Annotated in this window: 51 protein-coding genes, 4 tRNA genes, 1 other RNA gene, 1 pseudogene and 1 riboswitch (1 of these 58 only partly in view); of the genes and pseudogenes, 16 read left to right on the top strand and 41 right to left on the bottom strand. The window is 51.6% G+C overall.

Annotated elements, in window-relative coordinates:
* Positions 1 to 575, top strand: partial view of a bifunctional phosphoribosylaminoimidazolecarboxamide formyltransferase/IMP cyclohydrolase gene (purH, locus tag EB241_RS07485; protein ID WP_124232563.1) — the end only. The gene continues 1015 nt to the left of window position 1, outside the view; 575 of the gene's 1590 nt are visible here — the last part of the coding sequence; its start codon lies off the left edge, out of view; its stop codon occupies positions 573 to 575.
* A gap of 14 nt (positions 576 to 589) precedes the next feature.
* On the top strand, positions 590 to 1870 hold the full coding sequence (gene purD / locus EB241_RS07480; protein ID WP_124232579.1) for a phosphoribosylamine--glycine ligase: 1281 nt from the start codon (positions 590 to 592) through the stop codon (positions 1868 to 1870).
* 117 nt (positions 1871 to 1987) lie between these two features.
* Here the strand turns inward: purD and tnpA are convergent.
* A pseudogene (gene tnpA, locus EB241_RS07475) lies at positions 1988 to 2424 on the bottom strand (IS200/IS605 family transposase).
* A 640-nt stretch (positions 2425 to 3064) separates the two neighbouring features.
* Here tnpA and EB241_RS07470 point away from each other — a divergent pair.
* Entirely contained in the window at positions 3065 to 5752 is a 2688-nt protein-coding gene (locus EB241_RS07470) for a sigma 54-interacting transcriptional regulator (RefSeq protein WP_158612397.1), read from the top strand.
* A 204-nt stretch (positions 5753 to 5956) separates the two neighbouring features.
* Here EB241_RS07470 and EB241_RS07465 read toward each other — a convergent pair whose 3' ends face one another.
* The 10 genes from EB241_RS07465 to nudC form a co-directional block, all read right to left on the bottom strand.
* A complete protein-coding gene (locus EB241_RS07465) occupies positions 5957 to 7018 on the bottom strand; it encodes a tyrosine-protein phosphatase (protein WP_124232561.1) in 1062 nt (353 codons plus the stop codon).
* Positions 7019 to 7042: 24 nt separating this feature from the next.
* Positions 7043 to 8302: a PTS sugar transporter subunit IIC gene (locus EB241_RS07460; protein WP_124232560.1), complete on the bottom strand. Its 1260-nt coding sequence runs from the start codon at positions 8300 to 8302 to the stop codon at positions 7043 to 7045.
* Between the two features lie 58 nt (positions 8303 to 8360).
* The gene (locus EB241_RS07455) at positions 8361 to 8678 is read right to left on the bottom strand and encodes a PTS sugar transporter subunit IIB (RefSeq protein WP_124232559.1); all 318 of its coding nucleotides are present in this window, start codon (positions 8676 to 8678) and stop codon (positions 8361 to 8363) included.
* Positions 8679 to 8682: 4 nt separating this feature from the next.
* Complete coding sequence (locus EB241_RS07450; RefSeq protein ID WP_199737325.1) at positions 8683 to 8997, bottom strand: PTS lactose/cellobiose transporter subunit IIA; 315 nt, start codon at positions 8995 to 8997, stop codon at positions 8683 to 8685.
* A gap of 394 nt (positions 8998 to 9391) precedes the next feature.
* Positions 9392 to 10051 (bottom strand): DUF1481 domain-containing protein, encoded by a 660-nt coding sequence (locus tag EB241_RS07445; RefSeq protein WP_124232558.1) that lies wholly within the window; start codon positions 10049 to 10051, stop codon positions 9392 to 9394.
* Between the two features lie 131 nt (positions 10052 to 10182).
* Positions 10183 to 10455 (bottom strand): nucleoid-associated protein HU-alpha, encoded by a 273-nt coding sequence (hupA, locus tag EB241_RS07440; protein WP_002438605.1) that lies wholly within the window; start codon positions 10453 to 10455, stop codon positions 10183 to 10185.
* 188 nt (positions 10456 to 10643) lie between these two features.
* Positions 10644 to 11234 (bottom strand): YjaG family protein, encoded by a 591-nt coding sequence (locus EB241_RS07435; RefSeq protein WP_124232557.1) that lies wholly within the window; start codon positions 11232 to 11234, stop codon positions 10644 to 10646.
* 67 nt (positions 11235 to 11301) lie between these two features.
* On the bottom strand, positions 11302 to 11970 hold the full coding sequence (nfi, locus tag EB241_RS07430; RefSeq protein ID WP_124232556.1) for a deoxyribonuclease V: 669 nt from the start codon (positions 11968 to 11970) through the stop codon (positions 11302 to 11304).
* 2 nt (positions 11971 to 11972) lie between these two features.
* The gene (gene hemE / locus EB241_RS07425) at positions 11973 to 13040 is read right to left on the bottom strand and encodes a uroporphyrinogen decarboxylase (RefSeq protein ID WP_124232555.1); all 1068 of its coding nucleotides are present in this window, start codon (positions 13038 to 13040) and stop codon (positions 11973 to 11975) included.
* A 38-nt stretch (positions 13041 to 13078) separates the two neighbouring features.
* Positions 13079 to 13852, bottom strand: coding sequence for an NAD(+) diphosphatase (nudC, locus tag EB241_RS07420; RefSeq protein ID WP_124232554.1), 774 nt, complete (start codon positions 13850 to 13852; stop codon positions 13079 to 13081).
* 85 nt (positions 13853 to 13937) lie between these two features.
* On the opposite strand from nudC, the gene rsd reads away from it, so the two are divergent.
* The 8 genes from rsd to EB241_RS21075 all read left to right on the top strand — a co-directional run bounded on the left by rsd (position 13938) and on the right by EB241_RS21075 (position 22010).
* Positions 13938 to 14444 carry a sigma D regulator gene (gene rsd, locus EB241_RS07415; RefSeq protein ID WP_124232553.1) on the top strand — a complete coding sequence of 169 codons (507 nt, stop codon included), beginning with the start codon at positions 13938 to 13940 and terminating at the stop codon, positions 14442 to 14444.
* Positions 14445 to 14567: 123 nt separating this feature from the next.
* Positions 14568 to 14668, top strand: a riboswitch (TPP riboswitch).
* A gap of 90 nt (positions 14669 to 14758) precedes the next feature.
* On the top strand, positions 14759 to 16693 hold the full coding sequence (gene thiC, locus EB241_RS07410; protein WP_124232552.1) for a phosphomethylpyrimidine synthase ThiC: 1935 nt from the start codon (positions 14759 to 14761) through the stop codon (positions 16691 to 16693).
* Positions 16690 to 17337 carry a thiamine phosphate synthase gene (thiE, locus tag EB241_RS07405; protein WP_124232551.1) on the top strand — a complete coding sequence of 216 codons (648 nt, stop codon included), beginning with the start codon at positions 16690 to 16692 and terminating at the stop codon, positions 17335 to 17337. Before thiC ends, thiE begins: the two co-directional genes overlap by 4 nt.
* The gene (locus tag EB241_RS07400; RefSeq protein WP_124232550.1) at positions 17327 to 18088 is read left to right on the top strand and encodes a HesA/MoeB/ThiF family protein; all 762 of its coding nucleotides are present in this window, start codon (positions 17327 to 17329) and stop codon (positions 18086 to 18088) included. Before thiE ends, EB241_RS07400 begins: the two co-directional genes overlap by 11 nt.
* The gene (gene thiS, locus EB241_RS07395; RefSeq protein WP_124232549.1) at positions 18072 to 18272 is read left to right on the top strand and encodes a sulfur carrier protein ThiS; all 201 of its coding nucleotides are present in this window, start codon (positions 18072 to 18074) and stop codon (positions 18270 to 18272) included. Before EB241_RS07400 ends, thiS begins: the two co-directional genes overlap by 17 nt.
* 2 nt (positions 18273 to 18274) lie before the next feature.
* The gene (locus EB241_RS07390; RefSeq protein ID WP_124232548.1) at positions 18275 to 19051 is read left to right on the top strand and encodes a thiazole synthase; all 777 of its coding nucleotides are present in this window, start codon (positions 18275 to 18277) and stop codon (positions 19049 to 19051) included.
* Positions 19048 to 20196 (top strand): 2-iminoacetate synthase ThiH, encoded by a 1149-nt coding sequence (thiH, locus tag EB241_RS07385; RefSeq protein WP_124232547.1) that lies wholly within the window; start codon positions 19048 to 19050, stop codon positions 20194 to 20196. Before EB241_RS07390 ends, thiH begins: the two co-directional genes overlap by 4 nt.
* Positions 20197 to 21728: 1532 nt before the next feature.
* Positions 21729 to 22010 (top strand): hypothetical protein, encoded by a 282-nt coding sequence (locus tag EB241_RS21075; RefSeq protein ID WP_199737323.1) that lies wholly within the window; start codon positions 21729 to 21731, stop codon positions 22008 to 22010.
* Between the two features lie 675 nt (positions 22011 to 22685).
* Here the strand turns inward: EB241_RS21075 and rpoC are convergent.
* The 14 genes from rpoC to EB241_RS07305 all read right to left on the bottom strand — a co-directional run bounded on the left by rpoC (position 22686) and on the right by EB241_RS07305 (position 37556).
* On the bottom strand, positions 22686 to 26906 hold the full coding sequence (rpoC, locus tag EB241_RS07375) for a DNA-directed RNA polymerase subunit beta' (RefSeq protein ID WP_124232546.1): 4221 nt from the start codon (positions 26904 to 26906) through the stop codon (positions 22686 to 22688).
* Between the two features lie 75 nt (positions 26907 to 26981).
* Entirely contained in the window at positions 26982 to 31010 is a 4029-nt protein-coding gene (gene rpoB, locus EB241_RS07370; RefSeq protein ID WP_124232545.1) for a DNA-directed RNA polymerase subunit beta, read from the bottom strand.
* A 344-nt stretch (positions 31011 to 31354) separates the two neighbouring features.
* Positions 31355 to 31720 carry a 50S ribosomal protein L7/L12 gene (gene rplL / locus EB241_RS07365; RefSeq protein ID WP_016191418.1) on the bottom strand — a complete coding sequence of 122 codons (366 nt, stop codon included), beginning with the start codon at positions 31718 to 31720 and terminating at the stop codon, positions 31355 to 31357.
* A gap of 64 nt (positions 31721 to 31784) precedes the next feature.
* A complete protein-coding gene (gene rplJ / locus EB241_RS07360; protein WP_124232544.1) occupies positions 31785 to 32282 on the bottom strand; it encodes a 50S ribosomal protein L10 in 498 nt (165 codons plus the stop codon).
* 703 nt (positions 32283 to 32985) lie between these two features.
* Positions 32986 to 33690, bottom strand: a complete 705-nt coding sequence (gene rplA / locus EB241_RS07350) for a 50S ribosomal protein L1 (protein WP_124232543.1) — start codon at positions 33688 to 33690, stop codon at positions 32986 to 32988.
* A 3-nt stretch (positions 33691 to 33693) separates the two neighbouring features.
* The gene (rplK, locus tag EB241_RS07345; RefSeq protein ID WP_034828899.1) at positions 33694 to 34122 is read right to left on the bottom strand and encodes a 50S ribosomal protein L11; all 429 of its coding nucleotides are present in this window, start codon (positions 34120 to 34122) and stop codon (positions 33694 to 33696) included.
* 186 nt (positions 34123 to 34308) lie between these two features.
* A complete protein-coding gene (gene nusG, locus EB241_RS07340; RefSeq protein ID WP_124232542.1) occupies positions 34309 to 34854 on the bottom strand; it encodes a transcription termination/antitermination protein NusG in 546 nt (181 codons plus the stop codon).
* Between the two features lies 1 nt (position 34855).
* Complete coding sequence (secE, locus tag EB241_RS07335) at positions 34856 to 35239, bottom strand: preprotein translocase subunit SecE (RefSeq protein WP_124232541.1); 384 nt, start codon at positions 35237 to 35239, stop codon at positions 34856 to 34858.
* A gap of 343 nt (positions 35240 to 35582) precedes the next feature.
* Entirely contained in the window at positions 35583 to 36767 is a 1185-nt protein-coding gene (gene tuf, locus EB241_RS07330) for an elongation factor Tu (protein ID WP_124232540.1), read from the bottom strand.
* 113 nt (positions 36768 to 36880) lie between these two features.
* Positions 36881 to 36956: transfer RNA gene (locus tag EB241_RS07325), tRNA-Thr, on the bottom strand.
* A 6-nt stretch (positions 36957 to 36962) separates the two neighbouring features.
* A tRNA-Gly gene (locus tag EB241_RS07320) sits at positions 36963 to 37037 on the bottom strand.
* 190 nt (positions 37038 to 37227) lie between these two features.
* Positions 37228 to 37343, bottom strand: a non-coding RNA gene (locus tag EB241_RS07315) — RtT sRNA.
* Between the two features lie 40 nt (positions 37344 to 37383).
* A tRNA-Tyr gene (locus tag EB241_RS07310) sits at positions 37384 to 37468 on the bottom strand.
* Between the two features lie 12 nt (positions 37469 to 37480).
* Positions 37481 to 37556, bottom strand: a tRNA-Thr gene (locus EB241_RS07305).
* 368 nt (positions 37557 to 37924) lie between these two features.
* Between EB241_RS07305 and EB241_RS20895 the strand changes: the two genes are divergently transcribed.
* Positions 37925 to 38077, top strand: coding sequence for a hypothetical protein (locus tag EB241_RS20895; RefSeq protein ID WP_158612396.1), 153 nt, complete (start codon positions 37925 to 37927; stop codon positions 38075 to 38077).
* A 754-nt stretch (positions 38078 to 38831) separates the two neighbouring features.
* Entirely contained in the window at positions 38832 to 39779 is a 948-nt protein-coding gene (coaA, locus tag EB241_RS07300; protein WP_124232539.1) for a type I pantothenate kinase, read from the top strand.
* A 15-nt stretch (positions 39780 to 39794) separates the two neighbouring features.
* Here the strand turns inward: coaA and EB241_RS07295 are convergent, their stop codons facing one another.
* The 3 genes from EB241_RS07295 to EB241_RS07285 all read right to left on the bottom strand — a co-directional run bounded on the left by EB241_RS07295 (position 39795) and on the right by EB241_RS07285 (position 41966).
* Positions 39795 to 40712: an alpha/beta hydrolase gene (locus EB241_RS07295; protein ID WP_124232538.1), complete on the bottom strand. Its 918-nt coding sequence runs from the start codon at positions 40710 to 40712 to the stop codon at positions 39795 to 39797.
* Positions 40713 to 40985: 273 nt separating this feature from the next.
* Positions 40986 to 41492 carry a TIGR00645 family protein gene (locus EB241_RS07290; protein ID WP_124232537.1) on the bottom strand — a complete coding sequence of 169 codons (507 nt, stop codon included), beginning with the start codon at positions 41490 to 41492 and terminating at the stop codon, positions 40986 to 40988.
* A gap of 126 nt (positions 41493 to 41618) precedes the next feature.
* Complete coding sequence (locus EB241_RS07285) at positions 41619 to 41966, bottom strand: helix-turn-helix domain-containing protein (RefSeq protein ID WP_124232536.1); 348 nt, start codon at positions 41964 to 41966, stop codon at positions 41619 to 41621.
* 350 nt (positions 41967 to 42316) lie between these two features.
* On the opposite strand from EB241_RS07285, the gene EB241_RS07280 reads away from it, so the two are divergent.
* Positions 42317 to 43441 carry a GNAT family N-acetyltransferase gene (locus tag EB241_RS07280; protein ID WP_124232535.1) on the top strand — a complete coding sequence of 375 codons (1125 nt, stop codon included), beginning with the start codon at positions 42317 to 42319 and terminating at the stop codon, positions 43439 to 43441.
* Here the strand turns inward: EB241_RS07280 and EB241_RS07275 are convergent.
* Positions 43438 to 45270, bottom strand: a complete 1833-nt coding sequence (locus EB241_RS07275; protein ID WP_124232534.1) for an ABC transporter ATP-binding protein — start codon at positions 45268 to 45270, stop codon at positions 43438 to 43440. The two genes, EB241_RS07280 and EB241_RS07275, sit on opposite strands and share 4 nt — an antisense overlap.
* A gap of 159 nt (positions 45271 to 45429) precedes the next feature.
* Between EB241_RS07275 and zinT the strand changes: the two genes are divergently transcribed.
* Entirely contained in the window at positions 45430 to 46077 is a 648-nt protein-coding gene (zinT, locus tag EB241_RS07270; RefSeq protein ID WP_124232533.1) for a metal-binding protein ZinT, read from the top strand.
* A 12-nt stretch (positions 46078 to 46089) separates the two neighbouring features.
* Here zinT and EB241_RS21375 read toward each other — a convergent pair whose 3' ends face one another.
* A complete protein-coding gene (locus EB241_RS21375) occupies positions 46090 to 46389 on the bottom strand; it encodes a hypothetical protein (protein ID WP_233592554.1) in 300 nt (99 codons plus the stop codon).
* On the opposite strand from EB241_RS21375, the gene EB241_RS07260 reads away from it, so the two are divergent.
* Positions 46370 to 46975, top strand: a complete 606-nt coding sequence (locus EB241_RS07260) for an alpha/beta hydrolase (RefSeq protein WP_124232532.1) — start codon at positions 46370 to 46372, stop codon at positions 46973 to 46975. The genes EB241_RS21375 and EB241_RS07260 overlap by 20 nt on opposite strands.
* Before the next feature lie 15 nt (positions 46976 to 46990).
* Here EB241_RS07260 and kdpD read toward each other — a convergent pair whose 3' ends face one another.
* The 11 genes from kdpD to EB241_RS20890 all read right to left on the bottom strand — a co-directional run.
* Positions 46991 to 49663: a two-component system sensor histidine kinase KdpD gene (gene kdpD / locus EB241_RS07255; protein ID WP_124232531.1), complete on the bottom strand. Its 2673-nt coding sequence runs from the start codon at positions 49661 to 49663 to the stop codon at positions 46991 to 46993.
* A 158-nt stretch (positions 49664 to 49821) separates the two neighbouring features.
* A complete protein-coding gene (gene kdpC / locus EB241_RS07250; protein ID WP_124232530.1) occupies positions 49822 to 50391 on the bottom strand; it encodes a potassium-transporting ATPase subunit KdpC in 570 nt (189 codons plus the stop codon).
* 10 nt (positions 50392 to 50401) lie between these two features.
* Entirely contained in the window at positions 50402 to 52450 is a 2049-nt protein-coding gene (gene kdpB / locus EB241_RS07245; protein ID WP_124232529.1) for a potassium-transporting ATPase subunit KdpB, read from the bottom strand.
* An 18-nt stretch (positions 52451 to 52468) separates the two neighbouring features.
* The gene (gene kdpA / locus EB241_RS07240) at positions 52469 to 54154 is read right to left on the bottom strand and encodes a potassium-transporting ATPase subunit KdpA (RefSeq protein ID WP_124232528.1); all 1686 of its coding nucleotides are present in this window, start codon (positions 54152 to 54154) and stop codon (positions 52469 to 52471) included.
* Positions 54154 to 54237, bottom strand: coding sequence for a K(+)-transporting ATPase subunit F (kdpF, locus tag EB241_RS07235; RefSeq protein ID WP_071994970.1), 84 nt, complete (start codon positions 54235 to 54237; stop codon positions 54154 to 54156). The genes kdpA and kdpF overlap by 1 nt, the downstream gene beginning before the upstream one ends.
* Positions 54238 to 54411: 174 nt before the next feature.
* Positions 54412 to 54807 (bottom strand): polyketide cyclase, encoded by a 396-nt coding sequence (locus EB241_RS07230; protein ID WP_124232526.1) that lies wholly within the window; start codon positions 54805 to 54807, stop codon positions 54412 to 54414.
* A gap of 78 nt (positions 54808 to 54885) precedes the next feature.
* Positions 54886 to 55377, bottom strand: a complete 492-nt coding sequence (locus EB241_RS07225) for a type VI secretion system baseplate subunit TssE (protein ID WP_124232525.1) — start codon at positions 55375 to 55377, stop codon at positions 54886 to 54888.
* Between the two features lie 11 nt (positions 55378 to 55388).
* Positions 55389 to 56186 carry a type VI secretion system accessory protein TagJ gene (locus tag EB241_RS07220; RefSeq protein WP_124232524.1) on the bottom strand — a complete coding sequence of 266 codons (798 nt, stop codon included), beginning with the start codon at positions 56184 to 56186 and terminating at the stop codon, positions 55389 to 55391.
* 22 nt (positions 56187 to 56208) lie between these two features.
* Positions 56209 to 57042: a TagK domain-containing protein gene (locus EB241_RS07215; RefSeq protein ID WP_158612395.1), complete on the bottom strand. Its 834-nt coding sequence runs from the start codon at positions 57040 to 57042 to the stop codon at positions 56209 to 56211.
* Between the two features lie 15 nt (positions 57043 to 57057).
* Positions 57058 to 57327 carry a PAAR domain-containing protein gene (locus EB241_RS07210; RefSeq protein WP_124232522.1) on the bottom strand — a complete coding sequence of 90 codons (270 nt, stop codon included), beginning with the start codon at positions 57325 to 57327 and terminating at the stop codon, positions 57058 to 57060.
* A gap of 109 nt (positions 57328 to 57436) precedes the next feature.
* Positions 57437 to 57671: hypothetical protein (locus EB241_RS20890; RefSeq protein ID WP_199737322.1), on the bottom strand; the 235-nt coding region annotated here is incomplete at its 5' end.

The following is a 57671-nucleotide window of genomic DNA, read 5'->3' as shown; positions in this document are numbered from 1 at the left end:
TCGTGGAAGTGATCATTGCCCCTTCCGCAAGTGAAGCAGCACTGAAAGTGACCGCAGCCAAACAGAATGTCCGCGTGCTGACCTGTGGCCAGTGGCAGCAACGCCAGGCAGGTCTGGACTTTAAACGTGTCAACGGTGGCCTGCTGGTGCAGGACCGCGATCTGGGGATGGTGACCGAAAGCCAGCTACGTGTGGTCAGCAAACGTCAGCCCACTGAGCAGGAGTTGCGCGATGCGCTGTTCTGTTGGAAAGTGGCCAAGTTCGTGAAATCCAACGCTATCGTCTATGCACGTGACAACATGACCATTGGCATAGGTGCAGGCCAGATGAGCCGCGTTTATTCTGCGAAAATTGCCGGGATCAAAGCGGGCGACGAAGGGCTGGAAGTGAAAGGCTCGGCCATGGCTTCTGATGCCTTCTTCCCATTCCGCGACGGTATTGATGCTGCCGCCGCCGTCGGCGTGAGCTGTGTTATCCAGCCGGGCGGTTCAATTCGTGATGAAGAGGTAATTGCTGCCGCTGACGAGCATGGCATTGCAATGATCTTCACCGACATGCGTCACTTCCGCCATTAATAAGGGGTTAAATGATGAAAATTTTAGTCATTGGCAATGGTGGACGTGAACATGCACTGGCATGGAAGGCCGCTCAGTCACCGCTGGCAGAAACCGTTTTTGTCGCACCTGGCAATGCCGGCACCGCGCTGGAACCTGCATTGCAAAATGTGGCCATCGGCGCCACCGACGTTGCTGCTCTGCTGAGCTTTGCCCAGCGCGAGCAAATTGATCTGACCATCGTTGGCCCGGAAGCACCGCTGGTAATTGGCGTGGTAGATGCGTTTCGCGCCGCGGGGCTAAAGATTTTTGGCCCAACGCAGGCGGCGGCGCAACTGGAAGGCTCCAAAGCCTTTACCAAGGATTTTCTGGCCCGTCATCAGATCCCAACGGCGGAATACCAGAACTTTACCGAAGTGGAGCCGGCGCTGGCTTATGTACGACGTAAAGGCGCACCCATCGTCATCAAAGCTGACGGTCTGGCTGCCGGTAAAGGTGTGATTGTGGCAATGACCTTGCAGGAGGCAGAAGACGCCATTCAGGACATGCTGGCCGGTAATGCCTTTGGTGACGCGGGTCATCGTATTGTGGTGGAAGAGTTTCTGGACGGCGAAGAAGCCAGCTTCATCGTAATGGTTGATGGTGAAAACGTGCTACCAATGGCCACCAGTCAGGATCATAAACGCGTGGGGGATGGCGATACCGGCCCTAACACCGGTGGCATGGGTGCATACTCTCCTGCACCGGTTGTCACCGACTTCATCCACCAGCGGGTGATGGATGAAGTGATCTGGCCAACCGTGCGAGGTATGGCAGCGGAAGGTAACGTTTATACCGGTTTCCTCTATGCCGGTCTGATGATCGACAAAAACGGTCAGCCGAAAGTGATCGAATTTAACTGCCGCTTTGGCGATCCTGAAACCCAGCCCATTATGCTTCGCCTGCAGTCGGATCTGGTGGATCTTTGCCTGGCCGCCGTTGACGGCAAGCTGAACACCAAAGACTCCGTCTGGGATCCCCGCCCTTCACTGGGCGTGGTGCTGGCGGCGGGCGGTTACCCCGGCGACTACAACACCGGCGACCCGATCCACGGCCTGCCGCTGGAGGCGTTACAGGAAGGCAAAGTGTTTCATGCTGGCACCACAATACAGGATGACCTGGTGGTAACCAACGGCGGACGGGTGCTGTGCGTCACGGCTCTGGGCAATGATATTGCGGCAGCGCAAAAACATGCCTACGAACTGGCGAAACATATTTCATGGGATGGCAGCTTCTGCCGTAGCGATATTGGTTACCGGGCAATTGGTCGTCAATAAGCTCACCATCTGGGACAGTTACCGGGATAATTCGTATCACAGAGTAAAGGACCACCTTCCTGGAAGGTGGCTTTTGACAATGCCCCCTGAAAGGGGGGCGCTATTGTCAAATTTCGATTACCACGCTAACCATTCCATCTGCTGCTCCTCTGTTTGTTTCGTTTTCTCCTGATGCCTCACATACCGTCTGATAATTTCCCCGTTCACCCCGACAGTATCTGCAAACCAGCCTCGTGACCAAAAGTGGTTGCCCCATAACGTCTTTCGTTTGTGTGGGAAACGATTGTAGCGCCTGATTGTGCTGCGGCCTTTCAGATGCGCCATCAGAGTTGATATCGGAATTTTCGGTGGAACTGTTACAACAGGATGTACATGATCTGCTGAACATTTAGCTCCAGAATCTCACCATCTTTTATTCCACAGAGAATCCAGATTGTCCTGTAACGTCACTTGCCCAACTTATCTTTCAGGATCCTGAAGCGGTACTTTGCCGTCCGGGCTATGTGGTATTTACAACGCCGATATGCATGTGATGAACGCCTGTAAAGCCCCATGTTGGTGATTCCCTCTTACTTGTGGTGAGTAGGTGAAATATTCCGACATGGGCTTCCTCCAGGCTGGAGCCTCACAGGGACAATCACCACCTCCCACGGAGGTGGTTTAAAGCTGACAGTAAAAACGCAAAAGCGCTTTGAACAGCGCGTGTCCCGCAGGGGTGAAACCGGATATCCAGATCACGCGATAATCGAAGGCATCCAAATGAGCGCAGAGCCTGTCCCACCGGGCATCATTGCCGCCAGCCAGTTAGGACACGGCAAGTGCACAGGCACCGGAGCGTACAGTACGTAGGGATGGAGAGAACTGCCTGCGGCCAAAAGTGCGCCGGGAGGGGCTCTCACTCAAACATGTGATTGGGATGACTGAGCACGGCCACTTTACAATTTTGAGTTGTGTGAAGGGTATACCCAAACCAGCTCATGCAATAGATTATAACCATCAGGGTGTGAGCATTTTCCCTGGCTGAGGCTGAATCTCTGTTTCCACTCTTCTTTGTTTCTGTTTATCTGCATAACCAGCTGGCATTGCTGGCGAATTGAGCACTTGATGACCAGCCTGTCACAATATAATCTGAATGTGGAGATATATTTACTTCTCCTCTGACAATATAAGGGAATGTCAAGAGGTAATATAAAAATGAGAATTGATACTGTCTATAACTGTTTAAAAACGCATAGTAACGGAAAGGGACTCACGGCTTCAGAGTTGGCTGAAAGTATCGGTTTATCGCGGGCAAATGTAAGCAGTGAATTAAATAAACTGGTCAGTCAGGGAAAAGCCGTTAAGACAAAAGGTAAGCCGGTCTATTACTCTTACCTCACCCCTGAAATAACATCGCAACACGTTGACGATCATTTATTAGATAGTTTTGTTGCAGAAAATCCCAGCCTCAGTTCTGCGGTGGCTCAGGCCAAAGCGGCTATTTTGTACCCGCCACGGGGCATGAATTTACTGTTACTGGGTGAAACGGGTGTCGGCAAATCTATGTTTGCTGAAATGCTCCATGCCTATGCTATTTCAACCCAGAAGATCGATAAAAATGCTCCCTTTGTTATCTTTAACTGCGCTGATTACAGCAATAATCCACAACTGTTAATTGCCCAGCTCTTTGGCTCCAGGCGCGGAGCTTATACAGGTGCAGACGAGGAGCATATTGGTCTGTTAGAAAAAGCCCGCCAGGGAATTTTATTTCTGGATGAAGTGCATCGTTTACCCCCTGAGGGTCAGGAGATGTTTTTCACTTTTATTGACAAGGGAATATATCGTCGCCTGGGCGAAACCTCGTCAGAACGTACCGCATCCGTACGCATTTTCGCCGCCACGACCGAATCACCACGTTCAGCACTATTAAACACCTTTACACGCCGCTTTCCGGTATCCATAACCTTGCCTGCATTGCGTGACAGACCCCTTAAAGAACGTTTCAGTTTGATTAAACGTTTTTTCAGCCAGGAGGCCAGGCAATTACGCAATCAGATTAAAGTTTCAGCTAATACACTGCGAGCTTTACTGAGTTACGATTGCACCAACAATATTGGACAACTAAAATCAGATATTCGTTTTTCCTGTGCCAATGCATGGATGCAGTACTGCTCAGGAAAAACACCTCAGATTGAAGTGTACAGCCGCATGTTGCCTGCAAACATCAGTGAGGCATTATATGCTCATCCCGAACATCGTAAAGTCTGGGGGGATGTTATTGGAATCAGTAAAAAAAGTATTACCTTCTCCGCGGAAAACCTACTGGAACTTAAAGAAGATAATTATACTAAAAATATTTACGACATGCTTAATCTACGGATGGCCGTATTAAAAAGTCTTGATCTGGATGAGAATGAACTGAGGAAAGAAATAGAGAATGATATTACTGAATATATTCACATGCAGGTCAATGATGGCTATACCAATTACAACAGCCGAAAACTGTTCTGTGTGGTACCAAAAAAAATATTACATCTCACAGAAGAACTCATTCGATATGCTGAAATAAACCTTCAGCGCCCACTGAGTTCTCGCCTGTATTATGGACTGGCAAAACATATCGAAAATGCTATTGAGCGAGTTAATTCGAATAAATGTATCATACACCCACAACTTAATCACATCCGAAAATCAAGAAGTGATATATTTAATTTAGCGTTAAACTGGCTACATATTATAGAACGGGTCATGGAGATAACATTTCCTGTAGATGAAGCAGGTTTTCTTGCAATGTTCCTGGTCTTCTCTGAACAGGAAATGGATGCTCAAAATAATAATGTTCAGGTCCTTGTAGTGGCTCATGGGGAAAATACCGCCAGCGCACTTGTGGATACCGCAAATGAACTTTTAGGAGTAAACTACGCAGTCGCATTTAATGCGCCGCTGGAGCAAAAGCCACAACAGATTCTGGAAAGAATAATTAATTACATCCGGGAAGAAAATAAAAACTGCGATATCATGATGTTAGTTGATATGGGTTCTCTGACGACCTTTGCTGCTAATATTGAACAGCAGTGCAGTATTAAAGTCGCCTCACTACAACTTATCAGCACCCTACACATTATTGAAGCCATCCAAAGTGCCATGAACGGTAACCCGCTTCAGATCGTTTATCAGGATGTGCAAAAGGTCAATCAGTTAATGACGTTAGCTGTTAATAACAAAAATCCTTCTCCGTTCACCTTCAGGCAAAATATGGTTAGTCATAAGTTGGCAATTATTACCCTGTGTACCACTGGCGAAGGTTCTGCCCGATTAACTCAAAATCTGCTTACCCGATCCCTCTCTTATCGTAAAAATCTGATTGAGATTATCACATTAAATATCGATGACGAATCCGATATTACACGGGATATCGCGCATATTGCAACCGACTATATGATTATTGCTATTGTCAGCCCTTTTGAGTTTGACAGTCATATCCCGGTTTTCGGGTTGGCTGATATTCTGCACCATAATGGTATATCCACCATGCAGGAACTCATTGATACAGAGGTAACCTATTCACTGGTTACAGGGACGCTGGAACAATTGCTAACCAACCTTCCTGTGGAAAATCTTGTGAGCGAAATTAAAAAATTTAACAAGAATATCATCGCATCACTGGGAGTTTCTCAGTCAACTAATTTATTGATTGGTTTAATAATGCATATAGCCTGTATGGTCGAACGGCATAAAAATGGTGAGTCCGCACATTATTTCGAACACAAGGAAAAACATCTTTCCCAATATCATCAGGATATGCAAGTTATCAGAAAAGAAATAGTTTTAATTGAACAGGCTTTTGACGTCAAACTGGATGAAAACGAACTGTGCACTATACATCGATATTATCGCCAGTAGTAAAACCATAAAGCACTGCTTAGCGCATTTGCATATGGGTTAAATAGCTGCGCGGAATAGTGCTCCACCTTTTATCAGCTCTTACAGCGCAAGGGATTTTCCTTTAGTGGTGCAGGATCCAGTCATCACGCGAGATCATCGACCTTAGTTTCTGACTGGACCGATATTATCCAAAATGATCTACTGTAGCGGTATCAGTCACCGCTATTTAAATGGACTCACTTTTTTATTGGAAAGAAAGCGAGCTTTGAGTTTTTCAATTGTTGGTGGCATAATTTTCAGACCATCGTAAATATATCTTTCTACACCGCCATATTGTTTCTCTATTTCATCCAATGAGGCATCCAGATATGAATGACGTGTTTCCATCATTGATGACAAAAAACCAAGCACATCTTCATTTTTTGTCTGTTCACGATATTGTAACATTCGCCGCCTGTTTCTCTCAGCCCTCAGCTGATTGGTTAGCATATAATCCTGATATATAAATTCCTTCTTCACACCCAGTGCTAAATGGACCAACGCAATACCAAATCCGGTACGGTCTTTCCCCCCCCGGCAATGTTGATTTACTGCCCATTCACCTGTTTGTGCCAGTAGTAGTAGCATATTTCGAAAAGCCTTAACAGAATCAGGGTGATGAATAAATTCACGATATTGATCTTCCATAATTTTGCCAGCGCTATTAATAATCACCCCGCTCTCAGCCCTTGTTGCTAACCGCAGCAGTAAATCAACCTTCTCTGCATCACCGGATGTTGTCGCTGCCAGTTCCGCAGAGGAGGCATTTGGCGTCAAGCAAACACACTTAACATCCTCCGTCCATAAATGATTTGGCTGCCTGGCTATCTCTTCTGCTGTGCGGTAATCGATTATCGTTCGAATTCCTAACGGGGCCAGATAAAGAAAATCATTATTCGTCAAACGATGGAGATGATCGGAGCGGTAGAGTTTTCCCCAGCGAACCATCATGCCATTTTCAGTTTCATATCCTCCGGCATCACGGAAATTGTTGGCACCTTCCAACGGTAATACTCGCTCAGAAACGATGCTGGTTTGGTGACCACAGGTCAGCCGATAGGTTGGCTTTGAAAACGTGTCATGTCGGATAATATAACGATCCCGTGTTGTTTCTGCTATTCTGTTGTCCAATATGGCACCGCTGACGGCCACTGACAGAATATCTATAATTGTTATTTTTTTATCAGGATTATCCCACTTAAGTAATATTTCATAATTATTCAGTCTTTCAAAAATAATATTCATTGATCCCTCATGATATTATGAGCTTTACTGTGCAACTGCTGATTCTGCAATCAGTTTTTGACGGTCCATGTAGCGTATAAATGGATAGTAAACCAGCATGGCAACTATCAGCAGCACGATATGCCATAATGCCATTTGCCAGCCGCCAATCATGAAACCCTTGATGATTTCCGGCGTTCCCGCAGAGGGTAAGGGCATTCCATTAACTCTGGGAATAACGTCCATTTTTGTCGCAAAGTAAGACAGCATGACATTCAGTGTTCCGGCAGTCATTAAGGGTAAAAACAACACCGGATTTAGCACCATTGGCAGACCAAATTTGTAAGGCTCGCTGATGCCAAAACAGCCGGGAAGCACACCAATTTTCCCTATACTTTTCATCTGGACGCTTTTACAGCACAGCAACAGAATCGACATCGCCAGATAGCGAGGGCCTTTTTGCGCATTAATAAACGTCATGGTGACGATAAAGGGTAGCGCTTCGCCCACCTGGAAAGCATTGAGGTTCTCAACATCCAAGGGGTAAAACAGAGTAAACAGGATTGCAGACGTCGCCATGGTGCCATGAATGCCAAAGAACCACAGGAATTCGGCCAGAAACACAATGAATAATGCGGCAGTCAGGCTCGTCCCCAGTCCCTGTAACGGCCCCTGCACCAGGGAATAGATAAAATCATGAATATTTCTGAATGGCGTCAGCTCAAAAAGAACGTTAATTATGGCAAAGATCAGGCCAATGATAAAAGCCGGAATCAAACTGGAAAATGATTTGGAGACAAAATCCGGCACTGAATCAGGCAGTTTAATTGTCACTTTACTATCGATCAGAAAAATATACAGCCGGGCTGTCACCAGTCCGGTGACCATGGCAACAATCATTCCCCGTGCACCAAGATAGGTTAGCTCAATGGCTTTTATTTTTTCAAAGCTCGTGACGGGTGTTAGCAAAAAAAACGCCATTACGGCCAGTGTCGCTGACATAATACCATCCTTCTTATGCAGCTCAGCCAGTTTATAAGCCAAAGTGCTTGCTACATAGATGGAGATAATATTCATCGTCGCTACGGTACAGTACGTAAAGGCACTCTTAAGCCCTGTACTGATAATCAACGCCTGCCATGAATCAATATTAATGCTTGCTGACACGCTGGCAAATGAACCTACCATCAACACTGGCAGCAGCAGCATCATACCACCGGAAATAGCCTGAACGTACTTGCTCTTTTGTATTACGCCCATGCCTTTTTGTAGTAAATTTCTCATTCCATTGAACAGACCATCCATGCAGTTCACCTTGTTTTTTAATACAGCGCTGTAATATTTTATTTCCCAGGTTTGAATATTATCTTTTCCCTAATTCATTTTCCTTCAACTGTTGCAATGCATCCTTCAGTACCTTTTCACCATTCATTAACCCATAGTCCAGGGAATCAATGATGCTGACAGGTACGTTAGATTTTGAGCGTATTTCATCCAGTAAATGCCCAACCTGCGGCCCCAGCATAATAATATTAAGGTCCTGATACTTATCCAGCTCGGTTTCCGCTACCGCATCGATTTCTGCATCAATACCTAACTTTTCAGCAGATTCCCGCATTTTTTTTACCAACATACTGGTTGAAAATCCTCCCATGCAGGCAAGCATAATTTTGTATTTCATCTCTTTATTCCCTGTAATCCCGATCTTTGATTATATCAATGATCTCCGTGGCCAAATCACGCACGGTCAATGCATTCATTAGATGATCCTGTGCATGTACCATAATCATTGAAACCCGTTGCTCATTACCTCTAATCTCTTCCTGTATCATCTCTGTCTGAATTTGATGAGCGCGAGACAGAGCTTCTTTCGCCGTTTTCATTAGCTCGTCTGCCTTAAGATAGTTTTTCTGACGAGCCTCATTAATCGCATTAAGACTCTGACTTCTGGCCTCACCGCTGTTAACGATGATTTGCATAACAATTTCTTCAAGATCCAAACCGACCTCCCAGTGCCATTCTGTTTAACTGCAGTAGCCATTGCATAAAGAATGCCAAAACATTAAATATAATTATTTATCAGTTAGTTAGATAAATCTGTTTCAATGTGTTTCGCGAACGTTGTCATTATTTGACATCAAGACGAAAGACAGGCGGCGGCGGCCAGAGGGATGGCAACGGGTGCTGGATAATAGCGAGGTAATGGGAAGACCGGGACGGAGTTTGTGCATCCTCATGACAGGATGACTATTTTCCCATCAATATAGCAGGAGACCGTTATGCCTCTTTTTTCAGGAAAAAATCTCATGGTGTAAAGAAGTTAACCGGACTTATCCCTTGAAACAAGACACCTTCCGGTGATTAAGCGTCCGCTCAATTACACCGCTTAAGCGTCTAAAAATCAGCCGACTGCGGCTCACTGGCACAGAGATCCTCTGCGGATACCAGTAACAGCTGCGTGCCTCTCGGTGCTTCCAGCCAGGAAAGGCTAACCGGTTTACCCGATACCTGCTGATGTTGGGTGATGTAGCGCATGGAGAAGCGATCAAAATCAGGTCGCGTTTTTCCCCCCTGGCAGAGCTGAACCGTACCATCAGATGACCAGTAGCCCTGTTTCAGCAGTACATGACCGGCCAGCAGGTCATCACTGATTCTGAGCATTCGCCCGGCATCAAACTGATATAACGCCACCGCATCTGACGAGAGCGCTTCACGGTGTCCATCGAGCTGGCGCTGCATAAAGCTCAGTTTATCGTCCTGAAAACGCATCATTACACTTTCGGGATGCTCACCGATAATATGACGCTCAACAGAAACAAGCTTATCGTTCTGCCATTGATAATCGGTTTTTTCAAAAGATGTTCCGCTAAAAGGCGTGTAGACCGTCATCAGATGGCTGGCATGTGGTGGACTCTCTTTGCGCCATATCCGCAAGGCACCGCGATCGGCAAGATAACCACTGGCAGTAAAGTCGGGCAGTTTGGGACGCGTACTACAGCCTGCCAGTAGCAGCATAACCAACAGCACAGGAAGTGAGAATGAGCATCGTGTCATGGCGTGGGTGTCACACAAGAGAGACAGGGATGTTGCCCGGAAGGGAGATGGAATACAGCGAGGGCGGTGACATCCGGTTTGAACAAAAGGGGCTTACGCCCCCCTGTTTAAAACTTTTCACTGTCACACGATCACTTAACAGCGTCTTTCAGTGCCTTACCAGAAACAAATGCCGGTACATTAGCAGCAGCAATTTTTATCTCTTTACCAGTCTGCGGGTTGCGGCCAGTACGCTCAGCACGGTGATTAACTTTAAAAGTACCAAAACCAACCAGTTGTACAGCATCACCTTCTTTCAGAGACTCAGTAATCGCAGCCAGGGTGGATTCCAGAGCAGCTTTAGCCTGGGTCTTAGACAGGTCCGCTTTGTCCGCAATTACATCAATCAGTTGAGTCTTGTTCATAAGTTATCCTTACAGTGTATTTATCGCTTGCTAAGCATCGAGTGCGAGGGAAAAACCAGATTCTGGCACTCTCCTGCATACACGCACCGATAGCCACTTTTTTCAGCCCCACAAATGTAGACCAGACTGGGGGCGAATGTGAAGCCTTAAGGCGCTACAAATCAGGCCTGAAATCACGTTTTCTCGCCTTATTGCTGAAATTTTATACCGATATTACTAATCCCTGATTCCCGCAGGTCAGAACGCAGGCCTTTTATCAGTTCCTGGTCTCTTTCCTCGCAGGCGCTAAGCAGGCGAAAAATTTCCCACTGAATATCCCACTCTTCTTCAACGGCAGGGTTTTCTTTCAGTTCTTCATCGGTCATTTCGCGCCCCGCCTGGGTCATTTCCAGCATCGCCACGCCGGTGATTGATGCTTCACTGACGGCAATAGTATGTGCCAGAGTATCGCCACTCAAACGGGAATGCAGTAGCTCACTCAATGCTACACAGGCATCAATAGCGGGATAAACACCGTACAGATCGTAATCCTCTGTCGCCGGGATCGCCTCTTCCAGTTTTTCCAGCTGCGCGTCAAAATTTACTTTGGCATCTTTGACCAGCAATGTTTCCCAGATCAAATCAAGAATACGACGATAAAGCAGAGCTTCACCAAATCCGGTCTGCTGGCAAAACGCCCAGTAATTAGGGTACAGGCGCTCGCACAGGCAGGCCATAAAAGTAATGTGCTGCCAGCTTTCCAGCTTTTCCAGCCGCAGGTGGATTGGATTACGTAACATGATGGGATCTCTTTAACAAAATAGTGCGCGGCTGGCAGTGTAACCCAAAAGCCAGCGCCTCACACCGTTAACCCTTTGCCAACAGCCGCATAAAAGCGGGACGCTGTGAAGCAACGGCATCCGCCCAGCGGGTTGGTTCAGGTAGACGGTACCCTTGCAGACAGATTTCCACCCAGTACAAAGCCGTGTCCGGGCTGACACGATGTCCGGGGGAGATAAATAGTGGATTACAGCACCGCTTGCTACGTAGCACCCAGCCAATCTGTTCATCCTTGTCGACCAGCGGCTGACGGGAGCCGGGTTGCTCTGACAGTGGTCCAAACTTGCCACACAGGCGGCGCTTGGCGACACCGATAGTTGGCACATCGACCAGCAAACCAAAATGGCTGGCAACGCCCAGACGACGGGGATGCGCAATTCCCTGCCCGTCAACAAACAGCAAATCAGGCTGATGTTGCAGCTGCTGCCAGGCCGCCAGCAAAGCGGGGTATTCGCGAAAAGAGAGAAAGCCGGGAATATAGGGCATGGTGGTGGCAATCCGCGCCACGCGGTGCTCAACCATTTTCAGCGAAGGATATTCCAGAATAACCAGAGCGGCACGTGTCACCTCACCGCCCTGTTCAAAACCGACGTCCGCGCCGGCGATATAGCACGGCGGCATTACCTCAAAATCATCTTCACGCACCACCTCAGCGGCACGTTTCAGCTGCTCCTGCTTTAATGCCTGAATATCCATACTCAGCTCTGATGATACTGGCGTGAAAGGGTATGAACCGCCTCGACAAATGCGCCAGCGTGTTCTGGCGGCACATCCTGATGGATCCCGTGTCCCAGATTGAACACGTGCCCATCGCCATGACCAAAACGCTGCAAAATATCCGCGACTTCCTGCTCAATACGCGCCGGTTGTGCATACAGCATCGACGGGTCCATATTCCCCTGCAACGCCACTTTATGGCCGACACGACGACGCGCATCGGCGATATCAGTGGTCCAGTCCAGACCCAGTGCATCACAGCCGGTTTCAGCCATCGCTTCCAGCCACTGTCCGCCGCCTTTGGTAAACAGGGTGACTGGCACCCGACGCCCTTCATTCTCATGCAGCAGGCCATCAACAATTTTGTGCATGTAGTGCAGGGAGAACTGAAGATAGTCACGACCTGACAGCACGCCGCCCCAGGTGTCAAAAATCATCACCGATTGTGCCCCTGCACGGATTTGCGCATTCAGGTAGAGGATTACGCTGTCAGCCAGCTTGTCGAGCATAAGATGCAGGGTTTCCGGCTCGGCATACATCATCTTTTTCAGTTTGGTAAAGGCTTTGCTGCTACCACCTTCAACCATGTATGTCGCCAGTGTCCACGGACTGCCGGAGAAGCCGATAAGCGGTACCTGCCCCTGCAAATTTTTGCGGATAGTGCGCACGGCATTCATCACATAGCCCAGTTCCTGCTCCGGGTCTGGAATCGGCAGTTTTTCAACATCCGCCCGACAGGTGACCGGAGATGAAAAACGGGGACCTTCACCGGCTTCAAACCAAAGTCCCAGCCCCATTGCATCAGGGATGGTCAAAATATCGGAGAACAGTATTGCTGCATCAAGCGGGTATCGACGCAGCGGTTGCAGCGTGACTTCACATGCCAGCTCAGCGTTCTTACACAGCGACATAAAATCCCCGGCCTGGGCGCGGGTGGCTTTATACTCTGGCAAATAGCGCCCGGCCTGCCTCATCATCCACACGGGCGTCACATCTACCGGCTGGCGCAGCAGTGCGCGCAGATAACGATCGTTTTTCAGCTCACTCATTTTTATGACTCTCCGTTTGCAGGCACGCAGTATAACATTCATTGCGCTTCGGCGCGGCACAGCGCAACGGTATCCTCAATCAGTCGGCGTGCAATGGTTCCCACCGGGGGCAGTGGCGGCAGCGCATCAAAGCGGTACCAGTCGGCGTCAAGCAGCTCTTTCGGATCGAGGGTAATCTCACCGCTCTGGTAGTCAGCCATAAATGCCATCATCAGCGATTGTGGGAACGGCCAGGGCTGTGAGGAGACATAACGTAGATTCTTCACCGTAATCCCGCTCTCTTCCATTACCTCACGCGCCACGGTCTGTTCCAGCGTTTCTCCCACTTCGACAAACCCCGCCAGCACGGTGTAAACGCCGTTGCGGTGTCGGGTATGCTGAGCCAGCAGGATCCTGTCATTCCGGCGAATAGCGACAATGATACAGGGAGCAATCTGTGGGTAGTAACGCTGACGGCAGTGACTGCACAGGCAGGCCCACTCGGTTTTGCTGTGGTGCATCTTATGGCCGCAATAGCCGCACCACTGATGAGAACGATAAAACTCTGCCAGCTGGATCCCCCGCCCGGCAAGCTGGAACAGGCCAGGGTCCTGATCGAGGATCTGTCGTAGCGATCCCATGTCTTCCTGGCGGCTGTCGCAGATCAACCGCACCGGTTCGCCCTGCCATTCGCCGATTAACGATCCTTTCGATCCACTCAGGCTTAATTCTTGTGCGCTGCCGTACGGTAATTGGCCTTTTGGCAGCCAAAGTTTCTGTTCGTGGCTGACAATCCACCAGCCAGCATCTACGCTTAAGATCTCACATTGCATAAATTTGTTCATCCTCCGCTTCACAGACACACTGTATAACGGGATTGCTATCAGACATCAGAAAACAACACTTACGGAGTCACTCATGCTTGACCAGTTAGACGTTCTGACCGCCCGTGTGGGCGGATGCAGTGACCTGGTGGACTTTTGTTTGCGATCGCGTAAGCAGCTGTTGGTTGCTTATTATCAGATGGTTGGCATAAAGCCTAACAAGGATTCGCTGACTACGCTTGATGAAAACGCGCTGGATACGTTCTGCCAGACGCTGGTGGATTATCTGTCCACAGGCCACTTCACCGTCTATCAACGCTTCATCAAAGAGATGGAAGGCAGCGAGCAGCTGGCGAAAGCCGCACTCATTTACCCCTCACTGCAGACCAATACTGAGCAAATTATGCAGGTATATGACTCTCATCTTGAAAACGCTATTGATGATGACAACTACCTGGCGTTCCAGACAGCACTCTCGGCAGTCGGCGAGGCGTTGGAGGCGCGTTTCACGCTGGAAGATCGATTTATTAAGCTGGCGCTGGAGAGAAACGCAGAACAACCGGACGCGGCCAACGATTCCCAGCTCGCCCGCCCGGCCTGAAAGGTTATCAGTTTGTAAAAACCTTGTAGTTTCCAGAAAGACCCTTTATGCTGAGTGGGTAATTCAGTGACCGGCCACCAGGCGGTCACTATCGTTCTGCCTTCCCCGCTGTGGGAAGCAGAATTCTTCTTGTCGGAGTGCCCCAAGGGGCTGAGACCGTTAATTCGGGATCCGCGGAACCTGATCAGGTTAGTACCTGCGAAGGGAACAAGAGTAAAATTCAGTGACGGTGTGAACCCGTATCTCATCACACTTTGCGCTTACTCCTCCGAGCTCCAGGCAAGCAACTTTCCCTATTTATTCAGGAACGTGCTATGTCTACCGTTGATAAAAAATCCACCCGTCGTGAGCAACGTGCTGAGGCACAAGAGTTTATCGATTCCCTACAGGGCACCGCTTTTCCCAATTCTGAACGTATCTGGCTGACCGGCTCCCGTGCCGATATTCGTGTGCCGATGCGCGAAATCCAGCTCAGTCCGACGATGGTTGGCGGCAGCAAAGATAACCCGCAGTTTGAGGATAACGAACCGGTGCCGGTCTACGACACGGCCGGGCCTTACGGCGATCCTGAAGCAAAAATCGATGTGCACGCCGGGCTGGCACGGCTGCGAAATGAGTGGATTATCGAGCGTGGCGATACGCAGCCGATTGGGCAGCTCAGCTCGGTATATACCCAGCAGCGGCTGGCCGATGAAGGGCTTGATCACCTGCGATTCGATAATCTTCCGCACCCACGCCGCGCGCTGGCTGGTCGCTGTGTGACCCAGATGCATTATGCGCGACTGGGTGTGATCACGCCTGAGATGGAATTTATCGCACTGCGTGAAAATATGGGTCGCGCGCGCATCCGTGGCGAAGTCCTGCAACAGCAGCATCCAGGCAACAGCTTTGGCGCGCATCTGCCGGAAAACATTACGGCAGAATTTGTCCGTCAGGAAGTCGCCGCCGGTCGTGCCATTATTCCCGCGAATATCAATCACCCGGAATCGGAGCCGATGATTATCGGGCGTAACTTTCTGGTGAAAATCAACGCCAATATAGGCAACTCTGCGGTCAGCTCCTCCATCGAAGAAGAAGTTGAGAAACTGGTCTGGGCAGCCCGCTGGGGGGCTGACACGGTGATGGACCTCTCCACCGGACGCAACATCCACGAAACCCGCGAGTGGATCCTGCGTAACAGCCCGGTTCCAATCGGCACCGTGCCAATTTATCAGGCGCTGGAGAAAGTGAACGGCATTGCCGAAAATCTGAACTGGGAAATCTTCCGCGACACGCTGCTGGAACAGGCCGAACAGGGCGTGGACTACTTCACCATCCATGCAGGCGTGCTACTGCGCTATGTGCCAATGACCGCGAAGCGCCTGACCGGCATCGTATCCCGCGGCGGCTCGATCATGGCCAAGTGGTGCCTGTCGCACCACAAAGAGAGTTTCCTCTGGCAGCACTTCCGCGAAATTTGTGAAATCTGCGCGGCTTATGATGTTTCCCTGTCGCTGGGCGATGGTTTGCGTCCGGGCTCCATCCAGGATGCCAATGACGAGGCCCAGTTCGCCGAACTGCACACCTTAGGTGAACTGACCAAAATCGCCTGGGAGTATGACGTACAGGTGATGATTGAAGGTCCGGGGCACGTACCGATGCAGATGATCCGTCGCAATATGACCGAACAGCTGGAGCATTGCCATGAAGCGCCATTTTATACTCTTGGCCCACTGACCACCGATATCGCACCGGGTTATGATCACTTCACTTCCGGTATTGGCGCGGCCATGATTGGCTGGTTTGGCTGCGCTATGCTGTGTTACGTCACGCCAAAAGAGCACCTTGGCCTGCCGAACAAAGAGGATGTGAAGCAGGGACTGATCGCTTACAAGATCGCGGCCCATGCCGCAGATCTGGCAAAAGGGCATCCGGGTGCACAGATCCGCGATAACGCGATGTCCAAAGCGCGTTTCGAATTCCGCTGGGAAGACCAGTTTAACCTGGCGCTGGACCCTGATACCGCAAGGGCTTATCACGATGAAACCCTGCCGCAGGAATCCGGTAAGGTTGCGCACTTCTGCTCAATGTGTGGACCAAAATTCTGTTCCATGAAGATAACTCAGGAAGTGCGTGAGTACGCGGCGAAGCAGGAAGCGGAAGCCAGACCGATTGAAATCGGCATGGCCGAAATGTCGGAATCCTTCCGGCAGCGCGGTGGCGAACTGTATCACCCTGCCGATGCGATCTCGTCGGAGGAAAAGGTATGAGCCGCCCTCCCTTTCCTGCCACGGCAAAGCGGCTTGGCCTTTATCCGGTGGTGGATTCCGTCGTGTGGATTTCTCGCCTGCTGGACGCGGGTGTTCGGACCCTTCAGCTGCGCATTAAAGACCAGACGGATGAAGCGGTCGAACAGGATATGGCTGCCGCAATCGCGCTGGGCCGACGCTACCGGGCGCGGCTGTTTATCAATGATTACTGGCGACTGGCGATTAAACATCGGGCTTATGGCGTCCATCTGGGTCAGCAAGACCTTGAAACCGCCGATCTGGATGCGATCCACCGTGCCGATCTTCGTCTGGGCCTCTCCACCCATGACGATGCGGAACTGGATCGGGCGCTGGCCGTGCAACCATCCTATATCGCGTTGGGGCATATTTTCCCGACCCAGACCAAACAGATGCCCTCTGCACCGCAGGGGCTGGAGGAATTGCAACGCCATCTTTCCCGGCTGACGGGTATTTCCACCGTCGCCATTGGCGGTATCAGCCTCGAACGCGCCCCGTCGGTACTGGCAACCGGCGTTGGTAGCATCGCGGTAGTTAGCGCCATTACGCAGGCGACAAACTGGCAAACTGCCACCCAGCAGCTACTGGCGCTGGCAGGCCAGGGAGGAGCAACCAATGCTCAGTGACAGCGATTTTATGCGCTACAGCCGCCAGCTACTGCTGGAGGAATTTGGCCCAGGGGTGCAGGAAAAGTTGCATAACAGTAGCGTGCTGATTGTCGGGCTGGGTGGACTGGGTTCTCCTGCGGCGCTCTATCTCGCGGCGGCGGGCGTGGGAAAACTGCTGCTGGCTGACGACGATACGGTGCATATCAGCAACCTCCAGCGACAGATCCTGTTTCGCAGTGATGAAACCGGGAAGCGTAAAACTGACGTTGCCAGACAGCGTTTGCTGTCACTAAATCCGCAACGGGAGGTTATCGCCCTGGATCAGCGCATGAAGGCCGATACGTTGCAAGAGGCGGTGAAGTCGGTGGATATGGTGCTGGATTGCAGCGATAACATGCCAACCCGCCATGCGGTTAACGCCGCCTGTCTGCAACATGCCATTCCGCTGATCAGCGCCAGCGCGGTGGGTTTCAGCGGTCAGCTACTGGTGCTGACACCGCCTTTTAAATATGGCTGTTACCGTTGTCTTTGGCCGGATGACGTTGAGCCACAGCGCAACTGTCGGACGGCGGGTGTGCTGGGACCGGTGGTGGGCGTAATGGGGACAATGCAGGCGCTGGAAGCCCTGAAGATGCTGGCAGGTCTGCCCTCTCCGCTTGATGGCAAATTGCGACTGTTTGATGGTCGCCAGCAAACCTGGCGAACACTTCACCTTGAACGCAGCGCCCGCTGTCCACTATGCGGAGAACACCGTGCACATCATCATTAACGATGAGGCATTCACCCTGCCCACCACGCTGACGCTGACCGCATTGTTACAGCAGCTTTCTTATTCCCCATCAGGGATCGCGCTGGCAGTCAATCAGCACATTGTGCCCCGCGACCGCTGGGCGGAGCGCTACTTACAGGAAGGGGATGAGCTGGTGATTTTCCAGGCCATCGCCGGAGGTTGAACATGTTACAAATAGCCGACAGAACGTTTTCTTCCCGCCTTTTTAGCGGCACGGGTAAATTTTCCAGCCCGGCAATGATGCTGGATGCATTGAAGGCATCCGGCACCGAGCTGGTGACTCTGGCAATGAAAAGGATAGATTTACGCGGCGGAGATGACGGCATCCTGCGTCCTCTGCAACAGCTGGGTGTACAACTGTTACCCAACACATCAGGCGCGAAAACCGCCGAAGAAGCGATCTTTGCCGCCCGACTGGCCCGCGAAGCGCTGGGCACCCACTGGCTGAAGCTGGAGATTCATCCTGACGTTCGCTACCTGTTGCCCGACGGCATTGAAACGCTGAAAGCCGCGCAAACCCTGGTTAAGGAAGGTTTTACCGTATTGCCTTACTGTCACGCCGACCCGGTGCTGTGCAAAAGGCTGGAAGAAGCAGGCTGCGCCGCCGTGATGCCGCTGGGTGCGCCAATTGGCAGCAATCAGGGGCTTAAAACCCGTGATTTTCTGGCAATTATCATTGAACAGGCCACTGTTCCGGTCATCGTTGATGCCGGTCTGGGTGCGCCCAGTCACGCCTGCGAGGCGATGGAAATGGGTGCCGACGCGGTGCTGGTTAACACCGCGATAGCCAGCGCCAGTCACCCGATTAATATGGCACACGCCTTTCGGCTGGCGGTGGAAGCAGGGGCGCTGGCCTGCCGTAGTGGACTGGGTAGCCGTCATCAGCAGGCCAGCGCTACCAGCCCGTTGACCCGGTTTCTCACCGATGAGATCACGCAATGAAAAGTTTTGTGTCTCAATGGGAAAAATTGAACTGGGATGATATCCGCCTGCGCATCCACAGCAAAACCCCGGCCGACGTTGAGCGGGCGCTGAATGCCCCCAAAGTGGGACGGGAGGAGCTGATGGCGCTGCTTTCCCCTGCCGCACAGTCTTATCTTGAACCGCTGGCGCAAAAGGCTCAGTGCTTAACCCGCCAGCGCTTTGGGTATGCGGTAAATCTGTTTGTTCCTCTGTATCTCTCCAACCTTTGTGCCAATGACTGCACCTATTGCGGCTTTTCCATGAGCAACCGGATTAAACGTAAGACGCTGGATGCACAGGAAATTGACCGTGAATGCCAGGCCATCCGCGAGTTGGGATTTGACCAGCTGTTGCTGGTTACCGGCGAGCATCAGAGCAAGGTTGGCATGGATTATTTTCGTCAACATCTGCCGACCATTCGCCGGTACTTCAGCTCACTGATGATGGAAGTGCAACCGATGAGCGAGGCAGATTATGTTGAACTGAAAACGCTGGGACTGGATGGCGTGCTGGTGTATCAGGAGACATACCATCCGACGGTGTACCGCCAGCATCATCTCAAGGGCAACAAACAGGATTTCTTTTTCCGCCTGGAAACACCCGACCGGTTAGGGCGTGCCGCAGTAGATAAAATCGGGCTGGGTACACTGATTGGGCTGTCAGACAGCTGGAGGACAGATTGCTATATGATGGCAGAGCATCTGTTATGGCTACAGAAAACATACTGGCAAAGCCGTTATTCGGTGGCGTTTCCACGGCTGCGGCCCTGTGCCGGCGGTATTCAGCCCGCTTCACTGATGGATGAAACACAGCTGGTACAGGCTATTTGCGCGTTCCGGCTGTTTGCCCCGGAGGTGGAACAGTCGCTTTCCACTCGTGAATCACCGCGATTTCGCGACAGGGTTGTACCGCTGGCGATTAACTCCCTCAGTGCTTTTTCAAAAACGCAGCCTGGCGGCTATGCCGATGGCAATCCTGAGCTGGAGCAGTTTTCTCCATACGATAACCGTCATCCACAGCAGGTGGCAAAAGCCCTCGTTGCTGCCGGAATGCAACCCGTCTGGAAAGACTGGGACAGCTATCTGGGGCGGGCAGGGTCGGTGTTTAACTCAGCGTGTGAATAGTCGGCGGCCGGACAAATTTCGTTTGGTCGCCGCAGGCGGCCTTTGTTTTTTTACCGATCATGGCAAATGGATATTCAGATTATGTGTAGTATCTGTTGCGCTCACTCTGTCGCCTGCTAAATGGCACATATCACAAGCCAGATACTTTTCGCGCTGAAACACCCTGGCATTTTCTTGCTCAACGCGTTTGTAAATAGCTTTCTTATGATCAAGTCACTGCTCTTTATGTTGATAATTTGCAGGAAGAAGCTGTGGCATTACAAATAACTCCTGTTCAGTAGCATAAGAGGTTGAAAAGAGTAATAAGGACAAGCCTCAGTATTTCTATTATTCCCCTCCTCTTCTGTTACTCACTCTGGCCTGTTGTTCTCTACGCAAACTGGATTTTTTCTTTCCAGAATCATTATATAGATTTTCCTGTTGAGTCAAAAAACCCTCAGCATAAGGCCTTAACATATCCTATTTGAAAAAACAGTTTTTACTGCCTGAGTTCGCTCGACAGATACGGGATAACACGCAATTATTTATTAAAACAATGCAAACCCTGAGAAATATTCTGGCAACGCTTCCACATCTGTTTTCAACTGCTGTTCATTTACTTTTAATACGGCAGATTACGTATTGTCGGTGTGATAACGGCATCGTCCAGGCCCGAGGTCATTCCTTTCTGTCGGGCCTGCCTCATTCACTTTGTTCTGTTAGCATATTTCCTGGTGATCAAACCCAACGGAGGTAGTCAGGATCATAAGCGTATTATTTTTTTATTGATATAAGTTGAGCATGATTCAATTGCAGACAGTGTAAGCATTTACCGAAAGCAGAAAAAATACACCACGGCAATCTGGATACAGTATGCAGTTAATTGCTTCTTCAGACGAGTAATATCCAGCGTCTCCGGTGACGACCCGTCCGCCAGGGAAATCGTGTAAAACAGGTACTACCGGGAAAATATCTGCATAAACCGTGACGGGGCTTCCTTTACAGCTCCACCACGTCGCCTTATGTATCCGTTACCTCACCGGCGGTGGAAAAATTGACACCCCAAGGGGCACACAGGCAGAGTATCATCAGATCGGCACAACAAAGATAGACGGGTTTTAGCTACGAAGATATATGACGCTGTAAATGTGTGATGTTTAGCGCGGATAACAAGCCCGCCTGCGGATGGCACGGCCCACTTTTTGCCAGATGAAATGACCTGAAATCCGCACAAAGTAAGGATGCAATGTCTGTATTTATTGTGAAGAACGACGGCGGCAACCCATGTCACAGAACCTTCTGGTTTGCAAAAAATCGCACCGGGTAAAAGACCAGTTCGGATTCGGTAAGAAATGTTGAAGGCAGCTCGGTTAAAAATTTTCATTCTTCTCAACTTCGGACTCATTATTATCGGAATGAAAATATTCTAACATCACCAAAAAGTGCGTGAGATATACAGGAAAACATCATGACCATAAGATAAGAAAAAAACGTCAAACTCCTGACCATAAAAAGACTAATTAATCAGCTAATTCGATGAAAGGCTCAGGGCAGTGAGCTGCCACGACCTTCCATTCTCCGGTAGGAAAGTCATAACTGAATTACTTCCAATCAACACCAACACCAACACCAACACCAACACCAATACCAATACCAATACCAATACCAACACCAATACCAATACCAATACCAATACCAATACCAATACCAATACCAATACCAATACCAATACCAATACCAATACCAATACCAATACCAATACCAATACCAATACCAATACCAATTTAAGGATAATTGATCGCACCAGAAACCAAATTCAACTCATCAGAGATTAATTAACGCAGCGTTTCAAATGCATTTACCATAAAAAACCCGCATTCAATACGAGTCTAATCACACGTTTATTTAAAATATCTGTGACGGCATCTGTTTTCTTGACAGGGGTCAATATTTACTTCTGCGATATTATTACTGAGGATGATTATTTTTCACCTACCCAATTTGATATACTAAAAAAGCCTTAATTACCACTTATCTTACACCAAATAAAATTAACTTAATAAAATTTTCATCCAGAATAAGTTACTAATAGCTTGCTATTTTCAAAATAAGATAACTTACTGAATGTGCAAAATTATTTTTCTTCAGAGAAGTCACCAGAAATCTTCACCAATAAACAGAAATCAATATGTACATTTAGTTTAATCCCTTCTGTCCCAGACGATTATTTACCTGACAGCATTATTTATTTTTAAGCATCCCGGAAAACCTTGTTATGCACTAATGTGAAGAAAATCTGAGTATTCACACGATATAATTTTGTCGCATATTCCCGTTCAGAAGTCTGTTAATGATAAAAAGTGGTGTGCCAGACATTCGGTCCGCCACGGTTGCATATCGACGGGTAAAAAACAGTGAACAGGATCTGTACGGTTTTTTTCTGACTTTCAGTGGTATCAGGCATAAAAAAACCGCTCCGAAGAGCGGTTTTTTACAGCGATGGGCGACGATTAATCGTCGCTACCACCCAGACCTGCGTTCAGCAGTTCTGCGAGGCTGGCAGAAGCTTCATCTGCGGTTACCTGAGGCACAACAGGTGTTTCACCCGCCGCACGACGACGCATACGATCCTGGTGATAAGCGTAACCGGTACCGGCTGGGATCAGACGGCCCACGATGACGTTCTCTTTCAGGCCGCGCAGTTCGTCGCGTTTGCCCGCAACGGCTGCTTCGGTCAGTACACGCGTTGTTTCCTGGAACGAGGCCGCAGAGATAAAGGACTCGGTTGCCAGTGACGCTTTGGTGATACCCAGCAGATCGCGCACATAGGTTGCCGCGATTTTGCCGTTGGCTTCCAGCTCACGGTTGGAGACCTTAACGCGTGACACTTCAACCTGCTCGCCGTCCAGGAAGTCAGAGCTGCCTGCACTTTCGATGGTTGCTTTACGCAGCATCTGACGAACGATGACTTCGATGTGCTTATCGTTAATCTTAACGCCCTGCAGGCGGTAAACTTCCTGCACTTCGTTAGTGATGTAACGGGTCACAGCATGCACGCCACGCAGACGCAGGATGTCATGTGGTGACTCTGGGCCATCGGAAACCACGTCACCACGCTCCACGCGCTCACCTTCGAACACGTTCAGCTGACGCCATTTCGGAATCATCTCTTCGTACGGATCGCTGCCATCTACCGGGGTGATAACCAGACGACGCTTCCCTTTGGTCTCTTTACCAAAGGAGATGATGCCGCTGATTTCAGCCAGGATTGCCGGCTCTTTCGGACGACGGGCTTCAAACAGGTCAGCAACGCGTGGCAGACCACCGGTGATGTCCTTGGTACCGCCAGATTCCTGCGGCACACGCGCCAGGGTGTCACCCGAACTGATCTTGATACCATCTTCCAGCTGGACAATCGCTTTACCTGGCAGGAAGTACTGAGCAGGCATATCGGTACCAGGGATCAGCACATCGTTACCATTGGCATCAACGATTTTCAGCGCAGGACGCAGATCTTTACCACCGGCAGTACGTTCAGCACTGTCCAGGATCACCAGAGAAGACAGACCGGTCAGATCATCCGTCTGGCGGGTAATGGTCTGGCCGTCGATCATGTCGGTGAAGCGAACGAAACCGCTCACTTCGGTGATGACCGGCATGGTATGCGGATCCCAGTTTGCTACGGTCTCGCCCGCGGCAACCTGCTCGCCGTCACCCTTCGCCATGGCTGCACCGTAAGGAACTTTGTAGCTCTCTTTGGTACGGCCAAATTCGTCGATCATTTTCAGTTCAACGTTACGCGAGGTGATCACCAGCTTGCCTGCGGAGTTGGTTACCGACTTGGCGTTGATCAGCTTCAGCGTACCTTTGTTTTTCACCTGAATGCTGGATTCAGCAGCCGCACGAGATGCCGCACCACCGATGTGGAAGGTACGCATCGTCAGCTGTGTACCCGGCTCACCGATGGACTGTGCTGCGATAACGCCGATGGCCTCACCTTTGTTGATGATGTGACCACGTGCCAGATCGCGTCCGTAGCAGTGGGCGCACACGCCGAAGTCAGTTTCGCAACTTACAACAGAGCGGACTTTCAGGCTGTCAACAGAGTGCTCTTCTAGCAGGTCACACTGAAGCTCATGCAGCAGCGTATTGCGCGGCAGCAGAATGTCAGCCGTACCCGGCTTAAGAACGTCTTCAGCCGTTACACGACCCAGCACGCGCTCACGCAGTGGCTCTTTCACGTCGCCGCCTTCGATGACCGGGGTCATCAGGATGCCTTCGTGAGTACCACAGTCGTCTTCAGTCACCACCAGATCCTGCGCCACGTCAACCAGACGACGGGTCAGATAACCGGAGTTCGCGGTTTTCAGTGCGGTATCCGCCAGACCTTTACGCGCACCGTGCGTGGAGATGAAGTACTGGAGTACGTTCAGACCTTCACGGAAGTTCGCGGTAATTGGTGTCTCGATGATCGAGCCATCTGGCTTAGCCATCAGACCACGCATACCGGCCAGCTGACGGATCTGTGCAGCAGAACCACGCGCACCGGAGTCGGCCATCATAAAGATGCTGTTGAAGGAAACCTGACGCTCTTCTTCACCGTCACGATTGATCACGGTTTCAGTGGACAGGTTTTCCATCATGGCTTTTGCAACGCGTTCGTTCGCCGCAGCCCAGATATCGATCACTTTGTTATAGCGTTCGCCGGCGGTTACCAGACCGGACTGGAACTGCTCCTGGATCTCAGCCACTTCTGCTTCCGCTTCGGTGATGATTTCCACTTTCTTCTCCGGGATAACCATGTCGTCGATACCGACAGAGGCACCAGAGCGAGCCGCATAGGCAAAGCCGGTGTACATGGTCTGGTCAGCGAAGATAACCGTTGGTTTCAGGCCCAGAATGCGGTAACAGGTGTTCAGCATTTTGGAGATCGCTTTCTTACCCAGCGCCTGGTTGACGATAGAGTAAGGCAGGCCTTTCGGCACAATCATCCACAGGATGGCACGACCAATGGTGGTATCCACCAGGCTGGTTTTCGCCGTCGATTCACCGCGCTCGTTTCTCTCGTGCTCGGTGATACGTACTTTGACGCGGGCGTGCAGAGAGGCCAGACCAGCGCGATAAACACGCTCGGCTTCTTTCGGGCCGGTCAGCACCATGCCTTCGCCTTTGGCGTTAACACAGTCGCGGGTCATGTAGTACAGACCCAGCACAACGTCCTGAGAAGGAACGATGATTGGCTCGCCGTTCGCTGGTGACAGGATATTGTTGGTGGACATCATCAGCGCACGCGCTTCCAGCTGGGCTTCCAGCGTCAGCGGTACGTGAACTGCCATCTGGTCACCATCGAAGTCGGCGTTATAAGCCGCACAAACCAGCGGGTGCAGCTGGATGGCTTTACCTTCGATCAGCACCGGTTCAAAGGCCTGGATACCCAGACGGTGCAGCGTTGGCGCACGGTTCAGCAGCACCGGGTGTTCGCGGATCACTTCATCCAGAATATCCCAGACAACAGCTTCTTCACGCTCAACCATTTTCTTGGCGGCTTTGATGGTGGTAGCAAGCCCACGCAGTTCCAGCTTGCCGTAGATAAACGGTTTGAACAGCTCCAGCGCCATTTTCTTCGGCAGACCACACTGGTGCAACCTAAGGTATGGACCCACGGTAATAACGGAACGACCAGAGTAGTCGACGCGTTTACCCAGCAGGTTCTGACGGAAACGACCCTGTTTACCTTTGATCATATCGGCCAAAGATTTCAGAGGACGTTTGTTAGAACCGGTGATCGCACGACCGCGACGGCCGTTATCCAGCAGCGCATCAACCGCTTCCTGCAGCATACGTTTTTCGTTACGTACGATGATATCTGGCGCTGCCAGATCCAACAGGCGCTTCAGACGGTTGTTACGGTTGATCACGCGACGATACAGATCGTTGAGATCTGAGGTAGCGAAACGACCACCGTCCAGCGGAACCAGCGGACGCAGATCCGGCGGCAGCACCGGCAGCACGGTCAGGATCATCCATTCTGGTTTGTTGCCAGACTGCACGAACGCTTCCAGCAGCTTGATACGCTTGGTCAGTTTTTTACGTTTGGTTTCGGAGTTGGTTTCGTTCAGCTCTTCACGCAGCTGCTCGCATTCCTGCTCCAGATCCATGTTTTTCAACAGGGCCTGGATCGCTTCCGCACCCATTTTGGCATCGAATTCATCACCAAACTCTTCCAGCGCGTCCAGATACTGTTCTTCAGTCAGGATTTGGCGCTTTTCGAGGTTGGTCATGCCGCCTTCGATAACCACATAAGATTCGAAGTACAGCACGCGTTCGATATCACGCAGCGGCATATCCAGCAGCAAACCGATGCGGGATGGCAGCGATTTCAGGAACCAGATGTGCGCCGTCGGTGAAGCCAGCTCAATGTGGCCCATGCGCTCACGGCGAACTTTGGTCTGTGTCACTTCAACGCCACACTTCTCACAGATCACACCGCGATGTTTCAGGCGCTTGTACTTACCGCACAGGCACTCGTAGTCTTTTACCGGCCCGAAAATACGCGCACAGAAAAGCCCGTCACGTTCTGGTTTGAACGTACGGTAGTTAATGGTTTCCGGCTTTTTAACTTCACCAAAAGACCAGGAACGGATCATGTCTGGCGAGGCCAGCGCAATTTTGATCGCATCAAACTCTTCGGTCTTAGTTTGCGCTTTCAGAAACTTAAGTAAGTCTTTCACGGATTAGCTCCCGTCGGAGTGAGACTTCTCAGCACGCCCGGAAGGGCGTGCTGTAACCAGTACAAATTCGAGTGCTTACTCGTCTTCCAGCTCGATGTTAATACCTAGCGAGCGGATCTCTTTCAACAGTACGTTGAAGGATTCCGGCATGCCCGGTTCCATCTGATGGTTGCCGTCAACGATGTTTTTATACATCTTGGTACGGCCGTTCACGTCATCAGACTTCACGGTCAGCATTTCCTGCAGGGTATAAGCGGCACCGTATGCTTCCAGCGCCCACACTTCCATCTCACCGAAGCGCTGTCCACCGAACTGTGCCTTACCACCCAGCGGCTGCTGAGTCACCAGGCTGTAAGAACCGGTAGAACGTGCATGCATCTTGTCATCCACCAGGTGGTTGAGTTTCAGCATGTACATATAGCCGACGGTAACCTGACGCTCGAACTGCTCGCCAGTGCGGCCATCAAACAGGGTGATCTGACCGGAAGAAGGCAAGCCGCCAAGCTGCAGCAGCTCTTTGATCTCGCTCTCTTTCGCGCCGTCAAACACCGGTGTCGCAATCGGCATCCCTTTCTTCAGATTTTCCGCCAGACGCAGCACTTCCTCATCAGAGAAGGTGGACAGGTCCACTTTCTGACGCACGTCAGTGCCCAGATCGTAAGCGCGCTGAATAAACTCACGCAGTTTGGCCACTTCTTCCTGCTGCTTGAGCATCGCGTTGATTTTCTCACCGATGCCTTTCGCCGCCATACCCAGATGGGTTTCCAGAATCTGACCAATGTTCATACGTGAAGGTACGCCCAGCGGGTTCAGTACGATATCAACCGGCGTACCGTTTTCATCGTATGGCATATCTTCGATCGGGTTGATCTTGGAGATAACACCTTTGTTCCCGTGACGGCCGGCCATTTTATCGCCCGGTTGGATCTGACGTTTAACGGCCAGATACACCTTAACGATTTTCAGCACGCCAGGTGCCAGATCATCGCCCTGGGTGATTTTGCGGCGTTTCGCGTCGAGCTTCTTCTCAAACTCGTGCTTCAGCTCGTCGTACTGCTCTGCCAGCTGTTCCAGCTGGTTTTGCTTGTCTTCGTCGGTCAGACCAAGTTCCAACCAGCGTTCGCGTGGCAGCTTATCCAGTTTTTCCGCTTCAACGCCGCCGGAAACCAGCAGGTAGTTGATACGGCTGAACAGGCCAGCTTCGAGGATTTTCAGTTCTTCAGACAGGTCTTTCTTCGCCTGCTTCAACTGCATCTCTTCGATTTCCAGCGCACGCTTGTCTTTTTCCACGCCATCGCGGGTGAAGACCTGCACGTCGATAACGGTACCCGACACGCCGTTCGGTACACGCAGAGAAGAGTCTTTCACATCAGACGCTTTCTCACCGAAGATCGCACGCAGCAGCTTCTCTTCCGGCGTCAGCTGGGTTTCACCTTTCGGCGTTACCTTACCAACCAGAATGTCACCGCCGGTCACTTCCGCACCGATATACACGATACCGGATTCATCCAGTTTGGAGAGCGCAGCTTCACCGACGTTCGGGATATCAGCAGTGATCTCTTCCGGCCCCAGCTTGGTGTCACGGGACACACATGCCAGTTCCTGAATGTGGATGGTAGTGAAGCGATCTTCCTGTACCACGCGCTCGGAGACCAGGATGGAGTCTTCGAAGTTGTAGCCGTTCCACGGCATGAACGCGACGCGCATATTCTGACCCAGTGCCAGTTCGCCCAGATCCGTTGAAGGACCATCGGCCAGCACGTCACCACGTTCAATCGGCTCGCCCAGGTTGACACACGGCATCTGGTTGATACAGGTGTTCTGGTTAGAACGGGTGTATTTGGTCAGGTTGTAAATGTCGATACCGGCTTCGCCAGGATACATCTCGTCTTCGTTAACTTTGATAACGATACGGGAAGCATCCACGTACTGAACAGTACCACCACGTTTCGCTACGGCTGTTACACCGGAGTCAACCGCTACCGCGCGTTCCATACCGGTACCCACCAACGGCTTATCAGCACGCAGAGTTGGAACCGCCTGACGTTGCATGTTTGCACCCATCAATGCGCGGTTGGCGTCATCGTGTTCCAGGAACGGGATCAGCGACGCACCGACGGAAACCACCTGCTGGGTGGAAACGTCCATGTAGTCAACCTGATCGCGGCTGAACAGACTTGATTCGCCTTTGCTACGGCAGGTTACCAGGTCGTCCACGAAGTGACCTTCGTCGTCGAGGTTGGTGTTCGCCTGAGCGATAACGTAGTTACCCTCTTCAATGGCAGAGAGGTAATGAATTTCGTCGGTCACCACGCCTTCGCGTACGCGACGGTATGGGGTTTCCAGGAAACCGTACTCGTTGGTCTGTGCGTACACGGACAGCGAGTTGATCAGACCGATGTTTGGACCTTCAGGCGTTTCGATTGGGCACACGCGACCGTAGTGCGTCGGGTGAACGTCTCGAACTTCAAAGCCTGCACGCTCACGCGTCAGACCGCCCGGACCAAGAGCAGAGATACGGCGCTTGTGCGTAATCTCAGACAGCGGGTTGTTCTGGTCCATAAACTGTGACAGCTGGCTGGAACCAAAGAACTCTTTCACTGCGGCAGAGATTGGCTTGGCGTTGATCATATCCTGAGGCATCAGGGTGTCCAGATCGCCCAGGGACAGACGCTCTTTCACCGCACGCTCAACACGGACCAGACCTACGCGGAACTGGTTTTCAGCCATTTCGCCCACGGAGCGGATACGACGGTTGCCGAGGTGGTCGATATCATCCACTTCGCCAATACCGTTACGGATACCGATGAGCTTCTTCATCACTTCAATGATGTCGTCTTTGCTCAGGATACCGGAACCTTCGATCTCATCGCGCAGCAGTGAACGGTTGAACTTCATACGGCCAACCGCAGAAAGATCGTAGCGGTCTTCAGAGAAGAACAGGTTCTCGAACAGGTTTTCAGCCGCTTCACGCGTTGGCGGTTCGCCAGGGCGCATCATGCGATAGATCTCAACCAGCGCGCTCAGGCGGTCGTTGGTTGGATCGACACGTACGGTTTCGGACATGTACGAGCCGTGATCCAGATCGTTAGTGAACAGCGTTTCAATGCGCTTGTGGCCGGACTGGCTCAGTTTAGCCAGCAGATCCAGCGACAGCTCCATGTTCGCTGCAACGATCAGCTCGCCGGTGTTTTCGTCGATGTAATCTTTAGCGACGACTTTACCGGCGATGTATTCAACCGGAACTTCGATGTGCTCAACGCCATCTTTTTCCAGCTGACGAATGTGACGTGCAGTAATACGACGGCCTTTCTCTACATATACCGTTCCGTTGGATTCGATATCGAAAGAGGCGGTTTCACCGCGCAGGCGCTCAGGAACCAGTTCCATCTGCAGCTTGTTGTCGCGGATTTCATACACGATTTTTTCAAAGAACAGATCAAGGATCTGCTCAGTGGTGTAGTTCAGCGCGCGCAGAATGATGGTCGCAGGCAGCTTGCGGCGACGGTCAATACGCACAAACAGGTTATCTTTTGGATCGAACTCAAAGTCCAGCCAGGAACCACGGTAAGGGATGATACGTGCGTTATACAGCACTTTACCCGATGAGTGAGTTTTACCCTTATCGCTGTCAAAAAAGACGCCGGGACTACGATGCAGCTGAGAAACGATAACACGTTCTGTACCGTTGATCACAAAGGTACCGTTATCGGTCATGAGCGGAATTTCGCCCATGTAAACTTCCTGCTCTTTGATGTCTTTAACCGTGCCTTCCGGCGCTTCGCGCTCGTAGATCACCAGACGCAGTTTTACGCGCAAAGGAGCAGAGAACGTGACGCCACGGATCTGACACTCTTTCACATCAAAGACAGGTTCGCCTAAACGGTAGCTGACATATTGCAGCTCAGAATTACCGCTGTAGCTTTGGATTGGAAACACGGAACGGAAAGCTGCTTCCAGGCCGTATTGACCTTCCGGGTCTTGCTCGATGAATTTCTGGAACGAGTCAAGCTGGATAGAAAGGAGATAAGGAATGTCCAGAACTTGCGGACGTTTTCCGAAATCCTTACGAATACGTTTTTTCTCGGTATAGGAGTAAACCATAGGGTTCCTCAGCTCGCTGAAAAGTAGAACCTCTCTGTCCGTCCAGGGGGGACAGTTCATGCAACACTATTTTGTGACGCGGAAAGAAGATTCTCCTTCCGTAATACCTCTTTCTATCACGCTTAAATCATTTCATTGCTCTGGCCTTACCACAGCAGACCACCGGGCGGGAGAACAGTATATTAAGTCGTCGATAGAGAAAGATATTAAGCAAATCAATGACTAAACAGTGTGAAACGTCATTGACGCTTTAGAGCGCAAAAAGGCTGGTGACCAATTAAGTCACCAGCCATCAGCTTAATTCACCCTTGCGGATGAATCATGCTGCAAACTGAAAGCCTGGCTTATTTAACTTCAACTTCCGCGCCAGCTTCTTCCAGTGCTTTCTTCAGAGCTTCTGCGTCGTCTTTGCTGATGCCTTCTTTCAGGGCAGCAGGTGCAGACTCAACCAGGTCTTTGGCTTCTTTCAGGCCCAGACCAGTTGCGCCACGTACTGCTTTGATCACGGCAACTTTGTTAGCGCCGATAGCTTTCAGTACAACGTCGAACTCAGTCTTCTCTTCAGCAGCTTCAACCGGGCCAGCAGCAACAGCGACAGCAGCAGCAGCAGAAACACCGAATTTTTCTTCCATAGCGGAAACCAGCTCAACAACGTCCATTACAGACATAGCGGCTACTGCTTCCAGAATTTGATCTTTAGTGATAGACATAACAATTGTTCCTGTGAATCAGAAATAGTTTGTGCGATAGAGTGCAACAGACAAAAATGCGCGATTAAGCAGCATCTTTGGCGTCGCGAACGGCTGCCAGAGTACGAACCAGTTTGCCTGCAGCGGCTTCTTTCATGGTCGACATCAGACGTGCCAGCGCTTCTTCGTAAGTCGGCAGCGTTGCCAGACGGTCAATATTGGCCGCACTGATCAGCTCACCTTCAAAGGCCGCAGCTTTGACCTCAAATTTTGCATTCGCTTTCGCGAACTCTTTGAACAGACGAGCAGCAGCGCCCGGGTGTTCCATAGAGTATGCAATCAGGGTCGGACCAACAAACGTGTCTTTCAGGATCTCAAACTGAGTTCCTTCAACGACGCGGCGCAGCAGGGTGTTACGAACAACACGCATGTATACGCCAGCTTCACGACCTGCTTTACGCAGTTCAGTCATTTTATCTACGGTTACACCACGGGAATCCGCAACTACCGCAGACAGCGCGCCTTTGGCTACTTCGCTGACTTCAGCAACAATCGCTTGTTTGTCTTGAAGATTTAATGCCATTAGCTTTTGCTCCTGGATTTTGGCCGGAGATGAATTTCCCCGGAACTCACTTCACCTGACCCCGGTTGCCCGGCGCAGGCGCTAAACACGGTGAGCAGAATCCAGCAAAGACTATAAAAATATTCTTCAGGTTCTGTCACCGTCTACGCAGGAAATTAAGTCCATACCCTTCATCTTTCGAGTCACAGCGGCGTTGGCTGCCCTCTTTCACCCCGGTCACTTACTCATGTAAGCTCCCGGGGATTCACTCGGTTGCCGCCTTACTGCAACACGAAACCTTGTGGGTATGTATATGACACCTGCGGTCTTGGACGGAGGCCTGGATAAGGCCAGGCTCCAACCGGATTCTTCGTCATTCGCTCTGATAATGCGTTGGCTGCCCTCGTTCGCAGCAGTCACATAGCAAACTATGTTCCTGCCGACTCGCTCAGTTGCCGCCTTGTCTCAGACCGACTGCCTCGAATCGTAATTTGTCATTCGCTCTGATAATGCGTTGGCTGCCCTCGTTCGCAGCAGTCACATAGCAAACTATGTTCCTGCCGACTCGCTCAGTTGCCGCCTTGTCTCAGACCGACTGCCTCGAATCGTAATTTGTCATTCGTACCGCGACGCGGCGGCACAACTGACTTAAATAGGGGTTCTGTATAATTACAGAACAACGGGCGAAAGATTCTAGTCGAAACTTTTGCCCGGGTAAAGCAGATTAGTTAGCCACTGCGCTCAGGCCAGCCTGATCAACTGCCACGCCTGCACCCTGAGTTGTAGAAATGCTAACTTTCTTGATGTATACACCTTTCGCCTGAGAAGGTTTCGCTTTTTTCAGCGCAACCAGCAGGGACTCAAGGTTTTCTTTCAGTTTATCTGAATCGAAATCAACCTTACCAATGGTGGTATGGATGATACCGTTTTTGTCATTGCGGTAACGAACCTGACCTGCTTTAGCATTCTTAACGGCTTCAGCAACGTTAGGGGTTACGGTACCTACTTTCGGGTTTGGCATCAGACCACGTGGGCCCAGAACCTGGCCTAACTGGCCAACAACGCGCATGGCATCAGGAGATGCGATAACCACGTCGAAGTTCATTTCGCCTTTTTTGATCTGGTCAGCCAGATCTTCCATACCTACCAGCTCAGCGCCGGCTGCTTTAGCAGCTTCAGCATTAGCACCCTGGGTAAATACGGCAACGCGAACGGAACGACCGGTGCCGTGTGGCAGTACAGTTGCACCACGCACGTTCTGGTCAGATTTACGGGCATCAATCCCTAAGTTTACCGCTACGTCAACGCTTTCTACAAACTTGGCAGTAGCCAGTTCTTTCAGCAGAGCAACAGCTTCGTTGATGTCATACTGTTTAGTTGAATCAACTTTGTCACGGATCACGCGCATGCGCTTGGTCAGCTTAGCCATTTCTTAGTCCTCTACTACCAGGCCCATGGAACGAGCAGTACCTTCAATGGAGCGAGTCATCGCTTCCACATCAGCACCAGTCATGTCCGCAGCTTTGGTTTCTGCGATTTCACGTACCTGAGCACGAGATACTTTACCTACTTTGTCTTTGTTCGGCTTGCCGGACCCAGACTTAATACCAGCCGCTTTCTTCAGCAGTACTGCTGCCGGAGGGGTTTTGGTAACGAAGGTGAAAGAACGGTCAGAATAAACGGTAATAACAACCGGCGTTGGCAGACCTTTCTCAAGAGATTCTGTTTTGGCGTTAAACGCTTTACAGAATTCCATGATGTTAACGCCCTGCTGACCCAGTGCCGGACCAACCGGTGGACTTGGGTTTGCCATACCTGCTGCAACCTGCAGCTTGACGTAGGCTTGTACTTTCTTAGCCATGATAATTCCTCTGTTGGGTGCAAACGCTCTGGAAAGAGCTCCCCGTGATTAATATTTTACACGCCGGGATACCGCGTATAAAAACAAAAGGCGCGAAATTATATTGCAATTTCGCGCCTTTCGCAACCGCTATTCAACCACTGAAAAACGTGCTTCACCCTGCACAGACAGGTCGGTGGCTGATTATTAGCCTTTTTCCACCTGACCGAAATCCAGCTCAACCGGTGTTGCACGGCCAAAGATGGAAACGGAAACTTTCAGGCGGCTTTTCTCATAGTCAACTTCTTCCACCACACCGTTGAAGTCGGCAAACGGACCATCGCTGACGCGGACCAGTTCACCCGGTTCAAACAGGGTTTTCGGACGTGGCTTGTCGCCAGCAGACTGCAAGCGGTTCATGATCGCATCAACTTCTTTATCGCTGATCGGTGCCGGACGATCGGAAGTCCCACCAATGAAGCCCATGACGCGTGGTACGCTACGCACTAAGTGCCAGCTTGCATCGTTCATGACCATCTGGACCAGAACATAGCCTGGGAAAAACTTACGCTCGCTTTTACGACGCTGGCCACCACGGATCTCAACCACTTCTTCGGTTGGTACCATGACTTCACCAAAAAGTTCTTCCATGTTATGTAACTTGATATGCTCGCGTAGCGACTGGGCTACACGGCCTTCAAAACCGGAAAACGCCTGAACGACGTACCAGCGCTTCTTTGGAGCTTCAGACATCTCAGAACCTCAGGCCAGTAATAAACGATACCAGGCGGACCAGAATACCATCCAGTCCCCACAAAATCAGTGACATCACGGCAGTTACCGCGGCAACGATTAACGTGGTGTGCAACGTTTCCTGGCGAGTCGGCCAAATGACCTTACGAACTTCAGTGCGCGCTTCACGGGCAAATGCCAGCGTTGACTTGCCTTTTACGGTCAGTAGCGCAATGCCACCTGCTGCTGCAATCAGGATTACCACAGCCAGCGCACGCAATGGGAGGGTAATTTCACGATAAAAGTAGTTACCAACGATAGCCGCAATCAGCAGCACCGCAACAACCAGCCATTTTACCGCTTCCAGGCCGCGCCCACTTCCTTGAGCTTCGGTATTAGCACTCATAAACCAACCTGCCACAATAAATCAGAAACTATTTTGCCCCCAAAAATGTGGGCAACCGAACCGAATAATGCTTTCAGGCGAAACTCGGTATATCCCTCTGTCTTTCAAGCTACAACGCTTAATTTACCCCGAACACCTGGCAATTTACGCCCCTGGCGAACGTTCAGTTAGCATCATTCTGTCGCATGAAATTTGTCGGGTTTAACGCCGTGCAACAGAGCCTGTCTCAGCAATGATTATTATGGTTGAAAATCACTGATGAGCCAGGTTCTATGTTACAGCGTACAAAAAGGGCATCAAATGATGCCCTCTTCATGTGCGTCGCGTCAAATGTTATCAGCGATTAAGCGATAACTTTAGCAACAACGCCCGCGCCAACGGTACGGCCACCTTCGCGGATAGCGAAACGCAGACCGTCGTCCATCGCGATTGGGTGGATCAGGGTAACAACCATTTTGATGTTGTCGCCTGGCATGACCATCTCAACGCCTTCTGGCAGTTCGATGGTACCGGTCACGTCAGTGGTACGGAAGTAGAACTGAGGACGGTAGCCTTTGAAGAACGGAGTGTGACGGCCGCCTTCGTCTTTGGACAGAATATAAACTTCTGACTCGAACTGGGTGTGTGGCTTGATTGAACCTGGCTTGGCCAGAACCTGACCACGCTGGATATCTTCACGCTTGATACCGCGCAGCAGGATACCACAGTTCTCACCGGCACGGCCTTCGTCCAGCAGTTTGCGGAACATTTCAACACCGGTACAGGTTGATTTCGCCGTATCCTTGATACCAACGATTTCAACTTCTTCACCGACTTTCACGATGCCACGCTCAACACGACCGGTAACAACGGTACCACGACCGGAGATGGAGAACACGTCTTCGATTGGCAGCAGGAACGGCTTGTCAATTGCACGCTCTGGTTCCGGGATGTAGTTGTCCAGGTGGCCAGCCAGCTCGATGATTTTAGCTTCCCACTCTGCGTCACCTTCCAGTGCTTTCAGCGCGGAACCGTGAACGATTGGGGTATCGTCGCCCGGGAATTCGTACTGAGACAGCAGGTCACGTACTTCCATCTCAACCAGTTCCAGCAGCTCTTCGTCATCAACCATGTCACATTTGTTCAGGAACACGATGATGTAAGGAACGCCTACCTGACGACCCAGCAGGATGTGCTCACGGGTCTGCGGCATTGGGCCGTCAGTCGCAGCAACCACCAGGATCGCGCCGTCCATCTGGGCAGCACCGGTGATCATGTTTTTCACATAGTCGGCGTGGCCAGGGCAATCAACGTGCGCGTAGTGGCGTGTTGGAGTGTCATATTCAACGTGAGAGGTATTGATGGTGATACCACGCGCTTTTTCTTCCGGTGCGTTATCGATCTGGTCGAACGCACGAGCAGAACCGCCGTAGGTTTTAGCCAGAACGGTGGTGATAGCAGCAGTCAGGGTAGTTTTACCGTGGTCAACGTGGCCGATAGTACCAACGTTGACGTGCGGTTTGGAACGTTCAAATTTTTCTTTAGACATCGCTTGTCCCTCTAAGACACGGATAAATTGGTGATATCACCACATCAACCAGGCATTGCCTGAACTGTTGAATTTTAACGCACAGAGAAGAATCAGGGAGGGAGATGTAGAAGTGGTGCTGATACCCAGAGTCGAACTGGGGACCTCACCCTTACCAAGGGTGCGCTCTACCAACTGAGCCATATCAGCACGGCTTGGAGCGGGCAGCGGGAATCGAACCCGCATCATCAGCTTGGAAGGCTGAGGTAATAGCCATTATACGATGCCCGCATCCTGGAACTCGGCTACCTGTTCTGTCTGTAGCTTGTGAATAATAAGAGGAAACTCTTATTATTCGAGTCAACCCGCATACGCTTGATGACTCCGACTGGCGTAAGCACAGTCTAAAATCAATCTGTATTACTCACATTAGCAACACGGTATTGCCGCTGTGCTTTCACCCTTAACATCAAGGATGAAATGGTGGTAAAGGAAGGATTATTCGTCACTTCGTTCCTCACCTTTCGGGTCGTACTTCGCACGTTGTCTTGCGTTACGCGACTCGAACTTTCTTATTCATCCCCAGATGATTTATAGAAACCTTTCATCTGGTTCAACCTTAACCTCAAGATTGAGATGGTGGTGGGGGAAGGATTCGAACCTTCGAAGTCGATGACGGCAGATTTACAGTCTGCTCCCTTTGGCCGCTCGGGAACCCCACCAGGGGTACTTGATGGTGCCGGCTACCGGAATCGAACTGGTGACCTACTGATTACAAGTCAGTTGCTCTACCTACTGAGCTAAGCCGGCATCAAGTGACGCGCATTCTAGGAAGACCGGCCGCGTGATGCAACAAAAAAATTGCGATAAATGTTTTTATGCCTGTTATTTGTGCAATTACTCGCAAATTGTCGCCTTACATCCGTAATGGCGTTCAATTAATCACCATTCGTCCGTTTTTTTACCACGTTTTTTCTGTTATCACGGCGATTGAGCCAGTATCCCAAAGCGACATACGGTTACAGGAAGAGCAAGTTCTGCACCATTCCGATCGCCCCGCACGTTAATCGTGCATTTTTTCATCGATTACCACACCCTTCACCTGATGAAACGCTGCTATTTGTGAATTGGATGACTTATTGCTTCGCTTACGCCAAGCCATCAGAGGAAGACATCGCATGAAAATTGTCATGATCAATGCCGCCACGCTGACTGTTTACCGCAATGAACTGGCCACGCGGCTGTTGAACGCAGTGACCGGCGACACCGCTGATGGCGAAGGACAACGTATTTCCCAGCAGCAGACAGAACTCTTTTTCCACAGCCGGTGAACAGCATTGGCCACAGGAGAGCGAAAATTATGGATTGCCCGTCACAAACAAGGAGCAACGGGAAGCGTTCAGATGGAAATCTGTTTGCAACCCGAAGGAAGAAATCGGGCAGAGATTCAACAATTCATGGTTGTCGATGGTGCAAGGCGTCTGGGTAGAAAACTGATGGCGGCGGTTGAGGGGAAGCCATTAAATAGCCATTGCGAATAGTAGATCACTGGGTAACAAATGGTGATTGCTCCATTAATTCTGACGACAACTTTGCAGCGTTGATAGCACCGGCTTTCGTTGTGGAAAGCGCGCAATCCCTTGTGCCACAGGGCTTACGAAAGTGTAGCGGTATCAGGAGCCGTTATTTAATCTGCATCGCTCGCTTGTTTATCTCAATACACCCGCAGGGGGTGCTGCGGAGACGTTTTATCGCGCCCTGGGTTACCGTTGTCCTGGGGAATTACGCGACTTCTCCTGCATGCCGCAGGGGTATTCACACACGGTGGTGATTTACTATCAGCGGTTGCTGGCTGTTAATCAGGTTATCCGGGCGATTGCCAGCTCAACACGCCATAAATGTGGATACCATTCAGTTTGCACCCGCAGATATTATTTTTTCTTCTGGTTACAGCCCGTCTGATGGTACTCTCCTGCGCATTGTTTTCTGAAATTTTCCTTCGTTTGTGAGCCGGAAAGTCGGTTTTACCGTCTTCCCACGTAGTTATGCCACAACAGGTAAATTCTTGCTGGCAGAAGCATGCATATGAGTAAAGAGTCATTATTGACCACCCCCTATCTGGAATTTGACCGCACACAGTGGGCTGCATTGCGTGATTCCGTGCCAATGACCCTCAATGAAGAAGAAATTGCCCGTCTTAAAGGCATTAACGAAGATTTGTCGATTGAAGAAGTGGCAGAAATCTATCTGCCGTTGTCCCGTCTGCTTAATTTTTATATCAGCTCTAACTTACGCCGTCAGGCGGTACTGGAACAGTTTCTGGGCACCAACGGTCAAAAAATCCCTTATATCATCAGCATAGCAGGCAGCGTCGCCGTAGGTAAAAGCACCACGGCACGTGTTTTGCAGGCTCTGCTAAGCCGCTGGCCGGAGCATCGCCGCGTTGAGCTGATCACTACCGACGGTTTTCTGCACCCCAATGAGGTGTTGAAAGAGCGCGGGCTGATGAAGAAGAAAGGTTTCCCGCAGTCGTATGATATGCACCGGCTGGTGAATTTCGTTTCCGACCTGAAGTCGGGCGCCTCGCAGGTTACCGCACCGGTTTATTCGCACCTGATTTACGACGTCATTCCTGACGGCGATAAAGTGGTGCAGCAACCGGACATCCTGATTCTGGAAGGGTTGAACGTGCTGCAGAGCGGCATGGATTATCCCCATGACCCACATCACGTCTTTGTGTCTGACTTCGTGGATTTCTCAATTTACGTCGATGCGCCGCAGGATCTGTTGCAACACTGGTACATCAACCGCTTCCTTAAATTCCGCCAGGGCGCGTTCACCGATCCTGATTCTTACTTTCATCACTACGCAGCCCTGCCAGAAGAAGAAGCCATCAAGATTGCCAGTCAGCTGTGGGATGAAATTAACCTCATGAATCTGGAAGAAAACATACTCCCAACCCGCGAGCGGGCCAGCCTGATTATGACCAAAAGCGTCAACCATGCTGTCGATCTGGTGAGATTAAGAAAATAGCCCTGGGCCATCGCATCAGACGGTGGCGCCTTTTTTCTTTCTGCGTGTGTCCAGCCAGACAGCGTAGGCTTCATCCCATATCGCTGCCGGCGTCGCCGCTTTTCCCAAACCAAAACCGTGTCCGCCACGGGTAATCTTAATCTGTTCCACCGGTACGCCCATTTTACGACAGGTGTCATGCATGATCTGACTGTTATGGGGATTGGAAACAAGGTCATCTTCCGCCTGCGCCAGAAACAAGGGCGGAAATTTCGGCGTAACATAATTTTCAACCGACCAGCCCGCCTCATCGGCTGGTGAGGGATTCTCACCCAGCAGCTCGAAATGCGTATTGGTGTGGGTATAAGGTGGCTCAAGCGTGATAACCGGATAGATCAGTGCCACACTTTCCACCAGCGGTTTAATCCGGTCGAGGGGATCCTGAGGTGGATAAGTGACAAAATCCGGGCGCGCTGCGACCATCCCCATCAGATGACCACCCGCAGAGAAACCGAGCAGGTGCAGGTCACGCTCCATAGAGCGCACCAACCTGATAGCCCGTTGCGCATCCTGAAAGGGTGCCAGCCTTCCTGCCCGCCATTTTTCTCGTGGCAAACGGTAACTCAACACGTAAACCGTATAGCCACGGGCATTCAGCCAGCGTGCCACAGGCCAGGCTTCCCCCCCCATGCCGATCCAGCGATAGCCGCCACCTGCGGCAATCAATACCGCCGAACCATTGGGGCTGGCTGGCTGAAAGCGTTGAATCGCCGGACTGACAATATTCGACCAGGAACCATTAGCGGAAACATGTAGGTTACCGCCTGGTCCGCCCCCCCCCGGAGGTTCGTCCTGCCAGAGAGGGATAATATCCTCGCGAGCAAACAGCCTTCCTGAGGACATCGCAAGTAGAGTAGCGCCGGTTCCAAGTATTAACCGACGACGACTAATCATCAGACATCTCTTTCCTCAGTGACCACCACCATTACACCGTCATGCCGCACACCGTTTTACAGCACGGCCTCAAAAAAGACGCAAGGTGAATACCAGATAACATCAGGTTAATGCAGGCAATCTGCCGGATTCTAATCAACATCACTGTTTTATCGGCATGAGGGTAAGATCTCTGCACCGCTTTTTATGCAATTTTCCTCTGTGCAGGCAAGAAAAAATCAGCACAGAACAGGACAGGACAACCTGTCCGGCACGCCGGACAGGCGGGAAGAATTAGCTATGGGTGTATTTCTCGCGACGAGACATGCCGTCCAGATAGCCCATCACAAATGCCGACAGGACAAAGGTCAGGTGGATAATCACGTACCACAGCAACTTATTATCGGGAATATTCTTCGCATCCATAAATACCCGTAACAGATGAATGGAAGATATCGCCACAATGGATGCTGCCACTTTGTTTTTCAACGAACTGGAGTCCATTTTGCCCAGCCAACTAAGCTTTTCTTTTTTCTCAGAGATATCCAGCCTGGAGACGAAATTTTCATAGCCGGAAAACATCACCATCACCAGCAGGCCACCAACCAGCGTCAGATCGATCATTGATAGCAGTACCAGTACCAAATCGTTCTCAGCCATGGCCAACACGTTTGGCAGCAAATGAACAGCTTCCTGGAAAAACTTGATCATTAACGCCAACAGCCCTATCGACAATCCAAGATAAACCGGTGCCAACAGCCAGCGCGAAGCATAAATAAGGTTTTCAGTGAAACGTTCCATAACATCCAGTCAACAATTTAGCAGGGCAGTCATTATACCTGATGAAATGTTAAATTTTGCATTACGCTGCGATATAAAGCGGCAATTTAACCCATTTCACCCTGCAACATTACCGCACAGACTTTGTTAATCGGCCCGGAGTCCGCATGACTCGCGATACTGGTTACGGTAGTCTTTTGGCGTAAGATTAAAGTGTTTTTTAAACACGCGCTGGAAACACTGCTGCGAGGAGAAACCGAGATCCATTGAAATAGTCATAATGGTCTTGCGTGAGCCAATCAGATTTTTTGCGGCCTCATCCATACGGCGGCAACGGATAAATGACCCCAGCGTAATGCCTTTTTTCTCTTTAAATACACGCTGAAGATGCCATTTTGAGTAACCAGATCGCGCGGCAACCGCTTCAATACTCAGGCCATCGTCCAGATGCTGTTCAATCCAGTCGATAATGACATCCACAATTTCCCCTTTCATTTACTCTCTCCTCCCAGCCCCCCGGCGTATCACGCCAGAGCTGTCACGATGTTGATTTTAAACATGCTGCGGTTTGTTGATCACCCGTTAATATGCAACTAATACCGTAACTTATCAAAATTTGTGAAACGCATGTTACAAAGAAGCTTAAAACAGTTCAAACAGATAATTTGAAACCGCACGCAGAGACAAACGCAGTAAAAGGACGTTTATGCCAGAACTTAATCAGGTGCGGATGTTGACCGCCATCGATAACACCCGCCGCGTTGCAGACATTGATCTTCGCGCGTAAAAACGTCACTTTAGCGGCTGATGGTTTACTGGTAACGGAATGAAGACGGAGCGCCTTGATGTCACTAACCCTTCTGCCCCAGCTGACCGACCTTCCCGCCAGTCAGTGGGATGCACTCACCCCTGACGATCAACCCTTTCTGCGCCACGCCTTTCTCAGCACCCTGGAGGAGAGCGGCTGTCTGAGCAGAGAGACAGGCTGGCAGCCGGAACATCTGCTGTGGATTGAGGATGGCAACGTTCATGCAGCACTGCCAGGCTACCGTAAATTCCATTCAAGGGGCGAGTACGTCTTTGATCATGGCTGGGCAGATGCCTGCCAGCGTGCCGGACTGCCTTATTATCCTAAATGGCTGGCTGCAGTGCCCTTCAGCCCGGTGACCGGTGCACGTTTACTGGGCGAAGCGCAAGCGGCAAAACAATTGTTGCAGGGCATTCCCGCGTTTTTAAAACAGCGTCAGTTGCACAGCGCGCATATCAATTTCGGTAATGCACAAACCGCCTCGTTGCTGGCAGAGGACCCCAACTGGCTACACCGCACCGGTTGTCAGTACCACTGGCACAATCCCGGCTACCGTGATTTCCAGGATTTCCTCGATTCGCTGATGTCACGCAAGCGTAAACAGATCCGCAAAGAACGTGAGCTGGTGAGCCGTCAGGGCGTTGAATTTGAGTGGCTGGCAGGCGATCAGCTAAGTGAATCTCAGTGGAACTTTGTCTATGACTGTTATGCCAACACTTACGCCGTGCGCGGTCAGTACCCTTATCTGACACGTCAGTTCTTCAGCCTGCTCAGTGAGAGAATGCCGCAGGCTATCCGTGTGGTGCTGGTAAGGCAAAACGGCCTTGCCGTCGCCATGGCTTTCAGCCTTGTGGACAGTCATACCCTTTATGGCCGGTACTGGGGATGTCTGGCAGACTTTAACCGGCTGCATTTTGAAACCTGCTTCTGGCAGGGAATGGATTACGCCATCAGTCACCGTCTGCAACGATTTGATGCCGGTGCTCAGGGCGAACACAAACTGGTACGCGGTTTTGAACCCACACTTACCCACTCCTGGCACTGCCTGCAACATCCGGGATTACAGGCTGCGGTAGCCGATTTTCTGCAACAGGAACGGGAAGGGGTGCGCGCCTGGGCAGAAGACGCACGGCAGGCCCTTCCCTTCCGGCGCGGTGATTAATCCTCCCCGACAAAACCGCCGGTCTGGTGACGCCACAAACGGGCATAAAGCCCACCTTTCGCCAGCAGCTCCGCGTGACTGCCTGTTTCGGCGATTTTTCCCTGTTGCAGCACCACCAGACGGTCCATTTTGGCAATGGTCGATAAGCGGTGCGCGATGGCAATCACCGTTTTGCCGGACATAAGCGTTTCAAGGCTCTCCTGAATGGCCGCTTCCACTTCTGAATCCAGCGCTGATGTCGCTTCATCCATGATCAGAATGGGTGCATCTTTCAGCAGTACTCTGGCAATAGCAATACGCTGTCGCTGTCCTCCCGACAGCTTCACGCCCCGCTCACCAACGTGGGCATCAAGGCCATAGCGCCCCTCAGAATCGGAAAGCCCCGGAATAAATTCATCGGCCCTGGCACGATGGATTGCCTGTTGCAGTTCCTCACTGGTGGCGTCAGGACGACCATACAGCAGGTTGTCACGAATTGAGCGATGTAGCAGCGACGTATCCTGGGTGATCATGCCAATCTGCGCCCGCAGGCTTTCCTGACTGACATGGGCGATATCCTGCCCGTCAATGACAATACGTCCTCCGTTCAGGTCGTAGAGGCGTAGCAACAAATTCACCAGCGTGGATTTTCCTGCGCCCGATGGCCCAATCAGCCCGATTTTCTCACCGGCATTAATGGTCAGTTGCAGATTTTCAATGACCTGACGCTGCTGGTCATAGTTGAAATTCACCCCGTCATAACGAATTTCACCGTGGCAGACTTTCAGCTCGGTGGCCTGTGGTTTATCGGTCACCGCAACCGGCTGGGCGATGGTTTTCAGCCCATCCTGAACCATGCCAATATTTTCGAAAATGCCATTCACTACCCACATAATCCAGCCGGACATGTTGACGATGCGGATCACCAGGCCCGTTGCCAGCGCAATAGCTCCAACGCTTATCAGCGACTGTGTCCACAGCCACAGCGCCAGCCCGGTAGTGGATACAATCAGCATGCCGTTAAGGGTGGTGATCGCCACGTCCATACTGGTGACCATACGCCCCTGCTCACGGGTTCTGTCAGTCTGCTCACTTATTGCCTTACGCGCGTAGGAACGCTCCAGATCGCTGTGTGCAAACAGTTTGAGCGTGACAATGTTGGTATAGCCATCGACGATAGTGCCCATCAGTTTCGAGCGGGACTCCGATGAAGCGACAGATCGGGATTTTACCCTCGGCACAAAGTAGCTCAGGCTGAGGATATAACCCAGAATCCATAGCAGCAATGGGATCATCAGCCGCCAGTCAGCTTCAGCAAACAGCACCAATGAGGTAATGGCATAAATCAGTACATGCCACAGCGCATCCACGGCCTGTACCGCTGAATCACGGAGGGCATTGCCGGTTTGCATGATGCGCTGAGCGATACGTCCGGCAAAGTCGTTCTGGAAAAAATTCAGGCTTTGCCTGAGGACATAATTGTGGTTCTGCCAGCGGATCATACTGGTCATACCGGGATTAATGGTCTGGTGTACCAGCAAGTCATGCAGCCCGATAAAGATGGGACGTAACAGCAAGGCCACCACAGCCATCCAGATCAGCTCAGTGGCATGTTGACTGAAAAAACGTTCAGACGACGTGCTGTTTACCATATCGATAATAGTGCTCAGGTAACGGAACATCGCCACTTCAATCAGTGAGGCGATCAGCCCGACCACCAGCAACATGGCGAAACTTTGCCACACCTGACGTAAATAGTAGACATAAAAAGCCCAGACACGATTTGGCGGGGTATTGCCGGGCGCATCCCGGAAAATATCGATAAGTCGTTCAAAGCGTCGATACAGCATGACAGGCTCACTTTTCTTGCTAAAAGAACGGATCTTAGTGCATTTTCATCCGCACCTGCGACAGTGTGTCGCAAATGATCCGGGTGAATCTCTTTTTACGGTTAATTCGATATGTTATAACGTATCAAAATAAAACAACCCGTTTCACAGGAGAAAAGGATGTTAAGAAAGGTATCTGCCGCTGTTCTGGGTATCACCATCGGCCTCACCAGCGCCACGTCATTCGCTCATGGCGCCCACAATCATGGCGCACCGCTGTCTGAAACAGAACGCCAGGCCAGTGAAGGGATCTTTGACGATATTAATGTTAAAAACCGCCAGTTAAGCGACTGGGACGGCCTCTGGCAATCACTCAACCCTTATCTGCTGAGAGGCGATCTGGATCCCGTATTGCAACAGAAAGCCAAAAAAGGAGAAAAAACGCTGGAGGAGTACCGCGCCTACTACAGGAAAGGATATGCAACGGATGTGGATATGATTGGCATTGAAAATAATGTGATCGAATTCCACCGGGGCGATAAGGTCAGCGCCTGCCATTATGACTACGTTGGATACAAAATTCTGACCTATGTGTCTGGCAAAAAAGGCGTACGTTATCTGTTTGAATGCCGGGATAAACCGTCGTTGGCTCCTGCTTATGTGCAGTTCAGCGATCACATCATCGCGCCACGCAGGTCCTCGCATTTTCACATCTTTTTTGGCAACACGTCACAGCAGGCTTTACTGAGCGAGATGGACAACTGGCCAACATTCTATCCCTGGACACTGAATAAAGAGCAAATCGTGGAAGAAATGCTGCATCACTGAGTTCAGTTTGTCTTATCCAGAGAGACTGTTGATTAAAAAGCGCTGACATCCGGGCCTGAGCGGCGTCGGCGTTATTTCTTCTCTGGCTCTACCACCACATTTTGTGCCGTATTTGGCACGTTGTTTGAGACCGGGTGCGTCTTCAGGGATGATCATGCTGATATCGCTCAATGGGCAGACATGCGCCAGCGCGCGATAGCCAATTTTGCTGCTGTCGGCCAGCACGACTGTTTTATCCGCACGCTTAACGGGCAGAAAAAGCCCGGCGTCATCACCCAATACAAGGTTGAAAATGAAAAAAAGACTGGTCATTTTATTGCACGGTGTCGGCAGTAATGGTGAGGATTTGGCGAATCTGGGAACCTACTGGGCCACGGGTATGCCTGGTCTTGGCGTTGCCAGCCCGAATGCCCCTTTTCACTTTGAACACGGCGCTGGCTGGCAATGGTTCAGCCTGACGGACATCACCCCGGAAAACCGCCCGGAGCGGGTTGTACAGGCCCGTGATGCCTTTGACGCCGTGATCAATGCCACCCTCGCACGACACCAGATGCAGCACCAACTGGACCATGTGATACTGGCTGGCTTTTCGCAGGGAGCGATAATGGCACTGGATGCACTGGTTTCTGGCCGGTGGCCGGTGGCCGGCGTGGTGGCGTTCTCCGGCAGGCTTGCCTCACCCCCTCCTTATAATGCGGTGAAAGACACGCCGGTACTGCTGATCCACGGCAGGGCTGATGATGTTATCCCCTGTGCAGAAAGCGAAACGGCTGCGGCAACACTGCGGGAACTGGGTATCAGGGTCAGCAGCCACTTTGAGCCTGACACCGGGCACACTATCTCCGCACAGGGTGCTGCTGATGCTGCCGCCTTTATCGCCAGCTGCCTGTCTGAATGAACCGTCAGCACGGCGCTACTGATATTCTTCAAGCTGCGGAGGTTCTCCCATCGGCAGCATAATCACAAAACGTGCGCCACCTTCCGGGCGATTCTCGGCATAAATTTTTCCGTCATGAATAGCGACGATCGCCTGGCAAATAGCCAGTCCCAGTCCCACACCGGGTACGGCAGACTCTTTGTTGCCACGGGAAAACTTCTCAAAAATGTGTTCTGTCTGACCATCAGCAATACCCGGACCATTATCCCACACGGTAATCGCCAGCCACTGTCGGGATGTCATGCGGGCGCTGATACCAATCACTGCCTGTGACCCGGCGTATTTCAGCGCGTTCTCCACCAGGTTGGTCAGCACCCGTTCCATCAGCGGCCCGTCGACGTGGATCAGCAACATCTCCGATGGCAGATCCAGCTTAAGGTTGCGGCCTTCCAGTGAGGACGCCATCATTTTCAGCGTGCTGCCAATCAGCTCATCCAGCGCCATCCATTCCGCCCGCAAACTGAAGCCGCCGGACTGTAAGCGAGCCATATCCAACAAATTGTTCACCAGCCGGATGGTATTGAGGGTTTGTTCACGCATCGCACTGGCCTGGGTCGCATGTTTTGAACCTTCGCTGGCCAGATCCAACGTCAGGATCTCGGCCTGGCCAAACAGCACGGTCAGCGGTGTACGTAAGTCATGCGACAACGCGGAAAGCAATGCGTTACGCAACTGTTCACGCTCGGCAGCCAGACGGGAAACCGCCTCGCGCTGACTCAGGGCAACCCGCTCGAGCGCGTTGGCGATCAGCACGGTGAACGTTTCCAAAAGCCGCTGTTGCTCCGGGATCATCAGCTGCCGCAAATTTAACGGCTCCAGCACCAACAGGCCCAGCGTTTCGCTACCGGCTTTCAGCGGCAGGATCTGCCAGGGCACGCCGGGGAGCGTATCGGTCCCGGCGCCGGCAGGCTGGCCTTTATCAAAGCTCCAGCGGGCAATCGCCCGGTCAGGCAACACGCTAAGGCGGGACTCGCCTACGGTGGTCAGTTCGCCCTCACCATCGGGCAACAGCAATTCACTTCTTGCCTGCAAAGTGGCATCCAGACTTCGCGGCAGGGTCTGGGCAATGTCCTGCTGGCTCAGCGCCCGACTGAGGGTTTTTGCCATTTCATATAAATGCCTCGCCCGCTGCTCGCGGTAACGCGCAACCCGCGCCTGGTAACGTACCCCGGCGGTCAGATTACCGACAATCACACCAACCGCCAGCATTACGCCAAAGGTCACCAGATACTGCACATCAGACACGGCGATGGTGCCGGTAGGGGTGACAAAGAAAAGGTCAAAGGCGACGATATTAAGCGCCGTTGCCACCACTGATGGCCAGCGACCATAGCGCAGCGCCACCACCACCACCGCCAGCAGGTAGACCATCACCAGATTGACAGAATCCACGCCGGGCAGCAGCCAGCGCCCGGCCAGGGTCACTAATGAACAGAGTACCAGCGCCGCCGCACTGCCTTTCAGCTGTGGCCGCCATTTTTCACCCGGCGTGCGGGTAACAGAAGGCTGGCTGGCAGGGGCGGAAAGCCGCTCATCCAGGGCGACGATCACCAGGTCAAGATCGGGACCAAGCTGCCCCAGCCGTCGGGCGAAGCCATCATGTTTCCAGCGGCGCACCGGGCGGCGTCCGATAACAATTTTGCCCAGATTATGTTCGCGGGCGTAGCGCAATACCGCGTCGGCTTCGCGGGGATCGGACAGTGTGGCGGTTTCTGCCCCCAGATCCTGGGCCATTTGCAACGTTCGCAGAATACCGCGCCGCCGTGCTTCTGACAGGCGGTGCAGCCTGGGCGTTTCGACATAAACCGCGTGCCAAACGCTGTCGAGACGGGCAGCGAGGCGGGCAGCGGTTCTTACCAGCTTTTCACTGCCGCTGTTATCGCCAATGCACAGCAAAATCGCATCGCGCGTGTGCCAGACCTTTTCGCGTCCCTGGCTGTCCCGCCAGGCGCGCATCTGAACATCAACGCGATCGGCGGTACGACGCAGCGCCAGTTCACGCAGGGCAAAAAGATTGCCTTTACGAAAGAAATTTTCAATGGCGCGTTCGGCACGGTCGCCAATGTACACTTTACCCTCTTTCAGACGCTGACGGAGATCGTCGGCAGGCAGGTCAACCAGCACCACCTCATCAGCGGCATCAAAAAAAGGATCGGGCACGGTTTCCCGCACGCGGATCCCGGTCACGCCACCGACCACATCGTTAAGGCTTTCCAGGTGCTGAACGTTGACAGTCGTCATCACATTGATCCCCGCGTCCAGCAATTCCTGAATATCCTGCCAGCGCTTGGGATGACGTGAACCGGGCGCGTTACTGTGCGCCAGTTCATCCATCAGGATCACCGCCGGATGGCGGGCCAGCGCCGCGTCCAGATCAAACTCCTGGTGGCGATGCGGCCCTGTTGCCCGCCTGGGCAATACGGTGAGCCCCTTCAGCAGGGCGGCCGTTTCTTCACGTCCGTGGGTTTCCACAATACCGGCCAGCACCTCAAGCCCCTGCGCACGCAAACGTCGGGCTTCCTGCAACATCGCCCAGGTTTTCCCCACCCCGGCACAGGCACCAAAATAGATTTTTAGCTTACCCCGACCGCTTTCATTAGCCTGTTGCAGAAGGGCGTCCGGGTCGGGACGCGGGAGTTGATCATTCATTGGCAAGCATTCATCCTTCACGTCTGGACTGGAGGCGCGCACAGGAAAATCGGCGTACAGCATGATTCTGAACACAACCGGGCAGAAAGTCAGCAAATCACCTGTCGGCTGTTTATCAATGCGGTACGGATGGCACACCGCCCACCCGTTACGCCAGCCTATCGCAACGCATCAAGCGCCATATTCAACTTCAGCACGTTCACCGCGGGTTCACCAATAAAGTCCGGCACCGGGATGACGGTATTTTCAGCAATTAACCTTTCCACTTCAGCCACCGGCAGCTTGCGGGCTTCAGCCACGCGAGCCGCCTGCCATAACGCTGCCTCAGGTGAAATCTGCGGATCAAGGCCGCTGCCGGAAGCGGTCACCAGCGCCACCGGCACGGCGCTGGTGGCCTGCGGATTGGCTTTACGCAGTGCCGCCACCCGCGAACTCACCGCCTGATCCAACGCCGGGTTGCTACCGCCCAGATTGCTGCCGCCTGATGCCAGTGGATTGTAAGGCGCGTCGCCGGTTGCGGAGGGTCTTCCCTGAAAATAACCGGCATGGGTAAAGTTCTGTCCAATCAACGACGAGCCGCGCGGCTTGCCGCCGATCTCCAGTAGTGAACCGTGCGCCTGCGCCGGAAACCACCATTGCGCCAACATGGTAGTCAGTAAAGGATAAAGCAGACCGGTAATGACTGACAGCAACAACAGCAAAATCACTGCGGGACGTAACTGACTCATGATGTTTTCCTCAGAACCAACCGGTAACGGTCAGCAACATATCGATAACCTTGATCCCGGCGAACGGCACCAGCAGACCCCCAAATCCGTAAATCCACAGGTTACGTCGCAACAGTGCCGCTGCACTCAGCGGGCGATAATTCACCCCCTTTAGCGCCAGAGGGATCAGGAACACAATCACCAGCGCATTAAAAATGACTGCGGATAAAATGGCGGAATCAGGCGAATGCAGGCGCATGACGTTCAGCGCGTTGAGCTGCGGATAGGTCACGGCAAAAGCTGCCGGAATAATGGCAAAGTACTTCGCCACGTCGTTGGCAATACTGAAGGTGGTCAGCGAGCCGCGCGTCATCAACATCTGTTTACCAATGTGCACCACTTCCAGCAGTTTGGTGGGGTTAGAGTCCAGGTCGACCATGTTACCCGCCTCTTTTGCCGCCTGCGTCCCGGAATTCATCGCTACCGCCACGTCGGCCTGCGCCAGCGCGGGAGCATCGTTGGTACCGTCGCCGGTCATCGCCACCAGCCGCCCTTCCGCCTGATACTGGCGGATCAGCGCCAGCTTGGCCTCCGGCGTCGCCTCGGAGAGAAAATCATCAACGCCTGCTTCAGCGGCGATAGCGGCAGCCGTCAGTGGGTTGTCCCCGGTGATCATAATGGTTTTGATGCCCATCTTGCGCAATTCGGCAAAGCGCTCTTTGATCCCACCTTTGACGATATCTTTCAGCGCCACCACCCCCATTACTTTGGCGCCTTCACAGACCACCAGCGGTGTACCACCTGCCCGTGCCACCTGATCCACCAGTTGATTTACCTGGGTGGGGAACTGGCCGCCGTTGCTGTCGATATGACGGCGAACCGCGTCTGACGCCCCTTTGCGGATCACCCGCTCCTGCACATTTACGCCGCTCATTCGGGTTTGCGCTGAGAACGGGATAAAGGTTGCCCCCATGCTGTTCAGGTCACGTTCACGCAGGTTAAATTTCTGCTTCGCCAGCACCACGATGCTTCGCCCTTCCGGGGTTTCATCAGCCAGCGAGGCCAGCTGTGCCGCATCGGCCAGTTGCTCCTCACTGACGCCCGGTGCCGACAGAAACTGGGTTGCCTGGCGGTTACCCAGCGTAATGGTGCCGGTTTTATCCAGCATCAGCACGTCCACATCCCCGGCGGCTTCCACCGCGCGACCACTGGTGGCGATCACGTTCGCACCGAGCATCCGGCTCATCCCGGCGACGCCGATGGCGGAGAGCAGGCCACCGATAGTGGTCGGGATCAGACACACCAACAAGGCTACCAGCACCGTAATGCTGACCGCATGCCCCCCCCATGCTGAGAACGGCCAGAGGGTGGCGGTTGCCAGCAGGAAGACAATCGTCAGCGCCACCAACAGAATGGTCAGGGCAATCTCGTTTGGCGTTTTACGACGTTTGGCCCCCTCAACCATGGCAATCATCCGATCAAGGAAGGTTTCACCGGGGTTGACGCTGCACTGAACAACCAGCCAGTCAGAAAGAAGCCGCGTGCCCCCTGTTACCGAGGCAAAGTCACCGCCGGACTCACGGATAACCGGGGCAGACTCGCCGGTGATGGCACTTTCGTCCACCGATGCGCCGCCCTCCAGTACTTCGCCATCGCAGGGAATGATGTCACCGGCTTCCACCAGTACCACATCACCTTTGCGCAATGAATCAGCCGCCACCTGCTGGTGTGAACTGCCATACTGTGGTGCATTCATCTTTTTGGCATAGCTGGTTTTCTGCACGCCTTTCAGGCTGTTGGCCTGCGCTTTACTCCGTCCTTCTGCCAACGCCTCGGCAAAGTTGGCAAACAGCACGGTGGCCCACAGCCACAGCGAAATGGCAGCGGTAAAACCGGCACTACCGGAGGTTTTACCCATCACCATAGAGAGGGCCAGCAGCGTGGTCAGAACGCTACCCAACCACACCACAAACATCACCGGGTTTTGATACTGTACGCGGGGGCTGAGTTTTTTCAGCGCATCGCTGGCGGCGGTGCGCATTAACGCACCGTCAAACAGCGCCTGTTGATTACGACTCATGATTCTTTTCTCCGGCGATTAATGACCGAACATGTGCAGATGTTCTGCCACCGGCCCAAGGGCCAGAGCAGGAATGAATGTCAACGCACCCACCAGCAGTACGGTGCCAATCAGCAGCGCAATAAACAGCACGCCATGCGTGGGTAAGGTGCCACTGCTTACCGGCTGAATGTTTTTCACCGCCAGCGAACCGGCAATCGCCATCACCGGAATAATGATGCCGACGCGACCCACTAACATGCAGAAAGCCAGCAGCAGGTTCCAGAACGGCGTGTTGGCACTCAAACCGGCAAAGGCGCTGCCATTGTTGTTGGCGGCAGAGGAAACGGCGTAAAGCACTTCGCTAAAACCGTGAATACCCGGATTAGCCATTGCGCCGCGACCGGCATCGGTCATCATCGCCAGCGCGGTCCCCAGCAACACCAGTGCTGGCGTGACGAGGATCGCAAGGGCGGTCATTTTCATTTCCCATACGTCAATTTTTTTACCGAGATACTCCGGCGTGCGGCCAATCATCAGTCCGGCAATAAATACTGCCAGCAGTACAAACAGCAACATGCCGTATAAACCTGCGCCCACACCGCCAAACACCACTTCACCAATCTGCATCAACCACATCGGCACCATGCCGCCCAGTGCGGTAAAGGAATCATGCATGGCGTTAACCGCACCGCATGACGCCGCCGTGGTGATCACCGCAAACAGGCTGGAGTTCAGAATGCCAAAACGTGTCTCTTTTCCTTCCATGTTGCCGGTGCCGTCTGCTCCCAGCGCAAGGAAATGAGGATTGCCTTTCAGCTCGGCCCACATCACCAGAGCGACTGCGGCGATAAACATCAGTGACATCGCCCACAATAATGCGTGGCCCTGGCGACGGTCTTTTACCACGTCACCAAAGGCGAAGCACAGTGCGGCCGGGATCAGAAAGATGGCCAGCATTTGTACAACATTGCTGAGTGCGGTCGGGTTCTCATAGGGATGCGCCGAGTTGACGTTAAAGAAACCGCCGCCGTTGGTGCCCAACATTTTGATCGCTTCCTGCGAGGCGACCGGCCCCATCGGCAACGTCTGCTTCACCCCTTCCAGCGTGTTTACATCGAGATAGCCAGAGAAGTTTTGCAGCGATCCCTGGCTGACAAAAAACAGCGCCATCACCAGCGAGAGCGGCAGCAGTACGTAGAGAGTGACGCGGGTCATATCACGCCAGGCATTGCCCAGAGTACCCAGTGAACGGTTGGCAAAACCCCGGATCAGGGCAAATGCCACGGCGATACCGGTCGCCGCAGAGAGGAAGTTCTGTACCGTTAATCCGACCATCTGACTGAAATAGCTCAGGGTGCTTTCCCCGGCATAGGACTGCCAGTTGGTATTGGTGACAAAGCTAATCGCCGTGTTCAATGCCAGATGCCAGCTCAGGCCGGGAAAGTGTTGAGGGTTAAGCGGCAGGTTGCCCTGAACCATCAGCATCACCATTAGCAGAACGATGCCACCAAGGTTAAACAGCAGAATTGCCAGCAGATAACGACGCCAGTCCATCGGCTGGCTCTTTACGCCGCTGACGCGCCAGAGCAGACGCTCAAAACCTGCCACAGCGGGCAGAGGTCGGTCGTCAATCAGGCGGGCCAGTCCGCTGCCAAGGGGTTTGGCAAGCATTAACAGGATCGCCATGTAACAGGCAATTAGCATAAATGCGGAAGCGGCCATCAGAATGCCTCCGCATTGATCAGGGCATATACCAGATAGCCCAACAGCAGAAACACCAGCACAATGCCGGCAATTAAGGCCATGCTCACAACACACCTCCGGGACGCTTAAGGATGCGCATATTGTTATCAGCGGGGTGCAAAGTTGATGTAAAAAAACTAAGGACGGATGTAAAAAAAATATAAAAATCGGGGAGAAAGGGGGTAAGCCGGCCGCGCGATTTGAGCGTCGTCACGCAGCCAGTAGTGGAAATTAACTCAGGTAGTCAGCAGCGCGTATAAAGCGTCTAAATCGCGTGCGACTGATTCCACATCATGGGCGAACTTTTCATCGGACATGAGTGGCTGACGAAAGACAGTGATTAACACTTCTGCCCCATGTTCATTGGGAATAACCCGCATGGGCATATAGATTTCTCTGCCTGAACCACTGACAATATAGTGGTCCATCACGCCATAGGGATTGTGGTCGGTAAAACGGATTTTTATGGTTTCATCGGGTTCGGTGGATTTCCAGTAGTTTCCGTCCTGAACAAGCGGGGACGTGCTCAGGCCGGCAGCCCATTTTGGGAAACAGTCGGGCTTCCAGATGGTTTCATACAGATCAACCCAGTTGCGGGGGATGGCAAGACTGACAGTTTTCGATGGCAGCACAGCAACTCCTGAGTTCTGGCAATAAAAGGATAATGTAACCACTGTGCTGCACAGATGCAAAGAGACGGCCAGCCGCCGTCAGGCACTTTTCAAATCAACTTTGGCAGTTTCAATATCATAGGCACCGTTAATACAGAGATCGATGGGATGAGGATGCCATTCAATCAGCCCACGGATCTCAAACAGTACGATGCCATTTTTCCCCAACACATCTTTATCACTCAACGGGCGAACCAGTAACGACTCAGGGATAATCCTGGACTCAAAACGAAGTAACGCCTTGCGAATGCTTTTCTCAATCACATTCCAGTTGTGATGGTTGGCATATTTCCCGGAAAAAGGCGCTATGCCATAATTTATTACTGAATCACAAACTGCGTTGTGACGGTGCTCATCCAGTCTGTCCTCGATATTGGTATTGTTCAGCAGATAGGAGATATCTTTTTGCACCACGGACCGCATGGTTCTGGCATCAAAATAAAATGCATCGAAGCTTTCTTGCTGTTTTTTTGGCTCATTGTCCAGTAGCCTTTCAAATAAGGTCGGTAGGAAATGTTGTTTTTTTTCCATTGCCTGCTCCATCACGCAAAGTTAACTTCTGTCATTTCCAGTAATGAGAACTCCCCGCGATCGGTGATAAGCACTTTTCTTCCCATGCCAATGGAGAAGAGATCGGATTGCTGTGACCATGTTGTAATCAGGCCCAGTTTCACATTCTGTTCAGCTTGTGGAGAGACAGGATAGCGCGCCGGAATATAGCCATAATAGGTTTCATTGTTGATTTTTATATGGGCAGGAGCCCAGGCGAGGTCCAACAAACGCGTTGGTTGCGGTACACTTATTTGCTGTATAATGGAAAATGGCACCTGACGATAGCCACCGGCACTGACAAACTCACAGGCTGGGCCGATTCTTCCATCGCTGTCCGCCATCCAGCTAAATGCTCCGGTCATTTCCCCCCCGCCACTACTTTCCGGCGCCAGCTCAAATGCCCTGAGCCGCAGTATGTCAGACTGCTGATGGTTTTTTTCTGTGTGTGCCTTATTCGCCTGTTGAAGTAATGTCATCCACTCAGGGGTGGCATCATCAAGTAATCCGGCGACGCGTTCTCCAGCAAGAACACTCTCCCTGACCAGCTCGCTGAAAACCAGATTTTTATACAGTTCCGCCTCTTTTGAGACCTTATCATCCATCAGTTCAATGGTCTGTAACTGCATGAGTGCTTTTTCCCACAGACCCTCAATGCAGTATAATTTGAAGAGCGTTTTACGCAGTTGAATATCTTCAGGCCGGGCTTTTACCCGCGACAGAACGTCGGAAAGTACATCATTCAGTGATGAAGATCGTAATACTTCAGTCAGCGATTGTATATCAGACATTTAATTTATCTTCCCTGCTTAATTAGTAAAGGCTGTCCAGCCCTGTTTTATATAAGTCATGAAAAACCAACTCCGGGACCTGTTTTTTCTCTCTCAATGAGATATTTTCTGGTGCCAGTGATTTCAGAATATCCACTTTTTCATCTTCAGGCAGCAGATCATCATAAGAATCCATCACATTCAACTCCTTCCAAACGGCGTCAAAAAGCGAAGGTTTATGAACAATGCACTCTGTCATTGTCCTGGTTCTCATCTCATCTCTGATAACATCAAAATAATGGTCTTCGTCAGAAAGCTTATTACTCCCCCCCGGCACTTCATCGAAAAAATCCCTGTTTTGCTCTCCCCATATCAGAAATTTTTTATACTCAACTTCCAGTTTTCTGAGAATATCAACTTCTGTTTCAGATGCCACTTCAGCATCGCTGAAATAACGAAGGTCGCCCGTGTAATGACCACCATTCGGCAGAATATCTTCCACCTCAGGTATAATTAAATCGTCTTTTCCCTTTTCAGAATGCACATTAAGCAAGCCTGGTAGCATCGCTTCATAATCAGCAGTTTCATCATCCAACTCAACCCTGAAAGCGAAATGCCCAAGCTGTAGAGAGGCACCAAAGAGCAGAGAATGCGTCTGCCCACGACTGATTTCACTGTCATTCACCAGGCAGACATAGTCTTCGCAATCATTGAGGATGACCAGGCCGCAAGCCGTGTTGTAAAAATAAACAGCATTATTCTCAACAGCCGGTTTATGAGGCCCGAATGTTCCCTGCTCCACGCTAAAACACGTCGCATTTTCAGCAGTGCTGGAAGCGTCGAGATGGCAAATTTGCTGTGTATCAGGCCAGATCATTAACAGTTGCATTGCTCAGCCACCAATAAAGACATCGCCAGAACCACTTACAATCAGAGCACCACAGCCAGTAGCATCGCCAATTCTCGCCGCACGATTACCGTTAATAAATACACTTCCCGAGCCATTAGCTACCGGGGCGATACCATGAAGCAGCGCGCAGGAAGCCGCACTTAGCCCAACGGCTGCTGCGGATATTCCATTGATAAACACGTTTTCAGAGCCGCTCATCAGCACCCCACAATGGCACGTAGTATCTCCCTTTTTGGCAGCATTTTGTGACATAGTTTCACCTCATTTCATTGAATAAATTAACCAGAAACGCCTCCGATGGAATGACCTGCTCTCCATCACTGCGGCTGCAGCCTCTGAGAAAAAACCGCAAATCAACCGATCAGTCGTCACCGTCCGGAGGCCCATCACTCCCTGTCGGGTCAGGAGTTTCGGTTGGCGTCTCCGTTGGCGTCTCCGTTGGTGTCTCCGTTGGCGTCTCCGTTGGTGTCTCCGTTGGCGTCTCCGTTGGTGTCTCCGTTGGTGTCTCCGTTGGTGTCTCCGTTGGCGTCTCCGTTGGTGTCTCCGTTGGCGTCTCCGTTGGTGTCTCCGTTGGCGTCTCCGTTGGCGTCTCCGTT

Source organism: Erwinia psidii, from assembly GCF_003846135.1.
Lineage (GTDB): Bacteria > Pseudomonadota > Gammaproteobacteria > Enterobacterales > Enterobacteriaceae > Erwinia > Erwinia psidii.
The sequence above is the reverse complement of the archived record's forward strand: the minus strand, read 5'-3'. Positions and strand labels throughout refer to the sequence as shown.

What these genes read in the sequence shown, in the direction of transcription:
- rsd (WP_124232553.1), top strand. Translation starts at nt 13,938, where the DNA reads ATGCTTGACCAGTTAGACGTTCTGACCGCCCGTGTGGGCGGATGCAGT.
- EB241_RS07470 (WP_158612397.1), top strand. Translation starts at nt 3,065, where the DNA reads ATGAGAATTGATACTGTCTATAACTGTTTAAAAACGCATAGTAACGGA.
- hupA (WP_002438605.1), bottom strand. Translation starts at nt 10,455, where the DNA reads ATGAACAAGACTCAACTGATTGATGTAATTGCGGACAAAGCGGACCTG.
- rplL (WP_016191418.1), bottom strand. Translation starts at nt 31,720, where the DNA reads ATGTCTATCACTAAAGATCAAATTCTGGAAGCAGTAGCCGCTATGTCT.
- nusG (WP_124232542.1), bottom strand. Translation starts at nt 34,854, where the DNA reads ATGTCTGAAGCTCCAAAGAAGCGCTGGTACGTCGTTCAGGCGTTTTCC.
- EB241_RS20895 (WP_158612396.1), top strand. Translation starts at nt 37,925, where the DNA reads ATGAAAATTGTCATGATCAATGCCGCCACGCTGACTGTTTACCGCAAT.
- EB241_RS07280 (WP_124232535.1), top strand. Translation starts at nt 42,317, where the DNA reads ATGTCACTAACCCTTCTGCCCCAGCTGACCGACCTTCCCGCCAGTCAG.
- EB241_RS07400 (WP_124232550.1), top strand. Translation starts at nt 17,327, where the DNA reads ATGCTCAGTGACAGCGATTTTATGCGCTACAGCCGCCAGCTACTGCTG.
- EB241_RS21375 (WP_233592554.1), bottom strand. Translation starts at nt 46,389, where the DNA reads ATGACCAGTCTTTTTTTCATTTTCAACCTTGTATTGGGTGATGACGCC.
- kdpC (WP_124232530.1), bottom strand. Translation starts at nt 50,391, where the DNA reads ATGAGTCAGTTACGTCCCGCAGTGATTTTGCTGTTGTTGCTGTCAGTC.
- EB241_RS07465 (WP_124232561.1), bottom strand. Translation starts at nt 7,018, where the DNA reads ATGAATATTATTTTTGAAAGACTGAATAATTATGAAATATTACTTAAG.
- thiC (WP_124232552.1), top strand. Translation starts at nt 14,759, where the DNA reads ATGTCTACCGTTGATAAAAAATCCACCCGTCGTGAGCAACGTGCTGAG.
- kdpB (WP_124232529.1), bottom strand. Translation starts at nt 52,450, where the DNA reads ATGAGTCGTAATCAACAGGCGCTGTTTGACGGTGCGTTAATGCGCACC.
- tuf (WP_124232540.1), bottom strand. Translation starts at nt 36,767, where the DNA reads ATGTCTAAAGAAAAATTTGAACGTTCCAAACCGCACGTCAACGTTGGT.
- EB241_RS07390 (WP_124232548.1), top strand. Translation starts at nt 18,275, where the DNA reads ATGTTACAAATAGCCGACAGAACGTTTTCTTCCCGCCTTTTTAGCGGC.
- EB241_RS07290 (WP_124232537.1), bottom strand. Translation starts at nt 41,492, where the DNA reads ATGGAACGTTTCACTGAAAACCTTATTTATGCTTCGCGCTGGCTGTTG.
- EB241_RS07285 (WP_124232536.1), bottom strand. Translation starts at nt 41,966, where the DNA reads ATGAAAGGGGAAATTGTGGATGTCATTATCGACTGGATTGAACAGCAT.
- EB241_RS07435 (WP_124232557.1), bottom strand. Translation starts at nt 11,234, where the DNA reads ATGTTACGTAATCCAATCCACCTGCGGCTGGAAAAGCTGGAAAGCTGG.
- EB241_RS07210 (WP_124232522.1), bottom strand. Translation starts at nt 57,327, where the DNA reads ATGTCACAAAATGCTGCCAAAAAGGGAGATACTACGTGCCATTGTGGG.
- EB241_RS07445 (WP_124232558.1), bottom strand. Translation starts at nt 10,051, where the DNA reads ATGACACGATGCTCATTCTCACTTCCTGTGCTGTTGGTTATGCTGCTA.
- rplK (WP_034828899.1), bottom strand. Translation starts at nt 34,122, where the DNA reads ATGGCTAAGAAAGTACAAGCCTACGTCAAGCTGCAGGTTGCAGCAGGT.
- EB241_RS07295 (WP_124232538.1), bottom strand. Translation starts at nt 40,712, where the DNA reads ATGATTAGTCGTCGTCGGTTAATACTTGGAACCGGCGCTACTCTACTT.
- EB241_RS07260 (WP_124232532.1), top strand. Translation starts at nt 46,370, where the DNA reads ATGAAAAAAAGACTGGTCATTTTATTGCACGGTGTCGGCAGTAATGGT.
- coaA (WP_124232539.1), top strand. Translation starts at nt 38,832, where the DNA reads ATGAGTAAAGAGTCATTATTGACCACCCCCTATCTGGAATTTGACCGC.
- EB241_RS07275 (WP_124232534.1), bottom strand. Translation starts at nt 45,270, where the DNA reads ATGCTGTATCGACGCTTTGAACGACTTATCGATATTTTCCGGGATGCG.
- rplA (WP_124232543.1), bottom strand. Translation starts at nt 33,690, where the DNA reads ATGGCTAAGCTGACCAAGCGCATGCGCGTGATCCGTGACAAAGTTGAT.
- rpoB (WP_124232545.1), bottom strand. Translation starts at nt 31,010, where the DNA reads ATGGTTTACTCCTATACCGAGAAAAAACGTATTCGTAAGGATTTCGGA.
- zinT (WP_124232533.1), top strand. Translation starts at nt 45,430, where the DNA reads ATGTTAAGAAAGGTATCTGCCGCTGTTCTGGGTATCACCATCGGCCTC.
- EB241_RS07220 (WP_124232524.1), bottom strand. Translation starts at nt 56,186, where the DNA reads ATGTCTGATATACAATCGCTGACTGAAGTATTACGATCTTCATCACTG.
- kdpD (WP_124232531.1), bottom strand. Translation starts at nt 49,663, where the DNA reads ATGAATGATCAACTCCCGCGTCCCGACCCGGACGCCCTTCTGCAACAG.
- EB241_RS07460 (WP_124232560.1), bottom strand. Translation starts at nt 8,302, where the DNA reads ATGGATGGTCTGTTCAATGGAATGAGAAATTTACTACAAAAAGGCATG.
- purD (WP_124232579.1), top strand. Translation starts at nt 590, where the DNA reads ATGAAAATTTTAGTCATTGGCAATGGTGGACGTGAACATGCACTGGCA.
- thiH (WP_124232547.1), top strand. Translation starts at nt 19,048, where the DNA reads ATGAAAAGTTTTGTGTCTCAATGGGAAAAATTGAACTGGGATGATATC.
- nfi (WP_124232556.1), bottom strand. Translation starts at nt 11,970, where the DNA reads ATGGATATTCAGGCATTAAAGCAGGAGCAGCTGAAACGTGCCGCTGAG.
- kdpA (WP_124232528.1), bottom strand. Translation starts at nt 54,154, where the DNA reads ATGGCCGCTTCCGCATTTATGCTAATTGCCTGTTACATGGCGATCCTG.
- EB241_RS07215 (WP_158612395.1), bottom strand. Translation starts at nt 57,042, where the DNA reads ATGATCTGGCCTGATACACAGCAAATTTGCCATCTCGACGCTTCCAGC.
- thiE (WP_124232551.1), top strand. Translation starts at nt 16,690, where the DNA reads ATGAGCCGCCCTCCCTTTCCTGCCACGGCAAAGCGGCTTGGCCTTTAT.
- EB241_RS07225 (WP_124232525.1), bottom strand. Translation starts at nt 55,377, where the DNA reads ATGGAAAAAAAACAACATTTCCTACCGACCTTATTTGAAAGGCTACTG.
- hemE (WP_124232555.1), bottom strand. Translation starts at nt 13,040, where the DNA reads ATGAGTGAGCTGAAAAACGATCGTTATCTGCGCGCACTGCTGCGCCAG.
- secE (WP_124232541.1), bottom strand. Translation starts at nt 35,239, where the DNA reads ATGAGTGCTAATACCGAAGCTCAAGGAAGTGGGCGCGGCCTGGAAGCG.
- EB241_RS07455 (WP_124232559.1), bottom strand. Translation starts at nt 8,678, where the DNA reads ATGAAATACAAAATTATGCTTGCCTGCATGGGAGGATTTTCAACCAGT.
- rplJ (WP_124232544.1), bottom strand. Translation starts at nt 32,282, where the DNA reads ATGGCATTAAATCTTCAAGACAAACAAGCGATTGTTGCTGAAGTCAGC.
- nudC (WP_124232554.1), bottom strand. Translation starts at nt 13,852, where the DNA reads ATGCAATGTGAGATCTTAAGCGTAGATGCTGGCTGGTGGATTGTCAGC.
- kdpF (WP_071994970.1), bottom strand. Translation starts at nt 54,237, where the DNA reads ATGGCCTTAATTGCCGGCATTGTGCTGGTGTTTCTGCTGTTGGGCTAT.